This is a genomic window from Candidatus Accumulibacter sp. ACC007 (assembly GCF_907163205.1).
GTDB classification, from domain to species: Bacteria; Pseudomonadota; Gammaproteobacteria; order Burkholderiales; family Rhodocyclaceae; genus Accumulibacter; species Accumulibacter regalis.
The window spans coordinates 2,010,179-2,065,059 of the sequence record NZ_CAJQUD010000001.1; the positions used below are offsets into that span (position 1 = coordinate 2,010,179).

64 protein-coding genes (2 of these 64 running past the window's edge) are annotated in these 54,881 nt (G+C 62.2%); 7 read left to right on the forward strand and 57 right to left on the reverse strand.

From position 1 onward, the window contains the following. Positions 1-355, reverse strand: partial view of an RNA methyltransferase gene (locus QZ634_RS08725; protein WP_291987279.1) — the beginning only. The gene continues 467 nt to the left of window position 1, outside the view; 355 of the gene's 822 nt are visible here — the first part of the coding sequence; the start codon lies at positions 353-355; the stop codon falls past the left edge of the window. A 63-nt stretch (positions 356-418) separates the two neighbouring features. Between QZ634_RS08725 and QZ634_RS08730 the strand changes: the two genes are divergently transcribed. Beyond that, the gene (locus QZ634_RS08730) at positions 419-1,228 is read left to right on the forward strand and encodes an inositol monophosphatase family protein (protein ID WP_291987281.1); all 810 of its coding nucleotides are present in this window, start codon (positions 419-421) and stop codon (positions 1,226-1,228) included. A 160-nt stretch (positions 1,229-1,388) separates the two neighbouring features. Here the strand turns inward: QZ634_RS08730 and ald are convergent, their stop codons facing one another. Further along, a complete protein-coding gene (gene ald / locus QZ634_RS08735; RefSeq protein ID WP_043563726.1) occupies positions 1,389-2,507 on the reverse strand; it encodes an alanine dehydrogenase in 1,119 nt (372 codons plus the stop codon). Positions 2,508-2,784: 277 nt separating this feature from the next. Here ald and QZ634_RS08740 point away from each other — a divergent pair, with 277 nt between their 5' ends. Next, entirely contained in the window at positions 2,785-3,438 is a 654-nt protein-coding gene (locus QZ634_RS08740) for a sigma-70 family RNA polymerase sigma factor (protein ID WP_291987284.1), read from the forward strand. A 24-nt stretch (positions 3,439-3,462) separates the two neighbouring features. On the opposite strand, the gene QZ634_RS08745 is transcribed toward QZ634_RS08740, so the two are convergent. The 7 genes from QZ634_RS08745 to pstB form a co-directional block, all read right to left on the reverse strand. Next, complete coding sequence (locus QZ634_RS08745; protein WP_291987286.1) at positions 3,463-5,382, reverse strand: PhoX family phosphatase; 1,920 nt, start codon at positions 5,380-5,382, stop codon at positions 3,463-3,465. 115 nt (positions 5,383-5,497) lie between these two features. Continuing rightward, complete coding sequence (locus QZ634_RS08750; protein WP_291987288.1) at positions 5,498-5,785, reverse strand: BrnA antitoxin family protein; 288 nt, start codon at positions 5,783-5,785, stop codon at positions 5,498-5,500. 135 nt (positions 5,786-5,920) lie between these two features. Further along, a complete protein-coding gene (locus QZ634_RS08755) occupies positions 5,921-6,268 on the reverse strand; it encodes a hypothetical protein (protein WP_291987290.1) in 348 nt (115 codons plus the stop codon). Between the two features lie 180 nt (positions 6,269-6,448). Next, on the reverse strand, positions 6,449-7,303 hold the full coding sequence (locus QZ634_RS08760; RefSeq protein ID WP_291987292.1) for a zinc ABC transporter substrate-binding protein: 855 nt from the start codon (positions 7,301-7,303) through the stop codon (positions 6,449-6,451). Between the two features lie 136 nt (positions 7,304-7,439). Continuing rightward, the gene (locus QZ634_RS08765) at positions 7,440-8,321 is read right to left on the reverse strand and encodes a metal ABC transporter permease (protein ID WP_291987294.1); all 882 of its coding nucleotides are present in this window, start codon (positions 8,319-8,321) and stop codon (positions 7,440-7,442) included. Next, positions 8,318-9,097: an ABC transporter ATP-binding protein gene (locus QZ634_RS08770; RefSeq protein WP_291987296.1), complete on the reverse strand. Its 780-nt coding sequence runs from the start codon at positions 9,095-9,097 to the stop codon at positions 8,318-8,320. The genes QZ634_RS08765 and QZ634_RS08770 overlap by 4 nt, the downstream gene beginning before the upstream one ends. A gap of 333 nt (positions 9,098-9,430) precedes the next feature. After that, complete coding sequence (pstB, locus tag QZ634_RS08775; protein ID WP_291987298.1) at positions 9,431-10,213, reverse strand: phosphate ABC transporter ATP-binding protein PstB; 783 nt, start codon at positions 10,211-10,213, stop codon at positions 9,431-9,433. Between the two features lie 134 nt (positions 10,214-10,347). Between pstB and QZ634_RS08780 the strand changes: the two genes are divergently transcribed. Continuing rightward, complete coding sequence (locus QZ634_RS08780) at positions 10,348-11,301, forward strand: IS1595 family transposase (RefSeq protein ID WP_291986185.1); 954 nt, start codon at positions 10,348-10,350, stop codon at positions 11,299-11,301. On the opposite strand, the gene pstA is transcribed toward QZ634_RS08780, so the two are convergent. The 3 genes from pstA to pstS all read right to left on the reverse strand — a co-directional run bounded on the left by pstA (position 11,210) and on the right by pstS (position 14,303). After that, on the reverse strand, positions 11,210-12,127 hold the full coding sequence (gene pstA / locus QZ634_RS08785; protein ID WP_291987300.1) for a phosphate ABC transporter permease PstA: 918 nt from the start codon (positions 12,125-12,127) through the stop codon (positions 11,210-11,212). The two genes, QZ634_RS08780 and pstA, sit on opposite strands and share 92 nt — an antisense overlap. Positions 12,128-12,145: 18 nt before the next feature. Next, the gene (gene pstC / locus QZ634_RS08790) at positions 12,146-13,123 is read right to left on the reverse strand and encodes a phosphate ABC transporter permease subunit PstC (protein ID WP_291987302.1); all 978 of its coding nucleotides are present in this window, start codon (positions 13,121-13,123) and stop codon (positions 12,146-12,148) included. A 148-nt stretch (positions 13,124-13,271) separates the two neighbouring features. Beyond that, complete coding sequence (pstS, locus tag QZ634_RS08795; protein ID WP_291987303.1) at positions 13,272-14,303, reverse strand: phosphate ABC transporter substrate-binding protein PstS; 1,032 nt, start codon at positions 14,301-14,303, stop codon at positions 13,272-13,274. 276 nt (positions 14,304-14,579) lie between these two features. Between pstS and QZ634_RS08800 the strand changes: the two genes are divergently transcribed. Both QZ634_RS08800 and QZ634_RS08805 read left to right on the forward strand, forming a co-directional pair. After that, the gene (locus QZ634_RS08800; protein WP_291987306.1) at positions 14,580-15,173 is read left to right on the forward strand and encodes a GNAT family N-acetyltransferase; all 594 of its coding nucleotides are present in this window, start codon (positions 14,580-14,582) and stop codon (positions 15,171-15,173) included. 242 nt (positions 15,174-15,415) lie between these two features. Then, on the forward strand, positions 15,416-17,056 hold the full coding sequence (locus tag QZ634_RS08805; protein ID WP_291987308.1) for a methyl-accepting chemotaxis protein: 1,641 nt from the start codon (positions 15,416-15,418) through the stop codon (positions 17,054-17,056). Positions 17,057-17,115: 59 nt separating this feature from the next. Here QZ634_RS08805 and recG read toward each other — a convergent pair whose 3' ends face one another. Beyond that, the gene (gene recG, locus QZ634_RS08810) at positions 17,116-19,188 is read right to left on the reverse strand and encodes an ATP-dependent DNA helicase RecG (protein ID WP_291987310.1); all 2,073 of its coding nucleotides are present in this window, start codon (positions 19,186-19,188) and stop codon (positions 17,116-17,118) included. Then, positions 19,188-19,571 carry a RidA family protein gene (locus QZ634_RS08815; protein ID WP_291987312.1) on the reverse strand — a complete coding sequence of 128 codons (384 nt, stop codon included), beginning with the start codon at positions 19,569-19,571 and terminating at the stop codon, positions 19,188-19,190. Before QZ634_RS08815 ends, recG begins: the two co-directional genes overlap by 1 nt. A gap of 45 nt (positions 19,572-19,616) precedes the next feature. Here QZ634_RS08815 and QZ634_RS08820 point away from each other — a divergent pair, with 45 nt between their 5' ends. Further along, complete coding sequence (locus tag QZ634_RS08820) at positions 19,617-19,955, forward strand: tetratricopeptide repeat protein (protein ID WP_043563746.1); 339 nt, start codon at positions 19,617-19,619, stop codon at positions 19,953-19,955. Positions 19,956-19,961: 6 nt separating this feature from the next. Here the strand turns inward: QZ634_RS08820 and QZ634_RS08825 are convergent, their stop codons facing one another. From QZ634_RS08825 to QZ634_RS08865, 9 genes are all read right to left on the reverse strand, one after another. After that, positions 19,962-20,798 carry an SPOR domain-containing protein gene (locus QZ634_RS08825; RefSeq protein ID WP_291987315.1) on the reverse strand — a complete coding sequence of 279 codons (837 nt, stop codon included), beginning with the start codon at positions 20,796-20,798 and terminating at the stop codon, positions 19,962-19,964. A gap of 20 nt (positions 20,799-20,818) precedes the next feature. Beyond that, positions 20,819-21,517, reverse strand: coding sequence for a DUF2802 domain-containing protein (locus tag QZ634_RS08830; RefSeq protein WP_291987317.1), 699 nt, complete (start codon positions 21,515-21,517; stop codon positions 20,819-20,821). Between the two features lie 242 nt (positions 21,518-21,759). Continuing rightward, complete coding sequence (locus QZ634_RS08835) at positions 21,760-22,962, reverse strand: acetyl-CoA C-acyltransferase (RefSeq protein ID WP_291987319.1); 1,203 nt, start codon at positions 22,960-22,962, stop codon at positions 21,760-21,762. 28 nt (positions 22,963-22,990) lie between these two features. After that, entirely contained in the window at positions 22,991-25,378 is a 2,388-nt protein-coding gene (locus tag QZ634_RS08840) for a 3-hydroxyacyl-CoA dehydrogenase/enoyl-CoA hydratase family protein (RefSeq protein ID WP_291987321.1), read from the reverse strand. A 222-nt stretch (positions 25,379-25,600) separates the two neighbouring features. After that, positions 25,601-26,914: an outer membrane protein transport protein gene (locus tag QZ634_RS08845; RefSeq protein ID WP_291987323.1), complete on the reverse strand. Its 1,314-nt coding sequence runs from the start codon at positions 26,912-26,914 to the stop codon at positions 25,601-25,603. A gap of 380 nt (positions 26,915-27,294) precedes the next feature. Next, the gene (locus QZ634_RS08850; RefSeq protein ID WP_291987325.1) at positions 27,295-29,223 is read right to left on the reverse strand and encodes a 3-hydroxyacyl-CoA dehydrogenase NAD-binding domain-containing protein; all 1,929 of its coding nucleotides are present in this window, start codon (positions 29,221-29,223) and stop codon (positions 27,295-27,297) included. 31 nt (positions 29,224-29,254) lie between these two features. Further along, complete coding sequence (locus tag QZ634_RS08855) at positions 29,255-30,544, reverse strand: acetyl-CoA C-acetyltransferase (protein WP_291987327.1); 1,290 nt, start codon at positions 30,542-30,544, stop codon at positions 29,255-29,257. A gap of 58 nt (positions 30,545-30,602) precedes the next feature. Continuing rightward, positions 30,603-32,954 carry an acyl-CoA dehydrogenase gene (locus tag QZ634_RS08860; RefSeq protein WP_291987329.1) on the reverse strand — a complete coding sequence of 784 codons (2,352 nt, stop codon included), beginning with the start codon at positions 32,952-32,954 and terminating at the stop codon, positions 30,603-30,605. Next, complete coding sequence (locus QZ634_RS08865) at positions 32,951-33,730, reverse strand: TetR/AcrR family transcriptional regulator (RefSeq protein WP_291987331.1); 780 nt, start codon at positions 33,728-33,730, stop codon at positions 32,951-32,953. The genes QZ634_RS08860 and QZ634_RS08865 overlap by 4 nt, the downstream gene beginning before the upstream one ends. Before the next feature lie 241 nt (positions 33,731-33,971). Between QZ634_RS08865 and QZ634_RS08870 the strand changes: the two genes are divergently transcribed. Next, a complete protein-coding gene (locus QZ634_RS08870; RefSeq protein WP_291987333.1) occupies positions 33,972-35,783 on the forward strand; it encodes an ABC transporter ATP-binding protein/permease in 1,812 nt (603 codons plus the stop codon). A 154-nt stretch (positions 35,784-35,937) separates the two neighbouring features. Here the strand turns inward: QZ634_RS08870 and rplQ are convergent, their stop codons facing one another. The 34 genes from rplQ to rpoC all read right to left on the reverse strand — a co-directional run. Further along, positions 35,938-36,327 (reverse strand): 50S ribosomal protein L17, encoded by a 390-nt coding sequence (gene rplQ, locus QZ634_RS08875; protein WP_291987335.1) that lies wholly within the window; start codon positions 36,325-36,327, stop codon positions 35,938-35,940. A 30-nt stretch (positions 36,328-36,357) separates the two neighbouring features. Then, a complete protein-coding gene (gene rpoA, locus QZ634_RS08880) occupies positions 36,358-37,332 on the reverse strand; it encodes a DNA-directed RNA polymerase subunit alpha (RefSeq protein WP_291981444.1) in 975 nt (324 codons plus the stop codon). 39 nt (positions 37,333-37,371) lie between these two features. Beyond that, on the reverse strand, positions 37,372-38,001 hold the full coding sequence (rpsD, locus tag QZ634_RS08885) for a 30S ribosomal protein S4 (protein ID WP_291987337.1): 630 nt from the start codon (positions 37,999-38,001) through the stop codon (positions 37,372-37,374). Positions 38,002-38,013: 12 nt separating this feature from the next. Next, positions 38,014-38,409, reverse strand: coding sequence for a 30S ribosomal protein S11 (gene rpsK, locus QZ634_RS08890; protein WP_043563774.1), 396 nt, complete (start codon positions 38,407-38,409; stop codon positions 38,014-38,016). A gap of 20 nt (positions 38,410-38,429) precedes the next feature. Then, positions 38,430-38,792, reverse strand: a complete 363-nt coding sequence (gene rpsM / locus QZ634_RS08895) for a 30S ribosomal protein S13 (RefSeq protein ID WP_042335088.1) — start codon at positions 38,790-38,792, stop codon at positions 38,430-38,432. A gap of 75 nt (positions 38,793-38,867) precedes the next feature. Further along, a complete protein-coding gene (rpmJ, locus tag QZ634_RS08900; protein WP_291902329.1) occupies positions 38,868-38,981 on the reverse strand; it encodes a 50S ribosomal protein L36 in 114 nt (37 codons plus the stop codon). Between the two features lie 67 nt (positions 38,982-39,048). Beyond that, positions 39,049-39,267 carry a translation initiation factor IF-1 gene (infA, locus tag QZ634_RS08905; protein ID WP_018055416.1) on the reverse strand — a complete coding sequence of 73 codons (219 nt, stop codon included), beginning with the start codon at positions 39,265-39,267 and terminating at the stop codon, positions 39,049-39,051. 1 nt (position 39,268) lies between these two features. Then, positions 39,269-40,594 (reverse strand): preprotein translocase subunit SecY, encoded by a 1,326-nt coding sequence (gene secY / locus QZ634_RS08910; RefSeq protein WP_291987340.1) that lies wholly within the window; start codon positions 40,592-40,594, stop codon positions 39,269-39,271. Between the two features lie 23 nt (positions 40,595-40,617). Next, positions 40,618-41,052: a 50S ribosomal protein L15 gene (rplO, locus tag QZ634_RS08915; RefSeq protein ID WP_043563780.1), complete on the reverse strand. Its 435-nt coding sequence runs from the start codon at positions 41,050-41,052 to the stop codon at positions 40,618-40,620. Position 41,053: 1 nt separating this feature from the next. Further along, the gene (rpmD, locus tag QZ634_RS08920) at positions 41,054-41,236 is read right to left on the reverse strand and encodes a 50S ribosomal protein L30 (RefSeq protein WP_043563781.1); all 183 of its coding nucleotides are present in this window, start codon (positions 41,234-41,236) and stop codon (positions 41,054-41,056) included. A 3-nt stretch (positions 41,237-41,239) separates the two neighbouring features. Continuing rightward, entirely contained in the window at positions 41,240-41,764 is a 525-nt protein-coding gene (gene rpsE / locus QZ634_RS08925) for a 30S ribosomal protein S5 (RefSeq protein ID WP_043563783.1), read from the reverse strand. A gap of 32 nt (positions 41,765-41,796) precedes the next feature. Further along, a complete protein-coding gene (gene rplR / locus QZ634_RS08930) occupies positions 41,797-42,150 on the reverse strand; it encodes a 50S ribosomal protein L18 (protein WP_291988090.1) in 354 nt (117 codons plus the stop codon). A gap of 13 nt (positions 42,151-42,163) precedes the next feature. Further along, on the reverse strand, positions 42,164-42,700 hold the full coding sequence (gene rplF / locus QZ634_RS08935) for a 50S ribosomal protein L6 (protein WP_291987342.1): 537 nt from the start codon (positions 42,698-42,700) through the stop codon (positions 42,164-42,166). Between the two features lie 9 nt (positions 42,701-42,709). Further along, positions 42,710-43,105, reverse strand: a complete 396-nt coding sequence (gene rpsH / locus QZ634_RS08940; RefSeq protein ID WP_043563788.1) for a 30S ribosomal protein S8 — start codon at positions 43,103-43,105, stop codon at positions 42,710-42,712. Between the two features lie 15 nt (positions 43,106-43,120). Next, the gene (rpsN, locus tag QZ634_RS08945; RefSeq protein WP_043563790.1) at positions 43,121-43,426 is read right to left on the reverse strand and encodes a 30S ribosomal protein S14; all 306 of its coding nucleotides are present in this window, start codon (positions 43,424-43,426) and stop codon (positions 43,121-43,123) included. Positions 43,427-43,432: 6 nt separating this feature from the next. Then, the gene (gene rplE / locus QZ634_RS08950; protein WP_291987344.1) at positions 43,433-43,972 is read right to left on the reverse strand and encodes a 50S ribosomal protein L5; all 540 of its coding nucleotides are present in this window, start codon (positions 43,970-43,972) and stop codon (positions 43,433-43,435) included. 9 nt (positions 43,973-43,981) lie between these two features. Next, on the reverse strand, positions 43,982-44,299 hold the full coding sequence (gene rplX / locus QZ634_RS08955; protein WP_043563794.1) for a 50S ribosomal protein L24: 318 nt from the start codon (positions 44,297-44,299) through the stop codon (positions 43,982-43,984). A gap of 8 nt (positions 44,300-44,307) precedes the next feature. Beyond that, positions 44,308-44,676 (reverse strand): 50S ribosomal protein L14, encoded by a 369-nt coding sequence (gene rplN / locus QZ634_RS08960; protein ID WP_043563796.1) that lies wholly within the window; start codon positions 44,674-44,676, stop codon positions 44,308-44,310. A 129-nt stretch (positions 44,677-44,805) separates the two neighbouring features. Beyond that, on the reverse strand, positions 44,806-45,072 hold the full coding sequence (gene rpsQ, locus QZ634_RS08965; protein WP_291987346.1) for a 30S ribosomal protein S17: 267 nt from the start codon (positions 45,070-45,072) through the stop codon (positions 44,806-44,808). After that, the gene (gene rpmC / locus QZ634_RS08970; protein ID WP_034923805.1) at positions 45,069-45,263 is read right to left on the reverse strand and encodes a 50S ribosomal protein L29; all 195 of its coding nucleotides are present in this window, start codon (positions 45,261-45,263) and stop codon (positions 45,069-45,071) included. The genes rpsQ and rpmC overlap by 4 nt, the downstream gene beginning before the upstream one ends. Before the next feature lie 2 nt (positions 45,264-45,265). Beyond that, positions 45,266-45,679, reverse strand: coding sequence for a 50S ribosomal protein L16 (gene rplP, locus QZ634_RS08975; protein WP_291987348.1), 414 nt, complete (start codon positions 45,677-45,679; stop codon positions 45,266-45,268). Continuing rightward, on the reverse strand, positions 45,663-46,517 hold the full coding sequence (gene rpsC, locus QZ634_RS08980; RefSeq protein WP_291987350.1) for a 30S ribosomal protein S3: 855 nt from the start codon (positions 46,515-46,517) through the stop codon (positions 45,663-45,665). Before rpsC ends, rplP begins: the two co-directional genes overlap by 17 nt. 9 nt (positions 46,518-46,526) lie before the next feature. After that, the gene (gene rplV, locus QZ634_RS08985; protein WP_043563808.1) at positions 46,527-46,856 is read right to left on the reverse strand and encodes a 50S ribosomal protein L22; all 330 of its coding nucleotides are present in this window, start codon (positions 46,854-46,856) and stop codon (positions 46,527-46,529) included. 10 nt (positions 46,857-46,866) lie between these two features. Further along, on the reverse strand, positions 46,867-47,142 hold the full coding sequence (gene rpsS / locus QZ634_RS08990) for a 30S ribosomal protein S19 (RefSeq protein WP_042333105.1): 276 nt from the start codon (positions 47,140-47,142) through the stop codon (positions 46,867-46,869). A gap of 13 nt (positions 47,143-47,155) precedes the next feature. Beyond that, positions 47,156-47,986: a 50S ribosomal protein L2 gene (gene rplB / locus QZ634_RS08995; protein ID WP_043563810.1), complete on the reverse strand. Its 831-nt coding sequence runs from the start codon at positions 47,984-47,986 to the stop codon at positions 47,156-47,158. After that, positions 47,986-48,288 (reverse strand): 50S ribosomal protein L23, encoded by a 303-nt coding sequence (rplW, locus tag QZ634_RS09000; RefSeq protein ID WP_291987352.1) that lies wholly within the window; start codon positions 48,286-48,288, stop codon positions 47,986-47,988. The genes rplB and rplW overlap by 1 nt, the downstream gene beginning before the upstream one ends. Then, a complete protein-coding gene (gene rplD, locus QZ634_RS09005; RefSeq protein ID WP_291987354.1) occupies positions 48,285-48,905 on the reverse strand; it encodes a 50S ribosomal protein L4 in 621 nt (206 codons plus the stop codon). Before rplD ends, rplW begins: the two co-directional genes overlap by 4 nt. Further along, positions 48,906-49,550: a 50S ribosomal protein L3 gene (gene rplC / locus QZ634_RS09010; RefSeq protein ID WP_291987356.1), complete on the reverse strand. Its 645-nt coding sequence runs from the start codon at positions 49,548-49,550 to the stop codon at positions 48,906-48,908. Positions 49,551-49,665: 115 nt separating this feature from the next. Further along, complete coding sequence (gene rpsJ / locus QZ634_RS09015; protein ID WP_291987358.1) at positions 49,666-49,977, reverse strand: 30S ribosomal protein S10; 312 nt, start codon at positions 49,975-49,977, stop codon at positions 49,666-49,668. 59 nt (positions 49,978-50,036) lie between these two features. Next, positions 50,037-51,227, reverse strand: a complete 1,191-nt coding sequence (gene tuf, locus QZ634_RS09020) for an elongation factor Tu (RefSeq protein WP_291987360.1) — start codon at positions 51,225-51,227, stop codon at positions 50,037-50,039. 22 nt (positions 51,228-51,249) lie between these two features. Continuing rightward, on the reverse strand, positions 51,250-53,343 hold the full coding sequence (fusA, locus tag QZ634_RS09025) for an elongation factor G (RefSeq protein ID WP_291987362.1): 2,094 nt from the start codon (positions 53,341-53,343) through the stop codon (positions 51,250-51,252). A gap of 64 nt (positions 53,344-53,407) precedes the next feature. Further along, the gene (rpsG, locus tag QZ634_RS09030) at positions 53,408-53,878 is read right to left on the reverse strand and encodes a 30S ribosomal protein S7 (protein WP_043565802.1); all 471 of its coding nucleotides are present in this window, start codon (positions 53,876-53,878) and stop codon (positions 53,408-53,410) included. Between the two features lie 95 nt (positions 53,879-53,973). Then, positions 53,974-54,351 (reverse strand): 30S ribosomal protein S12, encoded by a 378-nt coding sequence (gene rpsL / locus QZ634_RS09035; protein WP_042335467.1) that lies wholly within the window; start codon positions 54,349-54,351, stop codon positions 53,974-53,976. 167 nt (positions 54,352-54,518) lie between these two features. Then, positions 54,519-54,881, reverse strand: the final stretch of a protein-coding gene (gene rpoC, locus QZ634_RS09040; RefSeq protein ID WP_291987364.1) for a DNA-directed RNA polymerase subunit beta'. 3,849 nt of this gene lie beyond the right edge of the window; 363 of the gene's 4,212 nt are visible here — the last part of the coding sequence; its start codon lies off the right edge, out of view; it ends in the stop codon at positions 54,519-54,521.

The following is a 54,881-nucleotide window of genomic DNA, read 5'->3' on the forward strand; positions in this document are numbered from 1 at the left end:
CCTCGCCGGCCCAGGCGAGAACGTCGCTGGCCGCCTCGCGCGCCGGCATCGCAGGTGGCCCGAGGTTGCGCTGCCGCGCCGAGAGCGCGTACACCTGCACCGTCCCGACCAGCGCCTCATCGAGGCTGCTGCACACCCGCGCCTGCTCGAGAATGTCGTCGGCGTCGGCCGCGCGCGCCACTGCCTGCGGGTCCGGGAAATGCTTCGGATTGACCAGCAGCAGACGCGACAGACCCATGGTCTTCATCGCGCGCGCGGCAGCGCCGATATTGCCCGGGTGACTGGTATGCGAGAGGACGACGCGAATCCGCGACAGCGGCGAGCCGGAAGAATGCGACCCTGGGGGTCTGTTCATATTAGAATCGGGGTCCTCTACACCAATCGGGCGGCATCAACCGCCCGTCGCGTCTTCAAAATCATGCATCCAGCTCTGAACATCATCATCAAGGCGGCGCGTCGCGCCAGCCAGATCATCAACCGTGCCGCACTCGATCTCGAGCACCTGCAGATCACCACCAAACGCCAGAGCGACTTCGTCACCGAAGTGGACAAGGCGGCCGAGGCGGCGATCATCGACATCCTGCGCGAGGCCTATCCCGAATACGGCATTTTAGCAGAAGAGTCCGGCCTGACAGCCGGCCAGGGCGGCGGCAGCGAGTATCAGTGGATCATCGACCCACTCGACGGGACGACCAATTTCATCCACGGCTTTCCCCAGTACGCCATCTCGATTGCCCTCGCCTACCGCGGGCAGGTCACGCAAGCGGTGGTCTACGATCCGGTGCGCAACGAGATGTTCACCGCCAGCAAGGGCGGCGGCGCCTTCCTCAACGACCGCCGCATCCGCGTCAGCAAGTGCCTGAAGCTGGAACAGGCTCTGCTTGGCACCGGCTTCCCCTACCGCATGTACGACCACATCGACGCCTACCTGCGCATCTTCAAGGAGCTGGCGCAGAAAACCGCCGGCATGCGCCGCCCGGGCGCCGCCGCGCTCGACCTCGCCTACGTCGCCTGCGGACGCTTCGACGGCTTCTGGGAGTTCGGCCTGTCGCCCTGGGACATGGCCGGCGGCGCGCTGCTCATCGCCGAAGCCGGCGGCCTGGTCAGCGACCTCGCCGGCAACGAAACCTACCTCCAGTCCGGCAACCTCGTCGCCGGCACGCCGAAAGTCTTCGCGCAGCTGCTGCAGGTCATCGACAGCCATCGCACACCGGGGCTGGAAGCCTGAAATCCGTGCGCGAGGCCCTCTGAGACACGCTTCCTGAGTCCCTCGACCGCTCCGTAAGAGTCTCCGCCGTGGAAACCGGTCGGAGACCGCGAGGCTCCCTCAGAGAATCCCGCGGCTGGCCCCCGGCCGCTTGCGTGGTGCTGGCGAGAACGCGTCCGGGTCAGGCGGCGATCACCGACAGCGCATCGTGGTAGTCGTACTTGAGGTCGTCGGCGACCTCACGGCAGGTGACTTTACCGAATGCAACGTTCAAGCCGTTGCGCAGGTGCTCGTTATCCTTCAGCGCCTGCCGCCAGCCCTTGTCGGCAATCTGCAGTGCGAAAGGCAGCGTGGCATTGTTGAGCGCGTAGGTCGAGGTACGTGGCACGCCACCGGGCATATTGGCGACGCAGTAGTGCACGACGTTGCCGACCATGTAGGTCGGGTCGGCGTGTGTCGTCGCCCGGGCAGTCTCGCAGCAGCCCCCCTGGTCGATAGCGACGTCGACGATCACCGACCCCGGCTTCATGTCGTCGACCAGCTGGCGGGTGATCAGCTTCGGCGCCGCGGCACCCGGGATGAGCACGCCGCCGATCACAAGATCGGCGCGCAGCACGTGATGCTCGACGTTGTCGCGGTTCGAAAAGACGGTGATCACGCGCGCGCCGAGCAGCCTGTCCATGCGCCGCAGGACATCGAGATTGCGATCGATGACCACCACCTGCGCACCGGTGCCGACGGCGATCTGCGCGGCGTTCGAGCCAACGACCCCACCGCCGAGAATGACGATCTTCGCCGATGGCACGCCGGCGACACCGCCGAGCAGGATACCCATGCCGCCGTGCGCCTTCTCGAGGCAATAGGCACCGGCCTGGATCGACAGGCGCCCGGCGACTTCCGACATCGGCGCCAGCAACGGCAGGCCGCCGCCCGGCTGGGTGACCGTTTCATAGGCGATGCACACCGCGCCGCTGCTGACCAGGTCGGCACACTGCGCGGGATCGGGCGCCAGGTGCAGGTAGGTGTACAGAATCTGTCCTTCGCGCAACATCGCGCGCTCGCCCGCCTGCGGCTCCTTGACCTTGATGATCATCTCGGCGCTGGCAAAGATCTCCGCGGCGGTCGCGGCAATCGTCGCTCCGGCCTTCTCGTAGACCTCGTCAGCGGCACCGATGCCCGCGCCAGCGCCAGTCTCAACACTTACCGGGTGACCGTGGGCGACCATCTCGCGAACCGATGACGGGGTCAGCCCAACGCGGTATTCGTGGTTTTTTATCTCCTTGGGTACGCCGATGTGCATTTCTGTCTCCTCATGGTGGTATCGCGGCCGCTTATCTTAGGTCATTTCCGAATGGCGAACGGGTTTTTTCCGGCTCCTGAACCTGGCCGTCCGGCATCGTCGCGGGGGGCTTGCCCGGGCAGCAACTTCCCTGCAACTGATCCCGATGCACGGCACCGGTAACGACGGCAGCAAGACATGTGCAAGCCGGTGCACGCCTATCGCCGCCGCACGCTTGCGTATAAACTGCCCTTCTCGAACCCGGCGCCGACCAGCCTCCCAACGATTGCCGCAGCCAATGACCAGCAACCATCACCAGAGCATCGACGGCACGCCTACGGCAGACGCTGGCGGCCCTGCACTCCCCCCCGCTGCCGAGACGATTGCCGCGGAGCTGGACGGTTTTCGCCGCGAGATGCTGCGTTTCGCCGTCCTGCAATTGCGCGACCAGGCGAGCGGCGAGGATGCCGTGCAGGAAACCATGCTCGCCGCGCTGCAAGGCGCCGATCGCTTTGCCGAGCGCGCCAAGTTGAAGACCTGGGTATTCTCGATTCTGCGCCACAAGATCGTCGACATCATCCGGCGGCGAGTTCGCGAACCCATCCACGAAGCGGTCGAACAGGGAGTCGACGACAGCGACTTCGACGCGCTGTTCAAGGGCAATGGCCACTGGCAACGCGACGCGCGGCCTTCGGACTGGGGAAATCCGGAAAAGAGCTTCGAAAACCGCAGCTTCTGGGCCGTCTTCGACGCCTGCCTGGAGCGCCTGCCGCCAGCCACCGCGCGGGTTTTCATGATGCGCGAGATCCTCGGCCTGGAAACCAGCGAAATCTGCCAGGAGTTGTCGATGAGCACCAGCAACTGCTGGGTGATCCTGCATCGGGCACGCATGGCGCTACGCCTGTGCCTCGAACAGAAGTGGTTCAGCGCCGGCGAACGTGCCCGCCCATGAACTCGCCAGGAAGCGGTCTGCGCTTCAGCTCCCGACGACGCCGCCGTCCGCACGCCTGATCACCAGCGTCGCCGAACGCGGGCGGCCACCGGTCACCCCGGCGAACTGGTTCGCCGGCCATCCCGACCCTGCCAGTGGCGCCGCTGGTGACGACCGCCCACCGGCCACCTCGCCGGGATGCTGAACGTTGATGAACAGGTTGCGTGCATCCGGCGTGGCGCTGATGCCGGTGATCTCGCAACCTTTGGGTCCTGTCAGGAAGCGCCGAATCTCACCGCTGGCGACGTCGGCAACCAGCATCTGATTGTTGCCGAAGCGCTGGTGATCGCCACGGTTGAGGACGCTGCCGGAGACATCGGTCTGGATCCACAGGCGACCTGCGCGGTCGAACCACAGCCCGTCCGGGCTGGCGAAAGCGTCACCTTTGCTGTTCCCGCGCCTGGCCGGGTCGGGGTTTTCCGGGTCGCCGGCAAGGACGAAGACGTCCCAGTCGAGAGTGTCGGCCGCCGCGTCACCCTGCGCCTCGCGCCAGCGAACAATGTGTCCAAAGATGTTCTCTGCGCGCGGATTGCCCGGCTCCGGGGTCAGGCGCTGGCGGTTGTTGGTCAGGGTGCAGTAGACGTCGCCGCTCTGCGGATCGACGGCCAGCCACTCCGGGCGGTCCATCTTCGTCGCGCCAGCGACATCGGCGGCCTGCCGGGTGCGCATCAGGATGTCCGCCTGATCGGCGAAACCGCTGCCCTCGTCGAGACCGTGCTGCCCATGTTGCAGGGCCAGCCAGCGACCTTTCCCGTCGGCATCGAAACGCGCCACGTACAGCGTTCCAACGTCGAGCAGGCGGCCGCCAGCAGCGGGCTCTCTGGCGTCGAAACGATCGCGCGAAACGAACTTGTAGAGATATTCGAAGGCTTCGTCGTCGCTCATGTAGACCACCACGCGGCCGTCGCCGGCCAGCACGACAGTCGCACATTCGTGCTTGAAGCGACCCAAAGCGGTACGCTTGACAGGCGCCTGCGCAGGCTGCCAGGGATCGATCTCGACGACCCAGCCGAAGCGATTGGCCTCGTTGGCCTCGGTGGCCACGTCGAAACGGCTGTCGTACTCGTGCCAACGGAAGCCGGCGCCGTTCGCGCGGATGCCATAGCGCTTCTGATCGGCCGTGGGCTCGCCAAGGCCGTTGAAATAGGCGTTGAAGTTCTCTTCACAGGTGAGGTAGGTGCCCCACGGCGTATGGCCCATCGCGCAATTGGCCAGCGTCCCGAAAACGACGTTGCCACGCCGGTCGTCACGGGTACGCATGCCTGGCGCACCGGCAGCCGGACCGGCGATGCGTATCGGCGTACGCGCGGTGATCCGCCGCGCGTACGCCGACGGCCGCACGAGCTGCCAGCGAAACGCGCCACCGAGTTCCCCGAGTTCCACTTCGACCACCGAAACGCCGTGCGCATTTTGTGACTTGCGCGTCTTGTCGTGGCTCCACTCGGCCATCCCGTCGGGATGGAGGATCCCATCGTCGGTGTACTCGTGATTGATGCACAGCAGGCCGTGCGTCGACGACGGCTGGCCGTTCACGACCCAGGGAAAGAAATGCATCCCGTCATGATGCATTCCGGCCTGCTCGGCCTGTTCGGCGGCGCTGTTGCCAGCGTCGGCGCGGAACGCGGGCCCGTTCGAGATCGGGTCGCCCCAGGCGTAGAGGAGTTGAACCGTGTAGCCGTCGGGGACGTGCACGGCGTCGTCGCTGGATACACCGATCGGCGTGAAGCCGATGGCTGCCCGGCCGGTCGGCCCGGCCAGCGCCGGTAAGCCGAAGAAGGACAGCGCAGCGCTGCCCAGACCCACCTGCAGCAGCCGCCGACGCGTAATCGCCGAAGGTGACAGCCGCGTGAGGAACGCCGCGAAGTGCGGGTTCGCGCTGTCGTTGCTGATCAGATCCTTGTCCATTGCTCGCGTCGGTCCGGGTTTGACGGAAAGGAGCGATTATCGCTCAGGACGCGGCCAAACCATCAGCACTGCCGAAAAGGGAGGCTCCCAGCGCGCAAGCGCTTCGTCGTCGACCCTACGCTGCGCGATGCTGCTGGTGACGTAGCTGCTCTTCGACGTGACGCCGCAAGACATCGTTCATGCGCGTCTGCCAACCGTCGCCGGTCGCTTTGAAGTAGTCGAGAACTTCCGGGCTATAGCGCACCGTCACCGCCACCTTGGTCGGCAGCTTCTGCGGCCCGCGCCGACCAGGCTGGCGAACCTTTGCCTTGTTGGCCACACCGGGAGCGATTTCTACGGGGTGATTGGCATCGCCCACGCCGCCAGGACCCTTCACGAGTGCCGCTTTCGCAACACGGGCCACTCGCCTGCGTTCCTTGCTGAATGTTGAAGACCCTACAACCGCTTCTTTTTTCATTTTATTAACCCTGGAAAGAATACTTCAAAGGGGCGCGAGCAGCGCGCTCAGCCCGGTACGAGAAAGCAACGGCACCGCCGCCTACTTGACCTTGTAGAGCGCGGGCGCGGGCGCAATTACATTGCGTATCGCCACCTTGAGATCGATCAGATCGATATGGCCAAGCAGCAGCAGGCCGGCACGAACGAGTTGCCCCTTCTTGCTCGACACGCCGCGCCTTGCCAGACGCTTCTTGAGTTTGATCAGTTGCCGGTATTCGCTTTCCGGAATCCGCAGACTGCAGCGAAAGCTGCGCGCGGACTTGCGTACTTTCTTCGTCTTTCGTGGCGGGACGAGCGCCGGCGGCAGCGCGGCAAGTCTTCTGAGTTTGAGTTCGGTGGCCGCAGCGAGAATCGCTTCGGCGCTGGAAAGGCTGACTGCTGACGACATCGAAGTTCCCCCTGGCGAATTGCGGAACAGCCACCGGGAAGCGACGCAGCTCGATCAAGCTTGGCGCTGCGGCCGGTCGGCTGCGGCAGTTTGTAACGACGGGGAGAGGATGCCCTGCTTCTGTGACAGATTGATGACGGTGCGTCGTCGGCCGGCCGCAGGCGGCGGCTGCGACGGTGCTCAGTCGGCGAGCGCCGCGGCGAGCGTCTTCGCGTTCGTGCGCATCATGCCGAGATAGCTGTCTGCTGCCGTCCCCGGGGGGGACAGCGAATCGGAGTACAGGATGCCGCCGATACTGGCGCCCGATTCCGCGCTGATGCGTTCGAGCAAGCGCGGATCGCTGATGCTTTCGATGAACATTGCCGGGATCTTCTGCTGGCGAATCTGCCGGATGATCGCGCCAACGGCAGCGGCTGAGGGCTGCGCATCGGTGCTCACACCGACGGGTGCAATGAAGCGAATCCCATAGGCGCGAGCGAAGTAGGCAAAGGCATCGTGCGAGCTGACGACAACACGCCGGGCCACGGGAAGCCTGCCCAGGCGGGCGCGGATCTCGCTGTCGAGCAGGTCGATCTCCTCCCTCAAACGGGCAGCGTTGGCCTGATAGGCGGTCTTGTGCGCCGGGTCCACCTGCGCCAGCGCGACGGCGATGTTGTCGACGTAGTGGCGCGCCTGAGCCAGATCCTGCCAGGCGTGCGGGTCGACGCCGGCGCCGTGATCGTGTGCAGCACGCCTGCCGGCAATGGCCACTTCCTTGGCGAGGAGCGTGACACCCTTGCTGGCCACCACGATCGGCCCCTTGTAGCCGGACGACTGCATGAGGCGATCGATCCAGCCTTCGAAGCCGAGGCCATTGACCACCACCAGTCGCGCGCGCGCAAGCGTCTTCACGTCAGCCGGAGTCGGCTGGTACACGTGCGCGTCGGCGAGCGGCCCGACCAAAGTGTACACCTGCACATGCTCGCCGCCGACGCGCTGCACAAGATCGCCGAGAATGCTGAAACTGGCGACCACCGGCAAAGACTCGGCTGCCACGAGCCGGCCCGGCTGAGCACCCAGAAAAACTACCAGGACCGCCGTCACCAAAAAGGAAGATGCTGGCGAAGCGCTCAGCAGCGAGAGCCGAAGCGTGTTGAGGATCTTTTCTCTCATTGTCTTCCCGAAAGCTGGGTCAGCGTTCGAAGTGCCAGCCCGAGCGCCAGCAGCCGGCCAGTGGTCCGAGCGGAGCGACGAGCAGGGAAAGCAGGTAGAGACCCCCCAGCGTCAGCACGATCGCCGGGCCCGCCGGCAGATTCGCGTGATACGAAAGCAGCAGGCCGACAAAGGACCCGAGCAGCGCGACCGACACGGCGATGAGCAGCAGTGGTCCGACGTTGCACACCCACAAGCGCGCCGCAGCCGCCGGCAGGATCATGATCCCAACCGCCATCAAGGTTCCCAGAGCGTGAAAGCCGGCGACCAGATTGACCACCAGCAGGACCATGAAACCATAGTGTGCGAGGGGTCCGAGACGGCTGATGCGCGCCAGGAACGCCGGATCGCAGCCTTCGAGGACGAACAGGCGCAGACCGAGTGCGAGCACCAGCACGGACAGCGAGGCAAAGCCTGCGAGCAGGAGCAGCGCCGCGTCGTCGAGCGCCAGCACACTGCCGAAAAGGACGTGCAGCAGGTCGACGCTGCTGCCGCGCAGCGAGATGATCAAGACACCTGCGGAAAGCGAAATCAGGTAGAAGGTCGCCAGACTGGTGTCTTCCTTGATCACCGAGTTGCGCGCCACGCCACCGGAGAGCATGGCCACCGCCAGGCCGGCAAGCAGCCCGCCGATGGTCATCGCCGGCAGCGACAGCCCGGCGATCAGGTAGCCGATAGCGGCACCCGGCAGGATCGCGTGCGACATCGCATCGCCGGCCAGACTCATCCGCCGCAACATCAGGAAGACGCCGACCGGCGTCGCTCCGAGCGACAGCGCGAGACAACCGGCCAGCGCGCGGCGCATGAAAGCGAACTCGACAAACGGCGAGAGCAGCGGAATGCTGGCCAGGGTATCGCTCATTGCGCGTCTTCGTCGGCGTGACAGACCGGCGTGAGGGCATCGTCACCGCGCCCTTCGGCAAGTTTTCGGGCGCGCAGCAGATTGGCCTCGCTAAGCACCGTCAGGGTGTCCCCACGGGCGACGATCTCGCGCGCCAGCAACAAGGTTTCCGGGTACTCGCGGCGGACATGATCGAGGTCGTGCAGGACGGCGATCACCGTCCGCCCTTCGCCGTGCCAATGCCGCACCAGCGCTGCCAGGTCACGAACGCTGGCCGCGTCGATTGCGCCGTAGGGCTCGTCGAGGAGGACCAGCGGGGCGTCCTGAAGCAGCACTCGGGCAAAGTGCGCACGCTGCAACTGTCCGCCCGAGAGCGAGCCGATCGGACGGCTCTCCAGGCCGGTCAGGCCGACCAGGTCGATCGCCGCGGCTATGCGCCTGCGGCGGGCGCGGTCGACACCGCCAAAGGCGCCGATTTCACGCCACAGACCCATCGCCACGAAGTCGTGCACGACCATCGGAAAACTGCTGTCGAGCGTCGTCAACTGGGTCAGGTAAGCGATCTGCTGGCGCTGCACGCCATGCACTTCGACGCGGCCTTGCAGTGGTCGCAGTTCGCCGCTGATGCCTTTGAGCAGCGTCGATTTGCCGGCGCCATTGGGACCGACGATGGCCAGAAGGCTGCCGGCAGCAATTTCCCCGTGCAGGTGGTGAACCGCCGGATGCCGATTGTAGCCCAGCGTCAGATTGTCGAAACGCAGGATCGGCTGGCGGCTGGATGAGTTGTTTTTGGCCATCTCTGACGCGTCGTTCAGTGCAGCGCCCAGAACACCGTCATCCATAGCAACAGCAGTGCACCGGCTGCCCAGAGCAGACGCGCAAGAGCGCTGGCGCAGAGCACCGGGTTGGGGTTCTTGGCGCTTGCCGATGCGCGAGGGCTTGCAGGACGAGACATGTGCGATACGAGGCGAGGCTTCGGGGCGCAGGCTGTGACCTGCCGAGGAGGGCGAATCTTGCCTCGTCCGCCAAGCAAACGCAACCGCCTGGCGAAAAGTCAGGGACAGCTCGCCCGCCTCAACCCGCCACCGCTGCCCTGTGCACCGGGGAGAACAGCGCTACGGATTGCCGGCTCACCCAAAGCGGCCGGTGATGTAATCCTCGGTGTGCTTGACCTTTGGTTTCACGAACAGATCTTCCGTACGCCCGAACTCGACGAGCTCGCCGAGGTACATGAAGGCCGTGTAATCGGAGATGCGACCCGCCTGCTGCATGTTATGGGTGACCATGGCGATGGTGTAGTCGCTCTTGAGTTCGTTGATCAGTTCCTCGACCTTGGCCGTGGAAATCGGATCGAGAGCCGAGGTCGGTTCGTCGAGAAGGACGATCTGAGGCTTCACCGCCACCGCCCGTGCGATACACAGGCGCTGTTGCTGGCCGCCGGAGAGCGACAAGCCGCTCTGTTGCAACTTGTCCTTGACTTCGTCCCACAGGGCGGCCTTGTTGAGCGCCCACTCTACGCGCTCATCGAGTTCACTCTTGCTGAAGCGCTCGTAGAGGCGAACACCGAAGGCGACGTTCTCGTAGATGGTCATCGGAAACGGGGTCGGCTTCTGGAAGACCATGCCGATCTTCGCCCGAACGAGGTTCACGTCCTGCGCCCGGTCGAGCAGGTTCCTGCCGTTGAAGACGATTTTCCCTTCCGCCCGCTGACCTGGGTAGAGGTCGTACATGCGATTGAAGGTGCGCAGGAGCGTCGACTTTCCGCAACCCGAGGGACCGATGAACGCCGTCACCCGGTTGCGGGCGACATCGAGAGTGACCGCATTCAAACCCTTGAAGTCGCCGTAATAGAAATCCAGTCCGCGCACCTGCAGGGTGGCTTGTTCGCTGATTTGAACCATGTGTTGTGACATTCGAGGCTCCGCAGTTCAAGTCTTGTGACGAAAAAGGATCCTGATTAGCAATGAACCTCAGCCGTACGTGTTCCCAGAGCCCAGAGGTGGCATATACTGTACGCACGTACAGTTACCGCCCCGAGGAGCTCACCATGCCGATGAATCGAATTCAGTTCCAGCCAGGCTTGTCGATGCCTGAATTTTTTGGACGATATGGGTCCGAGCCCCAGTGCGAAGCGGCGCTTGAGTCTGCTCGCTGGCCCGAGGGCTTCCGCTGCCCTTGCTGTGGTACGTCGGCGTATTGCGGTCTTCGCGGTGCGAACCGCAAGATGTTCCAGTGCAAGGCCTGCCGCCATCAAACCTCGCTGATTGCTGGCACGATCTTTCAGGGCACCAAGCTTGGGCTGACGGTCTGGTTCCTTGCCATCTACCTGATCAGTCAGGCCAAGACCGGGTTGTCGGCACTCGCGCTTAAACGCCAGCTGGGGGTGAGTTATCGAACGGCGTGGCTCATTGACCACAAGCTGATGCACGCCATGGCCGCGCGCGAAGAACGCTACGTTCTCGAAGGTCAGGTCCAGGTCGATGATGCCTACCTCGGCGGCGAGCGTAGCGGCGGCAAGGCCGGTCGCGGCTCCGAGAACAAGGTTCCGTTCGTGGCCGCCGTCTCGCTCAGCGATGAGGGCCATCCCTTGCGCGTTAAGCTCTCGCCGGTGCCCGGTTTCACCCTCAAGGCGATTGCGGCGTGGGCCAGAACGAACCTGGCCGTGGGCAGCACCGTCTGTTCCGACGGGCTGTCCTGTTTCAGCGCGGTCACCGAGGCCGGCTGTGTGCATCAGCGCACCGTCGTCGCGGGGCGAAAGCCGAAAGACTTGCCCGAGTTCCAGTGGGTCAACACCGTCCTCGGTAACCTCAAGACCAGTTTGAGTGGCAGCTACCATGCATTCGACTTCCGAAAGTATGCCGCTCGGTACTTGGCCGCATTCACCTACCGCTTCAACCGCCGATTCGATCTCAGAACGCTGCATCAGCGCTTGCTTGTCGCCGCAGCTCGCTGTGGTCCGCAACCGGAGGGCACGATTCGGATGGCTGAGGTTCATTGCTAATCAGGAAAAGGATTCGCGCACCAATGTTGATCGCCAGCACCAGCAAGGCGATCAGCAAGGCCCCGCCCCAGGCCAGATCAATCCAGTTAGCGTAGGGACTCATGGCGAACTGGAAGATGACCACGGGCAGATTGCCCATCGGCTCGGACATGTCGGTGCTGAAGAACTGGTTGTTGAGCGCGGTGAACAGCAGTGGCGCTGTCTCACCGGTGACCCGTGCGATGGCCAGCAGGACGCCGGTCACCACCCCTGCCTTGACCGAACGCAGGGTCACTTTCAGTGACACCTGCCAGCGCGGCGCGCCGATCGCGAAAGCGGCTTCGCGCAAACTGGACGGTACCAGTCTGAGCATGTTCTCGGTGGTGCGTACGACGACGGGAATGGCGATCAGGGACAGCGCCGCCGAACCGGCCCAGCCGGAAAAGCCACCCAGTGTGACCACCATCAGCGCGTAAACGAACAGACCAACGACGATCGACGGCGCCGACAGCATGATGTCGGTGACGAAGCGGGTCGTCGCCGCGAACTTCGAGGTGTCGCCGTACTCGGCCAGATAGATGCCGGCAAGGATACCGATTGGTGTGGATACCAGCGTCGTGAAGCCGACAATCATGGCGCTGCCGACGATCGCATTGCGCAGCCCGCCGCCTTCGCTACCCGGGGCCGGCGTGTCCTGGCTAAAGAAATCCCAGCTCAGGGCGGCGAAGCCTTTCGAAAACAGGGTCCACAGTATCCACATCAAGGCCACCAGACCAAAGGCCATGGCCAGCATTGACAGACCGATACCGAGACGGTTGATCAGAATCCGACGACTATAGAGTTCCATTGCAGCTCCTGTGGCGCCTCAAACGCCCTGCTTGGCGTTGGCGCGATGGATTAACCAGCGCGACAGTCCGAGGACGACGCAGGTGATGAGGAACAGCACCAGGCCGAGCGCAAACAGCGATGAGGTATGCAGCCCCGGATCCGCCTCGCCGAACTCGTTGGCCAGCACCGAAGCAATCGAATTGCCGGGCGCAAAGAAGCTGCCGGCGATGCGATTGGCGTTGCCAATGACGAAGGTGACGGCCATCGTCTCGCCCAGGGCGCGCCCCAGGCCGAGCATGATGCCGCCGATGACGCCGACCCGTGTATAGGGCAGGACGATGTTCCAGACCACCTCCCAGGTCGTGCAACCGAGGCCGTAGGCGGATTCCTTGAGCACCGCCGGCACGGTGTCGAAGACGTCGCGCATCACCGAGGCAATGAAGGGAATCACCATCAGCGCCAGCACGATGCCTGCCGACAGTATGCCGATCCCGAGCGGCGGGCCGGCGAACCAGCCACCGATCACCGGCAGATCGCCGAAGACTGCCTGCACCCAGGGCTGGACGTACTTGGCGAACAGCGGTGCGAAAACGAACAGGCCCCAGATGCCGTAAATGATCGAAGGAACCCCGGCGAGCAATTCGATGGCTGTCCCCAGCGGCCGACGCAGCCAGGCCGGACAGCTCTCGGTCAGAAACAGGGCGATACCAAAGCTCACCGGCACCCCGATCAGCAGCGCGATAAGCGATGTGCTTAGCGTGCCGTAGATCGAGATCAAGGCACCGAACTCGTCGTCCGGTACGCTCCACACGTCGCTCCAGAGAAAAGCCGGCCCGAAGGCGCGGAACGCCGGCGCCGCCTCGATGGCCAGTGAAATCAGGATCCCGGCGAGAGCCGCCAACACCAGGAAGGCGAACAAGAAGGTGAGCTTGTGGAAGATCGAATCCTGGCGTTTGAAGATGCTGACCTGGGCAGCGTGCGCATCCAACTGTGCGTGAGCCGCGGAATCTTTCATTCTCAATGTCTTCCACGCGATGCTTTCTTCCATACCTGTCCTTCCACTCTTCGACTTTCGTCACGATCGCACGGCTTGCGCGGGCACCCCGACGCCGGCCAGGCGACGTTCGGGGAGCCCGCTTCAGTCCTTTTGAAGACCTGAAAAACTACTTGATGCGCTTCATCTCGGCTTCGACGCTGGTCACCACACTGGCTGGCAGGGCAACGAAATCCAGCTCGTCGGCCATCTTCCCGCCCTTGTTGAGCGCCCAGGTGAAGAAGTCGACGACACCCTGCTGCTTGGCGGCGTCGTCACCCTTCTCGTAGGCCAGGATGTAGGTCGCGCTGACAATCGGCCAGGCGCCCTGGTCCGTCCCGTCGAGCATGTCCGGCGCCATTCCCTTGACCTTGAAATCGGCGCCGGCGGCGGCGGCCTCGAAGGCATCACCGCTGGGCAACACGAACTTGCCTGCCTTGTTCTTCAGCTTGGCGAAGGCCAGGCCATTCTTTTTAGCGTCGGCGTAATCGACGTAGCCGATGGTGCCGACGATCTTCTGGACGTTGGCGGCGATGCCCGGGTTGCCCTTGCCACCGATCCCGTTGGCGGGCCAGTTGACGGTCTTGCCAACACCGACGTCACGCACGAAGTCGGCCGACTGCTTGGCCAGGTACCTGCTCATCACATCCGTGGTCCCCGATCCGTCCGAGCGGTGGACGATGGTGATCGCCGTCGCCGGCAGTTTCAGGTCGGGGTTCAGGCTGGCGATGGCCGGATCGTTCCACTTCGTGATGGCACCGCGAAAAATGTTGGCAGCAGTCGGCCCGTCCAGCTTGAGTTGACCGGATTTGACGCCGGGCAGATTAACCACGATGGTCACCGCACCGATCACGGAAGGAAACTGCACCAGGCCGTCAGCGGCCAGCTCGGACGCACTAAGGGGTGCATCGGTACCCCCGAAATCAACGGTCTTGGCCTTGATCTGCTTGATGCCACCGGAAGAACCGATGCCCTGATAGTTGACCGACTTGCCGGTGGTGGCCTGGTAAGCTTCGGCCCACTTGGTGTACACGGCGTAAGGGAAGGTGGCGCCAGCACCGGTGACATCGGCAGCTTGCGCGGCAATCGGCGCGAGGCCCATGCTTATTGCCACAGCGATGCCGGAAATTTTCAGGAAAACGCGTTTTGAGCTAATCATCATTTATTCATCCGGAAAGGAAACGGGCGTGACCAACAACACGCTCGATCCTAGGGGCGAAATGTTTCAGCGCCATGACTCGTCCACCGCACCGGTACATCGACCGGCACCCGCAACCGGTACCAAGTGGCTGCCGGCGCCACCGCCGCGCGGCCCGTGCGCTGTTCTTTCTTTACTGCCAATGGTCGGCAGCTGGTCGGCGGCTCGACACCGCCCGAAAACTGCATGCATACTGCGAACCATGCTCATAGATCTCCTCGGCCCGCAAGCGGTGCCACCGTGAACGACATCGCCGAAACCTGGCACGCACTCGATGGAACGTTGCTTGAAATGCGTCCGATGCGGCCAAGCGATGGGCCTCAGGTCAAGGTGTCGCTCAACAAGCTGTCGGCCGATGCCAGGCGCAGCCGCTTCTTCGCCTCGATCGCCGAGTTCTCCGACGACGCGGTGCACCGACTGATCGATATCGATCCCGCCAGGGAGTACCTGCTGGTCGTCTTGCGCCGCGACGACAACGGCGAAGTCCCGATTGCTGGCGGCCGCTTCGTTCTCGAGGATCAGCGCCCGGAATGCTCTTTTTCCCTGCTCATCGGCGATCCCTGGCAAGGGCAGGGAATCGGGCGCCGGATCATCAAGGCGCTGATTCGCGAAGCGTCACGGCGCGGCATGCGACGCATGCGCGGAGACGTTCTGGCCGATAACCGGCCAATGCTCGCGCTGGCACGTGCGCAACACTTCGCCGTTCGGGAAAGCGAACAGGGCGATGACGTTCTGGAGGTCGTTCGCGAGCTTCCCGTCGACAAGTCGCCGCGCTGGACGGCGTTCTGCCGGAAATTCTGGCGGCGCCGCGGCAAACACCGATCGGAAGGCTGACGCTTGCTGCGCTAAAGTTTCCTGGCTGCTGGCCGTTACCGTATCGTAGTCTCGCGATCCCATCGACCGCTGATGGCCGCGGTGACTACTTCAGCACATGCCCACCGCCTGCGTTTTTGCGCAGCGAGTGACCTCTAAGAACGGGACGCAGGCCTGGAAGAGGCTGAAACAGCCGACCGGCTGCTGGCAGGCGTCCACTACATACAAGCCGCATTGACGGAAAATTCCCCGGGAGAACGCAAATGGAAGTGGGCGGATGGAGCATCAGGACGCGCTTTGTCGTCGTATTGGTCGCGGCCGTGCTCGGCCTTGCCGCGCTCGGCCTGTACTCACTCAATGAGCTGCGCCGGAGCATGCTCGACGATCGCAAGGACAAGATCCACGCCCTCGTCGAGGTGGCCACCGGGGTCGTCAGCCGCTTTCACGATCTGGCCAAGAGCGGCGCGCTGAGCGAGGACGTGGCGAAAAAGCAGGCGCTCGAAACGGTGCGCCAGATGCGCTACGAGAATGGCGAGTATTTCTTCGTCCTGGACAGCCAGCACCACTTTGTGATGCACGCGGCGAAGGCAGCGCTGGAAGGCAAGAGTGCCGCCGACTTGCGCGACCCGAGCGGCAAGCTGTTCATCCAGGAGCTGGTGAGCATCGCACTGGGCAAGGAGCAAGGCGGCATCGTCGCCTATTCGTTCGCCAAACCGGGCAGCGACAAAGCGGTCCCCAAACTGAGCTATTCCGCCCAGTTCAAGCCGTGGGGCTGGGTAATCGGCACGGGTATCTATCTCGAGGACGTTGACCAGACGTTCCAGCGCGAAGCGATCAACGCCCTGATTATCATCGCGCTGGTCATTACCGTTCTCGCCGGCGTATCGATCTGGATCGGGCGCGGCGTGCTGCGCCAATTGGGCGGCGAACCTGCCGACGCGTCGGCGATCGCGCTGCGCATCGCCGGCGGCGACCTCGGCCAGGAAATAAATGCCGAGAGACTGGTCGACGGCAGCCTGATGCATTCGATCGCGCAGATGCAGAACCGCCTGCGTGGCATCATCGCCGAGATCGGCCAGTTGTCCAGTTCTCTGGCCAGTAGCGCCAGCGAAATTTCGGTAGCGACCGACGAAACGCGCCACGCGGCCGAGGCGCAGGCCAACTCGACGTCGGCAACGGCTGCTTCGATCGAGGAACTGACGGTGAGCATCAACGAGGTGGCCCAGAACGCTCAGCTGACCGGAGAGAACTCTCAAGCCGCTGCGAGCTGCGCTGAACAGGGGCGTGCACTGGTCAGCAGCTCGGCCGCCGAAATCGAGAAAGTCGCCGAAATCGTCGCCCGCTCGTCCGAGCAGATCCGCCTGCTGGCGACGCGTTCACGGGATATTGGCGGTATTGCCGAGGTGATCAGGGAGATCGCCGAGCAGACCAACCTGCTGGCACTGAATGCGGCCATCGAAGCCGCCCGCGCCGGCGAGCAGGGGCGCGGCTTCGCCGTCGTCGCCGACGAGGTGCGCAAGCTCGCCGAACGAACCAGCAAGGCAACCAATCAGATCAGCACCATGGTGGTCAGCGTGCAGGCCGACACCGACCTGGCAGTCGGCGCCATGGGTGAAGCCGCTCCGCAGGTCAAGCGAAGCCTCGACAAGGCACGCGAAGCCAGCGATATGCTCGAATCGATCCACAGCCAGGCCCACGAGTCGAGCGAACGAGTACAGCAGGTGGCGGCCGCGACCCGTGAACAGGCGACGGTGGCCAACGACATCGCCGGGCACGTGCAGAACATCGCTTCGATGACCGAGGAGACCAACGCCACGATGCTCAGCAATGCCGAAGCGGCCAACGCACTCAACGGCCTGGCCAACCAATTGCGCGAGACAGTGGCCTATTTTCGTGTCGCCTGACGATATGAGGACAGCCGGCGCCAGGGAGACAGGCAGGCCGCGGACGCCCGCTGTCAGCGTCAGGCTTTCAGCAATTCCTCGCGATTTCCCAGCCAGCGCCGGAGGTGGCGCGCGGCGCGCTCGGGATCGTCGCGCAGCAGTTGCGCCGCCATCTCCTGCGCCAGTTCGACGAGGTCGGCGTCGACTTCGAGGTCGGCATAACGGAGCAGTGGCACACCCGACTGGCGGCTGCCGACGAACTCCCCGGGGCCGCGCAAACGAAGGTCCTGACGGGCAATCTCGAAACCGTCGCTGTGCTCGAAGATGATCTTCAGGCGTGCGCGCGCGGCTGCCGACAATGGCTGCTGATAGAGCAGCACGCAAACCGACGCATGCGCGCCGCGCCCGACACGTCCGCGCAACTGATGCAGCTGCGCAAGCCCGAAGCGCTCGGCGTGCTCGATGACCATCAAACTGGCGTTGGCAACGTCGACGCCAACTTCGATGACCGTCGTCGCCACCAGCACGTCGATCTCGCCGGCGACGAATGCCGCCATCACGGCCGCTTTCTCGGCGCCGCCAAGGCGACCGTGCACCAGACCGATGCGCAGACCGGCCAGCTCGCCGACCAAAGCCGTATACGTGTCGAGTGCCGCCTGCAGTTGCAGCTTCGCCGACTCCTCGATCAGGGGGCAGACCCAGTAAGCCTGGCGCCCGTCGGCGACGACTGCCCGCACAGCGGCAGTGACTTCCGCGCGGCGCGCGTCCGAGAACAGCCGCGTACGCACCGGTGAGCGGCCAGCCGGTGTTTCGTCGATCAGCGACACATCGAGATCGGCGTAATAGCTCATCGCCAGCGTGCGCGGAATCGGCGTCGCCGACATCATCAGCTGGTGCGGATTGCCCCCTTTGCGCCGCAGGTCGAGTCGCTGCACGACGCCGAAACGGTGTTGTTCATCGATGATCGCCAGGCCGAGACGGGCAAAATCCAGGCCTTCCTGAATCAGCGCGTGCGTCCCGATGACCAGTTGCGCGCTCGTCGCCGCCTGCTGCCGCAGCGCTCGCCTGGTCTTCGCCCCGAGACGACCCGACAGGCACACGACCTCGACGCCAAGTGGTTCGAGCCAGGCGCGCAGTTTGAGGCTGTGCTGTTCGGCAAGAATTTCGGTCGGGGCCATGAAGGCAACCTGATAACCGGCCTCGATGGTCTGGCAAATCGCCAGCGCGGCGACAATCGTCTTGCCGCAGCCAACGTCGCCCTGCAGCAGGCGCTGCATCGGAAACGGCTGTTCGAGGTCGGCGCAGATCTCGGCGGCAACGCGTCGTTGCGCACTGGTCAGCGCAAAGGGCAGTGCCGAAACGAGGGCCTTGGCCAGCCGGCCGGCAGCGAGCAGCAGCGGCGCCCCCTTGCGCCGGCGGGCCAGGTAGGCGCGGCGCAGCGACAGCTGCTGGGCGAGCAGCTCGTCGAATTTGATCCGTCGCCAGGCCGGATGGCTACGGCCCTGCAGCACGGCAGCGGCGAGCTCGGACGGCGGCGAATGCAGCAAGTGCACCGCCGCCGACAGGGCAGGCAGGCGGTGCGCCGCGCACCAGCCGGCGTCAAGCAACTCGCCAAGGTCGACGTCGCGCAAGGCGCGCGCGACAAGCTGGCGCAGCGTCCCTTGCCCCAGGCCGGCTGTGGTCGGATAAACCGGGGTCAGTGACTGCGGCAGCGCTTCGTCGGTGCTCGCTGTGCTGAGGATGCGATAGCGTGGATGGACCATTTCGAGACCGAGAAAACCGTCGCGAATCTCGCCGAAGGCGCGCAGCGGCAGCCGCTTCTGGCGCGCGTTCTCGAACGCTCTTTGCTGGCTGCCGTAGAAGCTCAGAAAGCGCAGGCGAAGAAGGCTTCTTTCGTCACCGTGCTCATCGCTGACGTCACTGACTGTGACCAGCAGTTGGCGACGCGACGCGACGCTGACCACCACGTCGACAATCAGCACCTCGACCTGCAACGGAACACCCAGCGGCGCCTCGGCAACAGCGACGACGGATGTCTCGTCCTCGTAGCGCAAAGGCAGGTGCAGAACGAGGTCTTCGCGCCGCTCGAGGCCCAGCTTGTGCAGGCGGCTCCTGATCGCGGGCGGCGCGTCGATCTCGTCCGCCGCCGGCATCAGCCGCCGAGGACCAGCACCGCGTCGGCCTCGACCAGACCGTTGCGTGGCAAGGCCGCGACGCCGACCGCAGCGCGTGCCGGAAACGGCTCCGAGAAGAAGCCTTTCATCACCTCATTGACTTTCGCGAAGTGGGCAAGATCGGTGAGATAGACGTTCAGCTTGACGACGTCGGCCAGTGAACCGCCCGACGCCTCGGCAACCGCCTTGAGGTTGTCGAAAACGCGCACGATCTGCGCGTCAATCCCGTCGACGACGTCCATGCTTACCGGGTCGAGTCCGATCTGACCGGAGAGGTAGACCGTATCGCCCACTCTTACCGCTTGCGAGTAGGTGCCAATCGCCGCTGGCGCGGCGCTGGTCGAGATGATCGTTCTTGCCATGGTGGTGTCCTCTACAATGGATCCGGTTGAAACAGGAGAGTGTAAATGAGCACTGCAATCATCGCCAATCTCGAAAAACTGCTCGACGGTCCGCGCGACGGCGCCCTGCTCCGCTATTCGCTGGGCAACGAGCACCTAAAGACCGGCGATTTCGAACAGGCCGCCCGGCGCTTGCGTGAGGCGGTCGAACGTGACGCGACCTACTCCGCCGCCTGGAAGCTGCTCGGCAAGGCACTCAGCGCAGGCGCTCACCCACAGGAAGCCCTCGCCGCCTATGCACAGGGAATTGTCGTTGCCGAAGAAAAAGGCGACGTCCAGGCGGCCCGGGAGATGCGCGTTTTTTCCCGCCGCGTGCAGCAACAACTGTCGGCGACGAGCGACTGAAGCGGCCTAGGGTTTGCCGATCCGATGCACTGTACTGGGCACATCGATGCCCAGCTTGCCGAGTTTCCGGCGCGCCGCCTCGGCCTCGGCGCGACTCTTGAACGGGCCAATCTGCAAACGCGCCTCGACCGTCGCGGGAATCCCTTCCTGCGCCAGCCGCGTCTGCCACTCTTCGGCGAGAGCCAGATCGGAGAACAGCCCGGACTCGACGATGTAGCCCGACACCAGCCGCACTGCAACAGGAGCAGGCGCTTCGACCACCGGAGGCGGCGGCGCGGCAGCGCTTGCCGTGCCATCGCCTGGCTTCTTGACAGCGGGCGGCAGGGCCGGCGTCGCGGCGACACGCGGAGGGGGAGGGGGAGGAGGCGCCGAAAGGGCGCTGGGCTTTTCGCCAGCGGTGGCACCTGCCTTCGACAGCGGTCGCGTCTGCACGCTGGCGCCAGCCGTTTTCCTGGCAGCGCTTTCGCTACCGGCTTCGCTGTCGACTTCGCTGGCGACTTCGCTGCTCACTTCAGTGGTGGCGGACTCGGTGGTTACAGGCGGCGCGTCGAGCGGTGTTTCAGCCGGCGTCAGCGGCAGCACCGGATCTTTCTTCCGGACCGGTACCGGTTCGGTATACGGCTGCCCTGTAACCAGCGAATCATCCGGCGCGTTGGCATAATCGAACAACGCCAGCACGCCCAGGAGCGCCAGAATCATCAGACCGGCGAGTCCCATTCGCCAGAGCAGTTGACGCTTGAGATCGGCGCGCGCCTCGCCAGCTGGCTGAGCCGTGCCAGCGGCCGGCGCAACTTCAGCGCGGCTCGCCCCGGCCTTGGCCTTAGTCTCGTGTCGAGCCGCCATCTGCCACCCCTTCTCCTCTCTCAGCTTCCATCGTTGCGATTGCGCACCAAGGCCACGACCAGATCCGCCTCGGCACGAGCAATGCCGCATTTCTCGGCGATCGTCGCCGCGTCCTGCCCCTGAGCCGCCATCTGCATGGCATCATTGTACAGCGGCGAAGCGTCCTGGCCCGCCAACTCCGCGAAGCGCGAGACCTGCGCCAACTGGCGCCGGAAGTCTTCACGGGCGGCCAGCAGATCCTGGCGCAGGTCATCGACCTCGCAGCGCAGCTGATAGACGTCTTCCTGCAGCGTGTCGATCTGGGCCTGCCCGAGAATCTCCGCCGGAGGCTCGTTCCACGCGAAGTCAAGCTCGTCGGCGGCAACAGGCGCGGCCGGCTCCCGCGCGCCGGGCGATTCTGCGCCAACGCCGGAATCGGTGGCTTTGGCCTCGACCTCTGCTGGGCCTGGCTCTGGCGTCACTGCCGCGGCCACGTCCGCTTCCTGAATGCCGGTGTACGCAGCTACTGCCGACTGGGCAAGCGACGGTGACGGCATAGAAACCTTGAGCTCGTTCTGCAGGCGGCGCATGCGCAGAAAGATGACGACGATGTAAGACAAGAGGAGGACGATGACCAGAATCAAGCCTTCGCGCCAGCCCAGACCGCCCAGTAGCTCGAAATCCATTGCCCGCCCTAGTGACTGTGTTTGCCAGACATTATCCCGGAAACTGCCGGTCATCGCTCGCTTCGCCGCGTCGACCCCTGTGCCGCCACCTGCCCTGCGACGATTATGCCAGACACCTGCGTGGCGCCAATCGTCTTCTTGCCCCCTGGCGTGCCTGATGAGAACTGAAGCAAGCGACCGGTGAAGCGTACGGACGACGAGCGCGACCGCGACCCGCGCTGCGAACGCCCTGAAAAAAAAACCTCGCCCGGCGGGCGAGGCCTGCAAACCAACTTGCAGCAGGTTCTAGCGGAGATTTACTGGATGGACTCGAACAGCCCGGCGGCACCCATTCCGGTGCCGATACACATGGTCACCATGCCGTAACGCTGCCGGGTGCGTCGCAGCCCATGCAGCAGCGTCGCGGTTCTGACGGCGCCCGTCGCTCCCAGCGGGTGGCCAAGGGCAATCGCCCCGCCGAGCGGGTTGACTTTCGCCGGATCGAGGTCGAGCGTACGTATCACGGCCAGCGCCTGGGCGGCGAAGGCTTCGTTGAGCTCGAACCAGTCCACCGCGTCCTGGCGGATTCCGGCCTGTTTGAGCACCCGCGGAATCGCTTCGACGGGACCGATGCCCATGATCTCGGGGGCCACGCCAGCCACGGCAAAGCCGGCGAAACGCGCCAACGGCTGCAGATTGAACTCGTTGAGGATTTTTTCCGAAACGACGAGAACGGCCGCCGCGCCGTCGGACATCTGCGAACTGTTGCCGGCGGTGACCGAGCCGCGCGCGGCGAACACCGGCCGCAAGCGGGCGAGCCGCTCGACGCTGCTGTCCGAACGCGGGCCTTCGTCGTTCTCGGCCAGATACTCCATGAGTTGCACTTCGCCGGTGCGCAGATTCGGCTGCCGGGCAGTGACCGCGTACGGAGAAATCTCGGCCTTGAAATGCCCGGCAGCGATTGCCGCGCAGGCTTTCCGGTGCGAGGCGACGGCGAAGGCGTCCTGGTCTTCACGCGAAACCTGCCACTGCGCAGCGACTCTTTCGGCGGTGAGCCCCATCCCGAAGGCGATCGAGTAGTTCTCGTCCTTGGCGAAGATCGCCGGGTTGAGGGCGACCTTGTTGCCCATCATCTGGTTCATCAGCGACATCGTTTCGGTCCCCGCCGCGACCATCACCTCGGCTTCGCCGAGACGAATGCGATCGGCAGCCATGGCCACCGCCTGCACGCCGGAAGCGCAGAAGCGGTTCACGGTCACCCCGGGAACGGTATTCGGCATGCCGGCCAGCAACAGGCCGATACGGGCGACGTTCATCCCCTGTTCGGCCTCGGGCATCGCACAGCCGACGATCACGTCTTCGACCAGCACCGGGTCGATTTCCGGCGCCTGCGCCAGCACCGAGGCGATGGCGTGCGCCAGCATGTCGTCGGGCCGAACGTGCCCGAGCATGCCCTTGCGTCGGCCGACCGGCAAACGCGTGGCGGCGACGATGTAAGCGTCCTGAATCTGTTTGCTCATGATCTGTTCTCCTTGCTTGCTCGGTGGGTCAGTTGCGTAGCGCTTTGCCGGTGGCCAGCATGTGCTGGATGCGCTGCTGCGTCTTCTCGTTCTTCAGCAGCGCGACGAAGAGCTGGCGCTCGACACTCAGCAGCCATTGCTCGTCGACCAGAGATCCGGTCTCGACGTCGCCACCGCAGAGCGCCGTGGCTGCTGCTTTGGCGACGGCGTAGTCGTGTGCCGAGATCATGCCGCCTTCCTTCATGTTGACCAGCATCATTTCGCAGTTGGCAATTCCGGTGCGCCCGGCAACCTTGATCTGACGCGGCGACAAACGCGGGTAATAGCCGGCCTCGGCAAGTCCGCGTGCCTCGCGCAGGGCGACGTAAAGCAGTTCGTTGGCGTTGAAGACGATCTTGTCCGCATCGACGGCGAAGCCGAGCTCCCTGGCCTGGGCGCCGCTCTTCGACACCGTCGCCATGGCGATGGTCATGAAGACCGGCTGGAGGAACTCGAAGGGGTCGTTGCCGGCGGTTCTTGCCGCATGCTGCGCGGCGCGAATGGCGAACTCCTTGCAGCCACCGCCGGCCGGGATCAGACCGACGCCGGCTTCGACCAGACCGATGTAGCTTTCCAGCGCAATCACTCGCTTCGCAGCGTGCATCAGAAACTCGCAGCCACCACCGAGCGCCATGCCCTGGACCGCGGCAATCACTGGCACCTTGGCGTACTTCAGGGCCATCGACGTGTTCTGAAACTCGGCGACGTATTTTTCGAGCAGATCGAACTGACCCGCGGCGATCGCTTCGGCGACCTCCTTGAGGTTGGCACCGAAGGCAAACGGCGCCTCGTGCCAGAGCACCAGGGCACTATAATCGGCTTCGGCACGAGCCACGGCTTCCTGCAAGCCAACGATCACCTCGCGTCCGAGCGTGTGGTTCCTGGTCTTGACGCTGACGATGGCGATGCCGTCGTCGACCTTCGGCAGCGTCCACAGACGAACACCGTCGTTCTCCCAGACCGTCGCGCCGCTCACCGCCTCTTCGCTCAAGATCCGCTCGGGAAAAATCTGCCGCTGATAGACGGGCAGCGGCGAACGCGCGTGATAGGCGTCGGCACTCGCCGAGTAAGAGCCCTGTGGCGTGTGCGGGCCCTTTTCGGCGACCTGGCCAAAGACCCACGCCGGCAGCGCTGCCGAACTCATCGCGTGGCCGGCGTCGACGTCGGCCTTGACCGCTTCGGCAATCGCCTTCCAGCCGGCTGCCTGCCAGCTTTCGAAGGGTCCCTGCGCCCAGCCAAAGCCCCAACGCATCGCGAAATCGAGATCGCGGGCGTTATCGGCAATTTCGGCGAGGTGGAAAGCGGCGTAATGAAAGATGTCGCGAAAAATGGCCCACAGGAAGCGGGCCTGCGGATGCGTGCTGGCGCGCAGTTGCGCGAATTTCGCGGCCGGATCGCGATTCTTGAGGATCGCCAGAACCTGCGGGTCGATTTCGGCGCCGCTTTCTCGATAATCCTGCGCCGCAAGATCGAGCACCTTGATCGCCCGCCCGTCCTTGCGGAAGATTCCGCAACGCGTCTTCTGGCCAAGCGCACCCTTGCCGATCAGTGCTGCCAGCCATGCCGGTACCGCGTAATGGCCGTGCCAGGGGTCGTCGGGCAAGGTGTCCTGCATGGTCTTGATGACGTGTGCCAGCGTGTCGAGTCCGACGACGTCGGCGGTGCGGTAGGTGGCGCTCTTCGGACGGCCAATGAGCGGACCGGTGAGCGCATCGACGACGTCGAAACCGAGCCCCAGGCGCTCGGTGTGATGCATCACCGCCAGGATCGAGAAGACGCCGACACGATTGGCGACGAAGTTCGGCGTATCGCGCGCGCGCACGATTCCCTTGCCGAGACGCGAGACCAGCCACGATTCGAGATTGTCGAGCAGCGCCGGGTAGGTGGTCTCGGTGGCGATCAGTTCGACCAGATGCATGTAGCGCGGCGGATTGAAGAAATGGATGCCGCAGAAACGCGAGCGCAAGGCCTCGGGCAGCGCGTCGGACAGGCGGTTGATCGACAGACCCGAGGTATTCGAAGCAATGATCGCGCCGGGGGAGACGAAGGGCGCGATCTGGCGATAGAGATCGTCTTTCCACTCGCTCTTCTCGGCGATCGCTTCGATGATCAGGTCGCAGTCGCGCAGTTGTTCAAGGTGCTGCGCGTAGTTGGCGGCGTCGATGTAGGCAACGCGGTCCTTGCTGGCCAGCGGCGACGGCTCGAGCTTGCGCAGTGCGTCGATGGCGCGGTTGACGATTCCGTTGGTGTCGCCTTCCCTGGCGGGCAGGTCGAAAAGCAGCACCGGCACTTCGGCGTTGGCCAGATGCGCGGCGATCTGCGCGCCCATCACCCCCGCCCCGAGTACGGCGGCCTTGCGTACGATGAAGTTGCTCAAGATGTCCTCCTGTTCCTGTCTGTTTATCGACGCCCGTCGGGAAAGCCCCGCCGCGCTAATGCACAAAAAAGTCATCAAACGAACGTTTGAATTATACCTGGCCAATGGCCTTCGTCAACAGGAACACGGGCGCCAAGCCTTCACGCCACCCGCATTGAGCGTGGCGAGCATGCGAAAAAAAACCCCGGAGACCGGGGTTTTCGTGTGCGCTGTGCCGCCTGATCAGAACGCCATGGAGTACTGCGCACCGAGAATCCAGACGCTGGAATCGTAGTTGCCGATAACCGTACCACGCCCTTGCGCAGTCTCGTTCTGGTTGATCTTCGTATTCGGGATGTACAGGTAGGCCGCACCCACTTCGAGAGTCTGCTCCTTGGCGGGCTTCCATTGCGTTCCGACAGTGAACCAGGTGCGATCGTTGTCGGGCAGGGACGTCAGCCGCGTGCTCGCACTCTTGACCGGAGTCTGGTCGTAGGCAATTCCGAACATGAACTTTATCGCGTCCGTGTACTTGTAGTTGGCGCCCAGTGCTACCCGATAAGTGTTCTGGAAATCGGCGTGCAGAATCTGCGCTGCGCTGCCCGAGAGAACTCCCGAGGTGCGCATGATGTCGACATCCTGAATCGAACTCCAGCCGGTCCAGGACACATCGCCCAACATCTCCCAGCGGTCGCTCAGCTGCTGCGAGACGCTCAGAATGAAGGTGTCCGGTACCTTGAGGTCCGCTTCAACGTCGCTCGCCCCGCCGAAGTTAATCAGGGTGTTTGCCGTCGTGTTGCCCAGCGTCGTGCCGTCACCACTGAGCTTGACCTTCCCGTCGGTATGGTACTGAATCGCCGAACGATACGAGAGCCCGACCTTGGTTGACGGTGAGAGGGTGAACAAAACGCCGATGTTCCAGCCCCAGGCATCGTCACTGAGGCTCATGTGGCTTTCCACCCCCGCCCGACCCGGTGTAACCGCTACCTGCCGATAGTACTCGGCTTCTATCTTCTGCCAGCTGAAGCCGGCACCCAGCGACACCTTTTCGTTGACCCGATAGGCGATCGACGGGTTGATGTTGATCGTTTTGATATCGAACTCGTCGGACTGGGCGCTGCCCCGCCAGAACTTGTCGTACTGGGTGGCATTGCCGAAAGGCCCGCTCAGGCCCACCCCTATATAGAGGTCCTTGTTTACCGCCCAGGAAAGATAGCCGTTGGGAATGAAGGCCCAGCCGCCCGCATCGCCGCCATCACCCGCACCTGCCGCCCCACCCGCGCTGAATACGCCAACCGTGGAACCTTTGTCGTTGAACTTGAAGCTTGGCCGCACGGCCGTCAAACCGCCGGAAACTTCGCGCGCCTGCAGCTGCGTCATACCCGCCGGATTCCAGAAAATCGTGCTGGCGTCGCTGGACTTGGCCGCAGAACCCGCGTAGGCATTGCCAAGGCCACTGCCCGCCTCGAGCAACTGAAAACCAGAGGCGCTCGCGGCACCCGAAAACGCCACCAGAAGCAGTGCCGGAAGCACCTTCATCGAAATCTGCCGTGCCATTTTGTCTTCCCCCTTGAATGTGATCTAAGCGTCGCTTTTTCGCCACAGCTAAATGCCCATCTACAAGCACATGCTAAGACCAACGGCCAGAAAAATCTCGAACTACGCGATGTTTGACGGCGTTCGGCCGCCTCCATGTTGCTTAATTGCAACACAGACGAGCAGTGCTTCGGTAAGGCTGCTTCGGTTTCGACCATTTCGGAAAAGACGCTCACCAAGTCGCCGACCGGCAGCCGCTGTGGTGGCAAGGAAAAGAATTCACGGCGACCGTCGCAGGCCGGCGGCGCGCCTTGAGCAGTGCGGGAATCGCCCCTCCCATATCGGCAGCTATCGGCATCCTCCGCAGAATCGCCTGCCTGTCCGCCAAGAGGAAAATGGTGTCAGCCCTTCGCGCTTTTCAAGTAATTCAGCGGCCCACCGGTAAACGGCGCGAAACCGGTACCGAAGATGACGCCGGCGTCAGCCAGATCGGCGTCGGCGACGATGCCGTCGCCGACCAGCTCCTGCGTTCGTGCAATCAAGGGCGCGACGAGCCGCTCGGCAAGACCGGCAGGCACCGTACCGGCCACGCCCTTGGCCGCTTTTCCTTGCGCGTAATCATAGAAACCCCGGCCAGTCTTCTTGCCGAGCTGACCGGCGTCGAAGCGCTCGCGCAGGCAGCGCGGTGCCTCGGCGGCACCGCCAGCCAGGCTCTTGCCGGCGGCCATGGCGACGTCGAGGCCGACCATATCGACCAGCTCGATCGGCCCCATCGGCATGCCGAAGGCGAGCATCGCCTCGTCGACGGTCTCCGGCGCCAGCCCCTCGTCGACGGCGCGCATCGCCTCGAGCATATAGGGTCCAAGAACGGCATTGACCAGAAATCCTGGTGCGCTCCTGACCGGCAACGGCAAGCGATCGATCTGCCGGACGAAAGCACTGCCACGCGCCAGCGTTTCGGCGTCGGCCCCGGCGGCGGCAACGACTTCGACCAGCGGCATCCTGGCCACCGGATTGAAGAAGTGAATGCCAATCAGGCGTCCCGGCTGGCTTATGCCGCTGTTCAGGTCCTCGATCCTCAGGCTGGAGGTATTGGTCGCCAGCACCGCGTCGGGCTTGATCACCGCGTCTAGCCGCTCGAGCAAGGCGCGCTTGGCGTCGAGATTTTCGAAGATGGCCTCGATCACCACATCGGCACTCCGTGCGCCATGCCCTTCGGGGTCGGGAATGAGGCGATCCATGGCGTTGCGCAGCTCGTGCGGATCCCTGATCCGCTTCGCGTAAGCGGCGTAGGCGCGTTGCAAGGCTGGAGCAATGCGCTCCATTCCCTGATCCTCCAGGGTCACCGTCAACCCACGCAGCGCGCACCAGGCGGCGATGTCGCCCCCCATCACGCCGGCACCAACGACGTGCACCCGCCTAGCCTGGTGCGCACTCGCTTTTCCGAAACCCTTGAGCCGCTCCTGCAGGAAGAAGACGCGCACCAGATTGCGGGCGGTCGGCGAACGGACAATGCTGTCGATCAGTTGCGGAGCGGCCAGCGCATTGCCGTGGTGCTTTTCCCAGATGTCGATGATGGCGTACGGCGCTGGGTAATGCTCGATCCGCGCGCGTTTGCCCACCTGCTTTCTTGCCCCGCGGGCGACCAGCGGGCGCAAGGGTCCGTTGAGCAGCCGTTGCAACAAGGGTGGACGGCGGCGGGGCTGATCAGAGAGCACCAGCAGCGCCGCGGCGTTCTCCATCACGCGCGCCGGCACGCACTCGTCGGCGAGACCAAGGCGCTTGGCGCGCCTGGCGTCGAGAGACTTGCCGGTGAGCATCATGTCCAGAGCGGCCTGCGGACCGATTCGTTCGGGCAGGCGCAACATTCCACCCCAGCCCGGAACGATGCCCAGCATCACCTCCGGCAGGCCAAGTCGTGTCGCCGGTTCGTCGACCACCAGCAGGTAGCGGCAGGCCAGCGCCAGTTCGAGGCCGCCGCCCAGGCAATGACCGCGCACCAGCGCCAGCGTCGGATAGCCGACCGTCGCCAGACGATTGAACAACTGCCAGCCGCGCTCGACCAGCGCAATGCCTTTTGCAGGCGTGTCGAGCTGCGTGAACTCCTGGATGTCGGCACCGGCGATGAAACCGGCCGCCTTCCCGGAGCGGAAAATGAGCCCCCTTGGCGGACTGCTGTCGAGTCGATCGAGCAGCAGCGCCAGTTCGTCCATGACCGCGCTGGACAGTGAATTGGTCGACTCGCCCGCCTTGTCCAGCGTCGCCCAGGCCAGGCCATCGGCGTCCACCTCGAACAGCCAGTTCCGATCGCTGTTGTCATTCCCGTTCATGCATTCTTCTCCTCTTTGCTGCTGGTCACCGTCAGGCAACGGTGTCGACCAGCATTGCCCCGCCCTGCCCACCGCCAATACAGATCGCCGCGATGCCGCGCCTGACCCTGGCCTGGCGCAAGGCATGCAGCAGGTGCAGGACGATGCGCGCGCCGGAAGCGCCAACCGGATGACCGACGGCCACCGCGCCGCCATCGACGTTGAGGCGACCCCGCGGCAGAGAGCCAAGGGCTTGCGCCAGGCCAAGCTGTTCACCGCAGTACTCGTCCGACTCCCAGGCAGCGAGACAGGCCAGCACCTGCGCGGCGAACGCTTCGTTGATTTCCCAGAGATCGATGTCGTCGAGCGCCAGTCCGTGCCGCTGCAGGATCGGCGTTGCCGCATGTACCGGACCCAGGCCCATCTGCGCCGGATCGAGACCCGCCCATTGACTGTCGGTGATGCGCCCGAGCGGCTCGAGCTGCCACCGCTCGACGGCAGCCTGCGAAGCGAGGATCAGCCAGGCGGCACCATCGGAGATCTGCGAGCTGTTACCCGGCGTGACGCGCCCATAGCGCCGATCGAAGAATGGCTTGAGCCGGCTCAGACCGGCGACGTTCGAATCGGCACGCACACCGTCGTCGTCGCCATAGACCCGGCCTTGGGCATCGACCAGCGGGACGATCTCGCCGAGACGTCCACCCGCACGTGCGGCGACGGCACGCTGGTGACTGCCAACGCTGAACTGATCCATCTGCTGGCGCGAAATGGCAAAACGCCAGGCGAGGTTCTCGGCCGTCTGCCCCATCAGCAAGCCGATGTTCGGATCGGTCAGGCCTTTCAGCAGACCAATCACCGGCGAGAAAAGTTGTCCCGGGCGCAGCCTGGCCAGGACGCCGGCCCTCTGGCCGACGGTCTTTGCCTGCATCATCTGCGCGAACCAGCGTACCATCGCTTGCGAATACAGCAGCGGCGCATGCGACAGGGCATCGACGCCACCGGCGAGGACCAGCTGCGAGCGTCCGTTCTGGATATTGCCGATCGCCGAATCGAGCGCCTGCATGCCGCTGGCACAGTTGCGCATCACCGTCCAGCCCGGCACCTTGTGGCCGCAACCCAGGCGCAGAGCAACGACGCGGCCGATATTTACCTCGTCCGGGGAAGGGCTGGCGCAGCCGAGGATCACTTCGTCGAGGTCGGTCGGTGCAAAGCGCTGACGGATCAGTAGCCCTCGCCCGGCCTGCACCGCCAGGTCGCTGGCCGAGAACGGCCCCGGCGCATTGCGCCCCTTGAGAAACGGCGTCCGCGCACCATCGACGACATACACCGGCTGGAATTCCATTTCGTCTCCTTTCCTGAAGCTCGCCACCGCTAGGCGACAGCGGTGCCCTTGATCCGCCCTATGCAGCGGCTTTGTGGATAACCGCCTCTTGCCGCGACTGGCCGAGATGGTGCGGAAAATCGTCGACGCGGATGACGATGTCACGCAACTCGTTGCGCCGCTTGAGCACCGCGTATTCGGCGGCGGTGACGATACCGGCAGCGAAAGCCGCGTGCGCCAGATCGCGGACGTTGGCGTCCGGGTTGTCGGCGAGCGCGCCGGCTTTTTCGGCTGCCCGAATCCTGGCCTCGATCGGCTCCGCCTCGATGGTCGCCAGCAGCGCCAGTTCGACGGCGCCGACGGGTTCGCTCGCAACTTTCGGCAGATAGGTTTCCGCGGTCAGCCGGTCACGCGCCGCAGACGGCTCGATCATCAGCTTGGCCACCTGGTGGCCGATGCGGTCCGACGGCACGTCGTAGGGATGGCCGAGCGGAAAAACGATGCGATAGAGCATGCTGCCGATCCAGCGCACGGGGAAATTGGCGATCACGCCGTCGAAAGCCATCTGCGCCTTGTACATGGTGTCCCACATCGCCCAGTGCATCAGCGGAGCGTCGGCCTGCTGACGCCCTTCCGACTCGTAACGCTTGAGCGTTGCGGAGCACAGATAGAGCATCGACAGGATGTCACCCAGCCGCGCCGAAAGCTTTTCCCGCCGCTTCAGTTCGCCACCGAGGACGAGCATCGAGATGTCGGCGAGGAAAGCGAAAGCCGACGAGAAGCGCGTCAGTTGCTGGTAGTAGCGCCTTGTCTCCGGCGCCACATTGGCCGGTACCGAGACGAAATGCGAGCCGGTCAAGCCCTTCGCCAGCGCACCGAAAGCGTGCTTGAGCGTGTACCCGGCGTGACCAAAAAAGGCCTCGTCGAAGTCAAGCAGGCCCTGCTCGGTATCCGGGTTGTAGGCCGCCTTCATCTCCTTCAGCACGTAGGGATGGCAACGGATGGCGCCCTGACCGAAGAGGATCATGCTGCGTGTCAGGATGTTGGCGCCTTCGACGGTGATGCCAATCGGCAGCTGCTGATAGGCACGGCCGATGAAGTTCGACGGGCCGAGACAGATTCCCTTGCCGCCAACGATATCCATGCCGTCATTGACCACCTGGCGAGCGCGCTCGGTGACGTGATATTTGGCGATCGCCGAAACTACCGACGGCCTCTCGCCGAGATCGATGGCGCCGGCGGTCATCTTGCGCACGGCGTCCATCATGTAGGTATAGGCACCGATACGGGTGAGCGGCTCTTCGACGCCCTCGAAGCGTCCGATGGCCATCTTGAACTGGCTGCGGACGCGCGCGTACCCGCCAACCGTACGGGCGGTCAGTTGCGCCATGCCGGCATTCGACGACGGCAGCGAGATCGAGCGCCCCGCGGCCAGACACTCCATGAGCATCCGCCAGCCGTGGCCGACCATCGCCGGGCCACCGATCACGTAGTCGAGAGGCATGAACACGTCCTTGCCACGCGTCGGGCCGTTCATGAACATGGCATTCAACGGCACGTGGCGGCGACCGATGTCGGCACCCGGCGTATCGCGCGGCACCAGCGCGCAGGTGATACCGATGTGCTTCTTGTCGCCGAGCAGAGCATCGGGGTCATAGAGGTGAAAGGCCAGACCAAGGAGGGTGCATACCGGGCCCAGCGTGATGTAGCGCTTGTCCCAGGTGACGCGCATCCCGAGCACTTCCTGGCCTTTCCAGACGCCCTTGCAAACGATGCCGACGTCGGGGATCGAGCCGGCGTCGGAGCCGGCCCAAGGGCTGGTCAAGGCGAAAGCCGGTACTTCGAGGCCCTTGGCCAGCCGCGGCAGGAAGTGATTTTTCTGCACATCGGTACCGTAATGCAGCAGCAGCTCGGCGGGGCCAAGCGAGTTGGGCACCATCACCGACACCGACAAGGCCGAGCAACGCGTCGACAGCTTGGTGACTACCTGCGAATGTGCGAAGGCAGAGAACTCCAGGCCACCGTATTGCTTCGGGATGATCATCCCGAGAAAGCCCTTGTCCTTGATGTATTGCCACGCTTCCGGTGACATGTCGAAGTCTTCGCTGGTCACCTTCCAGTCATCGACCAGCGCGCAGGCGTGCTCAACTTCATTGTCCATGAAGGACTGCTCGGCAGGGCTGAGTTCCGGCACGGGATAAGCCAGCAGCTTGTTCCAGTCGGGATCGCCACGGAACAGTTCCCCGTCCCACCACACCGTGCCGGCCTCCAGTGCGTCGCGCTCGGTGTCCGACATCTGCGGCAGAATGCGCTTGTAGGTGGCGAAGACACGACGGCTGATCAACGCTTGTCGCCAGGGACGAACGCTGACCAGTACGGTAATGCTCACCAGAGTGACGCCGATGAGCAGCATGATGATCGTGGTGATCATGGCTGTTTCTCCTGTAAATGATTTGCGGTCCGAGGGTCCCGGTCACCTTCGCTGGGCGGCACGGGTGAAGCTGTCGAGGAGTCCGGGCCCGACGGCAGTGGAGCGCGCAGGCCGCCGAGCAGAAAAGGCATCAAGCGCTGGGCGAGGCGTCTGGCCAGCGTGGCGTCGTCGACGGTGTCAGCCGCCCCCTCGCCGGCCAGGTCGCCCAACTCGCAGCCGGTGACCACCCGCAGCACATCCGTACCGGCGATGGCGTAGGACATGGCGCCCAGCATGAAATGCAGCCGCCAGACGATCTCGGCTTTCGGGACGTCCGGCAAGGCGTTGTACAAAGCCTGTTTGTAGCGGTCGATCACTTCCGCGTATTCGCTGGCAAAGAAGGTGCGGATGAACTCCGCCGGCTCGGTCAGGGTGCGGCCAAGCAGGCGCAGGAAAGTCATTCCGCCAAGCGATGGGTGCTCACCAATGCGCAACAGCGTGCCAAAAAAGGCTTCGAGGATCTGCGAGGGTTTCAGCGGCGCGCCAGCGGCCTCTGCCTCGAGCGCGTCGAGCGCGTACAGGCGCTCCCGATTCAGCCAGCTGAGCCGGCGGCGGAAAACCTCGCGCAGCAGCGCCTCCTTGGAGCCGAAATGGTAGTTGACGGCCGCCAGGTTGACGTCAGCGCGGGTGGTGATCACGCGCATCGACGTCCCTTCATAGCCATGCTCCATGAACAGCCGCTCGGCCACATCCAGGATGCGTTCGCGAGTATCGTGATTGGTCTTCTGGTCGGACATGAGATCGCAGGCCCCAAAGTGTTCAGGCTTGAGTGCTTCGACGAACCGGGAGGAGCAGGATTGGCAAAATTGCCGACAGAGCCTGAGGACTAAGGCCTCGTTCAAACGTTCGTTTTAATGGTAGGGTGAGCTGCTGGCGAATGCAAGGCTTTTTTCCACCTTTCTGTGCCGGCCTCGAGACCCTCGGCGGCAACAGCAGGCATACTGCAGCGCTGGCCAACCACCATACGTCATCACTCACATGCGCCGTTCCGCCACTTCCAATGCAGCCCTCGATCGGCCACCGCCTGCCGACACGCATCTATGGCTGACACTGAACAAGCTCGTTCCGTATCTGTGGCAGTACAAATGGCGTGTCCTCCTGGCGCTTTCCTGCCTCTTCAGCGCCAAAGTGGCCAACGTCGCCGTACCCCTGGTTTTCAAGGACATGATCGATGCGCTGAGCAGCGAGCAGCAGGCTCTGGTTCTGCCGGCCCTGCTCCTCGCCCTCTACGGCGCGCTGCGTTTTTCCAGCACCCTGTTTACAGAATTGCGCGAAATCCTCTTCGCGCGCGTCACCCAACGCGCCGTTCGGCGCATTGCGCTGGAAGTCTTTCGCCACCTGCATGAGCTGTCGCTGCGCTTCCACCTGCATCGCGAAACCGGAGGGGTGTCGCGCGATATCGAACGTGGCAGCCGATCGATCTCCAATCTGATCAGCTACACGCTGTATTCGATCCTCCCGACGCTGGTCGAAATCGGCCTTGTCCTGGCCATCCTGTTTGCTCGCTACGACAGCGTCTTCGTCCTCATCACCCTCGCTTCACTGAGCGCCTACGTGTTGTTCACGGTAAAGGTGAGCAACTGGCGCATCGCCATCCGCCGCAAAGTCAATGAAACCGACTCGGCCGCCAATACGCGCGCCATCGATAGCCTGATCAACTACGAGACGGTCAAGTATTTCAACAACGAGGAATTTGAAGCGCACCGATACGACCAGCAGCTGCGTGACTGGGAAGACGCCGCGACGAAAAGCCGCATCTCCCTGTCCTGGCTGAACCTTGGTCAGCAGGTCAGTATCGCCCTCGGGGTGACGGCGATGATGTGGCGAGCCGCCGCCGGCGTCGTCGACGGCACGATGACCATCGGCGACCTGGTGCTGGTCAACGCCTTCCTGATTCAGCTCTACATGCCGCTCAACTTCCTTGGTGTCGTGTACCGGGAAATCCGACAATCGCTGACCGACATCGAACGTATGTTCGGTCTGCTCGAAGTCAACCGCGAAATCGCCGACGCACCTGCTGCCAGGGTCCTGCCGCCCGGTCCTGTGCAGGTCGATTTCGGCGCAGTAGACTTCTTCTATGAGGCGAACCGCCAGATTCTGCATGGCGTCGATTTCAATATTCCTGCCGGCGGAACCCTTGCCGTGGTCGGCGAGTCCGGCTCCGGAAAATCCACCCTGGCGCGCCTCCTGTACCGCTTCTACGACGTCAGTGGCGGTCACATCCGGATCAACGGCAGCGATTTGCGACAGCTTACGCAGGCCAGTCTGCGCGCCGCGATCGGCATTGTTCCGCAAGATACCGTGCTCTTCAACGACACCATCTACTACAACATCCAGTATGGCCGCCCGGACGCCAGCCACGACGAGGTGTTGGCCGCAGCTGCAGCCGCGCAACTCGCGCGTTTCGTCGAACAGCTCCCCGAGGGCTATTCAACGCGCGTCGGCGAACGGGGCCTCAAACTCTCCGGGGGCGAGAAACAGCGCGTGGCGATCGCCCGCGCACTGCTCAAGAACCCGCCCGTGTTGATTTTCGATGAAGCCACCTCGGCTCTCGACTCAAAAACCGAGAAAGCGATACAGGCCAGCCTCGACAACGCGGCCCGCGGGCGAACCACCCTCGTCATCGCTCACCGCCTGTCCACCATCATGAATGCTGACCAGATCCTGGTAATGGACGCTGGACGTATCGTCGAGCGTGGATCACACCCGCAACTGCTACAGGCAGGAGGCCTCTACGCGCAGATGTGGGAACTGCAGCAGCAGGAGGAGACGGCGCCAACAGCGGCGTAGCTCAGCGGTAGTGGCCGGGCGGGCCCTCCCACGGCGATCGGCCGACGACCACACACGTTTCGCATCGCGCTCAAGCAGGCAAAAAAAACCAGGCCGCAAGGCCTGGCTTTTTTTGCCTGCGGCTGGCATGCCGCCGGCCCGCGTGTCCCAAACTCTACTCGGCAACCACCGCAGCCGCCTCGGTTTCCGGCCGGTCCAGCAATTCGACCAGAGCCATCGGCGCGTTGTCGCCGACACGGAACCCACACTTCAGGATCCGTAGATAGCCACCATTGCGCGTCGCGAAACGCGGTCCGAGCTCATCGAACACCTTGACCACCATGTCGCGGTCACGCAGGCGATCGAACGCCAGGCGCCGGTTGGCAAGGCTTGGCTTTTTGCCAAGCGTGATGATCGGCTCGACCACCCGGCGAAGTTCCTTCGCCTTGGGCAGCGTCGTCCTGATCACCTCTTCACGCAGCAGCGATACGGTAATGTTGCGCAACATCGCCAGACGATGGGCGCTGGTACGATTCAGTTTGCGAAGACCCAAACGGTGACGCATATCAATTCCTTCCTGTTCTTGTCCGGCGACTTATTTCTCGAGCCCGGCCGGCGGCCAGTTCTCAAGCTTCATGCCCAGCGTCAGGCCACGTGCGGCCAACACTTCCTTGATTTCGTTAAGCGACTTGCGCCCGAGATTAGGCGTTTTGAGCAGTTCGTTCTCGGTCCGCTGAATCAGATCGCCAATGTAGTAGATATTTTCTGCTTTCAGACAATTCGCCGAACGCACAGTCAGCTCAAGATCGTCCACCGGGCGCAGCAGCAGCGGATCGACCTGCACCGTCTTCTGATACTCGACGGGCAAAGCCGTTCCAGCAAGATCGGCGAACACGGACAGTTGTTCCATCAGAATTCGAGCCGCGGTGCGGATCGCCTCTTCCGGTTCAATGGCTCCGTTGGTCTCAATCTCCATGATCAGCTTGTCGAGATCGGTACGTTGCTCGACACGAGCACTCTCGACCGTATAGCTGACCCGACGGACCGGGCTGAACGAGGCGTCGAGAACCAGCTTTCCGATGCTCTTTCCACTCTCGCCAAGGTCGCGAAGGTTACCCGCCAGGTAGCCCAGCGACCTCTCCACTTTCATTTCCATGGCCAGCTTGCCACCGGCTGAGAGGTGCGCAATCACGTGTTCCGGATTGATGATCTCGACGTCGTGAGAAACCTCGATATCCGCTGCTCGAACGACGCCCTTGCCTTCCTTGCCCAGACGAAGGACTACCTCTTCACGATTGTGCAACTTGAAGACCACGCCCTTGAGGTTGAGCAGGATATCGACAACATCCTCCTGAACGCCGTCGATCGACGAGTACTCGTGGAGAACCCCATCAATACTCACCTCGGTCAGCGCGTAGCCCGGCATCGACGAGAGCAGAATCCGCCGCAGCGCATTGCCCAGAGTATGCCCGTAACCGCGTTCAAACGGCTCCATGACCACCCGCGCATGCACCGGCGACAAGCTCTGCACATCGATGATGCGCGGTTTAAATAGTCCACTGCTTTGCATGTACTGTCCTTTGCCTGATGCCGTCAAGCCTAGCCACTACTACTTCGAGTAAAGTTCGATGACCAGACTCTCGTTGATCGTCGGCGGCAGTTCGCTGCGCTCCGGATGCGCCTTGTAGGTGCCTTTCAGCGCCTTTGCGTCCACGTCAACCCACTCCGGAAAACCCCGCGATTCGGCTGCTGCAAGCGCCGCCTTGACACGCAACTGGGCCTTCGCCTTCTCGCAGACTTCGACGACGTCGCCTGGACGAACCTGGTAGGAGGGGATGTTCACCCGGCGTCCGTTCACCAGCATGCCATTGTGCCTGACCAGCTGACGTGATTCTGAACGCGATGCTGCGAACCCCATGCGATGAACGACGCTATCCAGGCGAGCCTCGAGAAGCTGCAGGAGCACCTCACCGGTCACGCCCTTGCGCCGGTCAGCTTCCTTGTACACCTTGCGAAACTGTCCCTCGAGAACCCCGTAGATGCGGCGAATCTTCTGCTTCTCGCGCAGGTGTACGCCGTAGTCGGACAGACGCTGCCCCGACTTCTGGCCGTGCTGCCCTGGCGCATACGAGCGACGCTCAATGGCGCACTTGTCGGTAAAGCACTTCTCACCCTTCAGAAACAGCTTCTCGCCTTCGCGGCGACACTGACGGCACTTCGGATCTAGGTTGCGAGCCACTCTATCTTCTCCTTAAATCCGACGCTTCTTCGGCGGACGGCAGCCGTTGTGCGGGATCGGCGTGACATCGGTAATCGCCGTGATCTTCATGCCCAGTGCATTGAGTGCGCGCACCGATGACTCACGCCCGGGGCCAGGGCCCTTGATGCGCACCTCGAGGTTCTTGACGCCACATTCGACAGCCACCTTGCCCGCCGCTTCAGCAGCCACCTGCGCCGCAAACGGGGTGCTCTTGCGCGAGCCCTTGAAACCCGCACCGCCGGAGGTAGCCCAGGACAGCGCGTTACCCTGACGGTCGGTGATGGTAATGATGGTATTGTTGAACGACGCATGAATATGGGCAACGCCCTCAGCTACGTTCTTCTTTACCTTGACTTTCTTGCGAACTTTTCCAGCGGTCTTGGCCATAGTCAGATCCTATTTACTAATCACTTCTTGCCGGCGATCGGCTTACGCGGACCTTTGCGGGTACGGGCGTTGGTCTTCGTACGCTGACCGCGAGACGGCAGTCCCTTGCGATGACGAAGGCCACGGTAGCAACCGAGGTCCATCAAGCGCTTGATGCTCATCGTGACTTCGCGGCGCAAATCGCCCTCGACGGCAAATCTGCCGATCTGATCGCGTAAACGCTCCAGTTCGGCTTCCGTCATGTCCTTCATCTTTGTGGAACGTGAAACACCAGCAGCATCACAAATCTTCTGTGCGCGCGGACGCCCAATACCGTAGATCGCGGTAAGCGCAATCTCGGCGTGCTGGTGGTTCGGTAGGTTTACGCCTGCGATGCGGGCCATTGATTCACCCCAAGTAATCGAAACTTACAGTTATACCTTCAACCGACTGACGACCCATGACTCAGGCCGCAGCGATCAACCTTGACGCTGTTTGTGACGCGGATCCGTACAGATCACACGCACAATGCCGTGACGCCGAATGATTTTGCACTTCCGGCAGATGCGCTTCACAGAGGCCAGCACTTTCATTGTTAACTCCTGATTCTCCGGCAGCAGGCGCAGCCAGCCTGAAACCGAATTGTTGCGTAGAGATTCTTCACTTGGCGCGGAAGACGATTCGCGCTCTGCTCAAGTCATAGGGTGTCAGTTGAACGGTCACCTTGTCCCCTGGCAGTATCCGGATGTAGTGCATGCGCATTTTCCCGGAGATAAAACCAAGAACTACGTGGCCGTTCTCAAGCTTCACCCTGAACGTTGCGTTGGGCAGGTTCTCGACGACCTCGCCCTGCATTTCTATCAAGTCTTCCTTTGCCATCCTATTTCGCCGGTAACCCGGAGCCTTTGAAGTTAGCCTTCTTGAGCAGGCTCTCGTACTGGTGCGACATCGTGTACGCCTGCACCTGGGTCATGAAATCCATCGTCACAACAACGATGATCAACAGCGAAGTACCGCCGAAGTAGAAAGGTACGTTCCACTTCAGAATCATGAACTCCGGCAGCAAGCAAACAATCGTGATGTAGCAGGCGCCAACCAAGGTCAGGCGCATCAGTATCTTGTCAATGTAGCGCGCCGTCTGATCGCCCGGACGAATCCCTGGGACGAAAGCACCGCTCCTCTTCAGGTTGTCCGCTGTCTCCCTGGAGTTGAAGACGAGCGCCGTATAGAAAAAACAGAAGAAGATAATCGCTGCTGCGTAGAGCATCACGTAAATCGGTTGCCCTGGTGACAGCGCGCCCGCGATATCCTTCAGCCAACGCCCCGACTCGCCGGAACCAAACCAGCCAGCGATGGTCGCCGGAAAGAGTATGATCGACGAGGCAAAAATCGGCGGAATCACTCCCGCCATGTTCAATTTCAGCGGCAGATGTGAGCTTTGACCACCATAAACCTTGTTGCCCACCTGCCGCTTTGCATAGTTAACCAGAATCTTGCGCTGCCCGCGCTCGACAAAAACCACAAAGGCGGTGACCAGGACAACCAAAACACAGATCACCAACGCCGTCAGTGGATGCATCGCGCCGGTACGCACCAGTTCGAGGAGTCCTCCGATGGCACTCGGCAAGCCCGCGGCAATACCTGCAAAGATGATCAGCGAAATGCCGTTCCCCAAACCCCGCTCGGTAATCTGCTCGCCAAGCCACATCAGGAACATCGTCCCGGTGACCAGTGTGGTCACCGTCACGAAGCGAAACATCATCCCCGGGTCAAGCACCAAGCCCGGCTGCGACTCCACCGCCACGGCGATACCGATCCCCTGAAACAGGGCAAGTGCAACCGTACCGTAGCGCGTGTATTGCGTGATTTTTCGGCGCCCGGCCTCACCCTCTTTCTTGAGGGCTTCCAGCTGCGGACTAGCATGTGTCATCAACTGCATGATGATCGACGCCGAAATGTACGGCATGATCCCCAGCGCGAAAATCGTGAACCGCGACAAGGCCCCACCGGAGAACATGTTGAACATGCCCAGGATGCCGCCCTGCTGCCGACCGAAGAGCTCGCCAAGAACCTGCGAATCGATTCCGGGCACCGGGATGTGCGAACCGATCCGGTACACAACCAGAGCGCCAAGCAGGAACCATAGACGGCGCTTCAGATCGCCGAACTTCCCACCTTTGCTGACCGTGTTAGGACTAGTTGCCAAAAAATATCACCCCTGCCAACTCGTTATTCGGAGATGCTGCCGCCCGCGGCCTCGATCGCTGCCCGAGCGCCGGCAGTCGCGCCAACACCCTTGAGCAAGACTTTCCGCGTGATCGCACCCGAGAGAACAACCTTTGCCGACAACACCTGTTGAGGCACCAGATTCGCTTGGCGAAGCGTTGCCAGATCAATCTCATCCACCGGCAAGCGCTCTATTTCGGACAGCCTTACCTCGACATTGCGGGCGCCGGTCATTGACTTGAAGCCGCGCTTCGGGAGCCGGCGCTGCAACGGCATTTGACCGCCCTCGAAACCAACCTTGTGGAAACCCCCGGCACGGGACTTTTGACCTTTGTGGCCGCGCCCGCAGGTCTTTCCCCAACCGGAACCAACGCCTCGGCCAACGCGCTTCTTGTCTGCGCGCGCGCCGTCGCCGGCTCGAACAGTATTCAGTTCCATCTCAGCCCTCACACTTCAAGAGATAGCCAACCTTGTTGATCATCCCGCGAACCGCTGGAGTATCTTCGAGTATTGCACTGCTGTGCATCCGCCGCAGGCCCAGGCCACGCACCGTCGCACGATGCGATTCCTTGGTGCCGATCAGGCTTCTGACAAGCGTCACCTTCACTTTTTTCTCAGCCATCTCTTACCCCTGAATCTCTGCCACGGTCTTGCCCCGCTTGGCCGCAACCTCGGCAGGCGTAGTCATCGAGCGCAGCCCGTTTATCGTCGCGCGGACGACGTTATAAGGATTGGTAGACCCGTGCGCCTTGGCGACAACGTTGGTCATTCCGATCACGTCGAATACCGCCCTCATGGCGCCCCCGGCGATGATACCCGTACCCTCCGGCGCTGGCTGCATCATCACCGTCGACGCGCCGTGACGTCCGAAGACGGTGTGCTGCAGGGTGCCATTCTTGAGGCTCACCTTGATCAGGTTGCGCCGCGCTTCTTCCATGGCTTTCTGAACGGCCACCGGCACTTCGCGAGACTTGCCCTTGCCCATACCAACGCGCCCATCACCGTCGCCAACGACGGTCAGCGCCGCGAAGCCGAGAATCCGACCACCCTTGACGACCTTCGTTACGCGGTTGATCGAGATCATCTTCTCGCGCATGCCATCATCGGGCCTGTCCGACTGCTGAGGTTTTCTGCCTTGAGGTCTAGCCATTGATTACTCCAATTCTTTGCTGGGTGCGGCGATCAGAACTTGAGGCCGGCTTCACGAGCAGCCTCGGCAAGCGCCTTGATCCGTCCGTGATACTGAAACCCTGAACGATCGAACGCCACCTGCTCGACCCCCACTTTCCTGGCGCGCTCGGCAACCAGCTGACCAATCGCCTTGGCGGCGCCGATATCGCCACCGTTAGGCAGGCTCTTGCGCACTTCCGGCTCGAGCGATGAGGCGGCCGCCAGGACCTTGGTCCCGCAAGCCGAAATCACCTGCGCGTAGATATGGCAGTTGCTGCGGTGCACCGAAAGACGCACCGACTTCAGCTCGGCAATCTTGGCCCGGGTTTTGCGAGCCCTGCGCAAACGCGCCAGTTTCTTGTCAATCATCTCAGCACCCTTACTTCTTCTTCTTCGTTTCTTTGATCACGACCACTTCGTCGACATAGCGCACACCCTTGCCCTTGTAGGGCTCTGGCGGACGATAGGCGCGAACCTCTGCAGCCACCTGGCCGACGAGCTGCCGGTCGACTCCCTTGATGACGATTTCCGTCTGTATGGGGGTGGTAGCCGTAATGCCGCTTGGCAACTTGTAGGCTACCGGATGCGAAAATCCTAGCGTCAGATTGAGCGTGTCGCCTTGCGCCTGTGCTCGATAGCCAACGCCAACGAGACTCAACTTGCGCTCGAAGCCTGCACTCACTCCGGTCACCATATTGGCCAGAACGGCACGCACCGTGCCCGACATGGCAACAGCCTCAGCCACTCCAGAGACCGGCTTGCACAATAGACTGCCATCCTCGAAAGCCACCGAGACCGCCGGATTCACGGCAAACATCAAAGCCCCGAGAGGGCCGGTCACTGAAATCTGGTCGGAGGAAATATCTACCGCGACACCCTGCGGAAGAACGATTGGTTTTTTTGCAACGCGGGACATAGCTACCCCTTACGCGACGACGCAGAGCACTTCGCCGCCAATATGGCTGGCACGTGCCTTGCGATCAGTCATGACACCCTTCGGTGTCGACACGATCGCCACACCAAGACCGTTCATGACCGGAGGAATGTTGTCGGCGCCTCGATAAATCCGCAGGCCTGGCCGGGAAACGCGATCGATCCGCTCGATCACCGGACGACCGGCGTAATACTTCAGGCCAATCTCCAGAATCGGCTTGCCGTCGTTCGGCTTGACGCTGAAATCCTCGACATAGCCTTCGTCCTTCAACACCTGGGCGATGGCAATCTTTACTTTTGAAGACGGCATGGCGACGGAGGCCTTGTTTGCCATCTGGGCATTTCGGATGCGTGTCAGCATGTCGCTGATCGGATCGCTCATACTCATTCTGTTCTCTCCTGCCTACCAGCTAGCCTTGATCATTCCGGGGACTTCACCTTGCATGACGAAGTCGCGAAGTTTGCCACGACCCAGACCGAACTTGCGAAAAACACCACGCGGACGACCGGTCAGAGCGCACCGGTTACGTAGCCGAACCGGGCTTGAGTTGCGTGGCAGCGCCTGCATTTTCAGTCGCGCTTCGAAGCGGTCCTCGACGGACAAGCTCTGGTCATTGATGACCGCCACCAGATCGGCACGCTTCTTGGCATACTTTTCGACTGTCTTGCGCCGCTTCTCACCGCGGTTGATCACAGAGAGTTTTGCCATTTCGTCTCAGTTCCTGAAGGGAAATTTAAACGCGCCAAGCAAGGCACGCGCTTCGTCATCGGTCTTCGCAGTAGTCGTCACGCTGACATTCATGCCGCGCAGCGCGTCGATCTTGTCGTACTCGATTTCCGGAAAGATGATCTGCTCTTTGAGGCCCATGCTGTAGTTTCCACGACCATCGAAACCCTTGCCCGATATGCCACGAAAGTCACGCACCCGAGGCAACGCCACAGTCACCAGACGATCGATGAATTCGAACATGCGCGGACCACGCAGAGTCACCATGCAACCAATCGGGTAGCCGGTGCGAATCTTGAAGCCGGCGATCGACTTGCGAGCCTTTGTCGTAACCGGCTTCTGGCCGGCAATCTTGGTCATGTCACCGATCGCGCTCTCGAGCACTTTCTTGTCGGCAACCGCCTCACCAACACCCATGTTCAGGGTCACCTTGGTGATCCGCGGCACTTCCATCTTCGACTTGTAGCCGAACTTCTCGGTAAGCTCCGCCACCACGGTGGTCTTGTAGTAATCCAATAAACGCGCCATGACTACTCCTTAGCCCGCCAACACTTCGCCGTTCGACTTGAAAAAGCGCACCTTCGTACCGTCTTCAAGTTTCCTGAAGCCGACACGATCCGCTTTCTTGGTCGCCGGGTTGTAGAGCGATACATTCGATACGTGAAGCGGCATCTCTTTTTCAACGATGCCGCTGACGACACCCTTCACCGGATTCGGCTTGACATGCTTCTTGACGCGATTGACCCCAGCCACCAGAACGTGCTCGGCGTCCGTACGCTGCAGCACAGCCCCGCGCTTTCCCTTGTCTTTTCCAGCGATGACGACGACGTCATCGCCCTTACGAATTTTTTCCATGACCTTCCTTACAGCACTTCCGGCGCCAGGGAGACGATCTTCATGAACCGATCGCCACGCAGCTCGCGCGTCACCGGCCCGAAGATACGCGTACCAATCGGCTCCATCTTGTTATTCAGGAGGACAGCAGCGTTGTGGTCGAACTTGACCAAGGAGCCGTCCATGCGGCGTACGCCCTTGGCCGTGCGCACGACCACAGCACTGTAGACGTCGCCCTTCTTGACGCGCCCACGCGGCGCCGAATCCTTGACGGTGACCTTGATAATGTCGCCGACACCCGCGTAGCGGCGCTTGGAGCCACCCAGCACTTTAATGCACATCACCGAGCGCGCACCGGTGTTATCGGCGACGTCGAGAACTGTCTGTACTTGAATCATCTGTCACTCCAACTTGGCCCGCAGCTGCGGTCAGTCTTGGAACCCGTAAGGGTAGAAACGCTCAAAGGCGAAAGTCAGCCGAGCGCGGGGAAGGCGGCATTATAGCCGCTCTTGAGAACAAAGCAAGCCTTAAATGGCAACCGCGCGTTCAAGAAGCTTGGTGACAACCCACGCCTTGCTCTTTGATAGCGGGCGGCACTCCTGGATTTCGACCAGGTCGCCAGACTTGGCATCATTGCTGTCATCATGCGCATGGTATTTACTCGAGCGCATCATGATTTTGTCGTAGATCGCGTGCTTGACACGGCGTTCGACGACGACGGTCACCGTCTTGTCCATGCGGTCGCTGACGACGCGCCCGACCAGGGTGCGCTTGTTGCTGGTGGTCTCGCTCATTGTTGAACTGCCTTTTCACGAAGAAGCGTGCGTACGCGCGCAATCTGGCGACGCACTTTGCCGATCTGACTGTTGTTGGACAACTGCTGCGTGGCCAGCTGCATCCGCAGACCAAACTGTGCCTTCAGCAAGTCCAGCAATTCCTTGTTCAGTTCGTCGACGGTTTTTGCTCTGAGTTCACTGACTTTCATGATCAACCTACCATACGCGTTACGAAAACCGTCGGAATGGGCAGCTTCGCAGCAGCCAGCGAGAACGCTTCACGCGCCAGGCCTTCGTTCACACCATCCATCTCGTAGAGAACCTTGCCGGGCTTGATTTCCGCGACCCAGTATTCCGGGTTTCCTTTGCCGCTTCCCATGCGCACTTCGGCAGGCTTCTTCGAAATCGGCTTGTCGGGAAAAATCCGGATCCAGATCCTGCCGCCACGCTTGATATGGCGCGTCATGGCTCGCCGAGCGGCTTCGATCTGACGAGCCGTCAGCCGACCACGGCCAATCGCCTTGAGCCCGAACTCGCCGAAACTTACTTTGGCTCCGCGCGTTGCCAGGCCTGTGTTACGGCCTTTCTGCTCTTTGCGGTACTTTCTTCTAGCTGGCTGAAGCATCTGTGGTTCCTGCCTTTCTTACACGTTTCACCGGCGCCTTCGCGTCCGGAGCGGCCCCCTCGACGCCTGCAGCAGCGTCTTCCTGGCCCTCTGGCTTTGTTCTCAGCGCCACGCGCGGCCGCTCGGCATCACCGGGGCGGGTAGCGCGGCGTGGCTTGCGCGCCTGCTCGTCGGCAGCGCTTTCCGGAGCGACCACCGCCTGATCTTGACGATTGGCGACTTCGCCCTTGTAAACCCAGACCTTGACGCCGATCAGACCGTAGGTCGTGAGTGCTTTCGAGGTGGCGTAGTCGATATCGGCGCGCAGCGTATGCAGCGGCACCCGACCTTCGCGATACCACTCACGACGGGCGATCTCGGCACCGTTCAGGCGGCCGGAACTCATGATCTTGATCCCTTGCGCACCGAGCCGCATGGCGTTCTGCATCGCCCGCTTCATGGCTCTGCGGAACATGATGCGCTTTTCGAGCTGCTGGGTAATCGAGTCGGCAATGAGCTGCGCATCGATTTCCGGCTTGCGGATCTCTTCGATACTGACATGCACCGGGACACCCATGATCTTCTGCAGGGCAACGCGAAGATTATCGATCTCTTCGCCTTTCTTGCCGATAACCACCCCGGGGCGAGCCGAAAAGATCGTCACGCGGGCGTTCTTGGCAGGACGCTCGATGAGAACCCGGCCAACGGAGGCGTGCTTGAGCTTCTTTTTCAGGAACTCGCGGACCTGCACATCTTCGTTGAGCATGCCAGCGAAGTTTTTCTTGTTCGCATACCAGCGTGACGACCAATCACGAGTGACAGCCAGCCGAAACCCAGTAGGATGAATCTTTTGTCCCATACTTATTCCTCAGTTGCCGACGGTCAGAAAAACGTGACAAGTCGGCTTGACGATCCGGTTGCCGCGCCCCTTCGCCCGTGCCGTGAAGCGCTTGAGCACCATGCCCTTCTCGACGCAGATGGTGGTGACTTTCAGCTCGTCGATGTCAGCGCCATCGTTGTGCTCGGCGTTGGCGATCGCCGACTCGAGCACCTTCTTGATGATTGCCGCACCCTTTTTCGGACTGAACGTCAGAATGCTGAGGGCCTTATCCACCGGCAGACCGCGGATCTGATCGGCAACCAGTCGGCCCTTCTGGCTCGACAGGCGAACGCCGCGCAAAACAGCACGAGTTTCCATATTCATTGTTCTACCTCTTTGCCTTTTTGCCGGCAGTATGGCCTTTGAAGGTGCGCGTCAGCGAAAACTCGCCGAGCTTGTGCCCGACCATGTTCTCGGTGACATACACCGGTACGTGCTGCTTGCCGTTATGCACAGCAATCGTCAGGCCAACAAAATCCGGCAACACAGTCGACCGGCGCGACCAAGTCTTGATCGGGCGCTTGTCGCCCGTCGCGCGCACGGCGTCCACTTTCTTGATCAGATGGGCGTCGGCAAACGGGCCCTTTTTAACGGAACGTCCCATGGTTCTCTATCCCTTAGCGTTTATTACTACGGCGCTGCACGATCATCGAGGTCGTGCGCTTGTTGCGACGAGTACGATAACCTTTGGTCTTGGTACCCCACGGGCTAACCGGGTGCATACCTGCGGCCGTCTTGCCTTCACCACCACCGTGCGGGTGATCGACCGGGTTCATGGCCACGCCACGGACGGTCGGACGGATGCCACGCCAGCGATTTGCACCAGCCTTGCCGATCGAGCGCAGACTGTGCTCTTCGTTACCCACTTCGCCGATCGTCGCGCGACAATCGACGTGCACCCGGCGGATCTCGCCCGAGCGCAGGCGCAGCTGAGCGTGCATGCTCTCACGAGCGAGCAGTTGCACCGAGGTACCCGCGGAGCGCGCGAGCTGCGCACCCTTGCCGGGGATCATCTCGACGCAGTGGATCGTCGTACCCACCGGGATATTGCGAATCGGCAGCGTATTGCCAACCTTGATCGGAGCCTCGGAGCCACTGATCACTTGCTGACCAACGACCAGACCCCGCGGCGAAATGATATAGCGCCGCTCGCCATCGGCATAACAAAGCAAGGCGATACTCGCCGTGCGGTTTGGATCATACTCAAGACGCTCAACCTTGGCCGGAATACCGTCCTTGGTGCGCTTGAAGTCCACCAGACGATAATGTTGCTTGTGGCCACCACCGCGATGACGGGTGGTGATATGCCCATTGCTGTTACGTCCTGCGTGCTGGGATTGTGACTCGACCAGCGCCGCGACGGGCGCCCCCTTGTGCAGCTTCGGATTGACGACCTTGATGACCGCGCGGCGGCCTGGCGAAGTCGGCTTGACTTTGACGAGTGCCATCAGACGCCCCCTCCATCGACGAAGTTAATCTCCTGCCCCGGCTGAAGGCACACGTAGGCCTTCTTCCAGGTCTTCCGCCGGCCCATCACGCGGCCAAACTTCTTGTGCTTACCCTTGACATTGGCAATCTGAACCGATTTCACCGATACCTTGAACAGCAACTCAACCGCGCCTTTTACCTCAGGCTTGGTCGCATCCGGCGCCACGCGAAAGATCACCTGCTCGTTCTTGTCGGCGATAAACGTCGCCTTCTCGGAGATCTGCGGGGCGAGCAATACTTGCATCAGACGTTCTTGGTTCATCCCAGGACCTCCTCAAACTTGGCCAGCGCACCCTTGGTGATCAACACCTTCGGGAAGCGGACCAGCGACACCGGATCGGCCTGCTGCACTTCCACAACCAACACATTGGGAAGGTTGCGCGAAGCCAGGAATACGTTCTCGCCAAGCTCCTCGGTAATCACCAGCACCGACTCATAGCCCATTCCCTTGATCTTCGCGGAAAACAACTTCGTCTTCGGCGCGTCGATCGAAAAGTCTTCGACGACCGCCAGACGATCCTCGCGAGCCAACTGGGAAAGAATGGCCGCCATTCCGGCACGGTACATCTTGCGGTTCAGCTTCTGGCTGAAGTTCTCGTCCGAGGAGTTCGGAAATACCCGACCACCGCCTCGCCAGATTGGCGACGACGACATGCCCGCACGAGCACGACCGGTGCCTTTTTGCCGCCAGGGCTTCTTCGTCGTGTGACGAACGTCACCGCGGTCCTTCTGCGCCCGATTGCCGCTGCGGGCATTGGCCTGGTAGGCAACCAGAACCTGGTGCACGAGAGCTTCGTTGTATTCGCGATCGAAGAGAACGTCAGAAGCCTGCAGGCGACTCGCCTCCTGGCCCTGCTCATTGATAAGCTTGAGTTCCATTTATGCCCCCGCCTTGACTGCAGGACGCACGATCACGTCCGACCCCTTGGAGCCGGGAACCGCGCCCTTGAGCAACAGCAACTGACGCTCGACGTCTACGCGGACGATCTCGAGATTCTGCTGGGTGCGCTTGGCAGCACCGAGCTGACCCGCCATCTTCTTGCCCGGAAAGACACGCCCCGGATCCTGGGCCATGCCGGTTGAGCCAAGCGCCTGATGCGACACGGAGTTGCCGTGAGAGGCATTCTGCGACGAGAAGTGGTGCCGCTTGATGGCGCCGGAGAAGCCCTTGCCGATGGTCTGGCCGGTCACGTCAACTTTCTGGCCGACCGCGAAGATGGTGACGCTGATCTGATCGCCTGCCTTCAGGCTGGCGAGCTCGTCAGCGGAGACAGCGAACTCCTTCAATACGTGGCCGGCTTCGACGCCAGCCTTGGCCAAATGCCCGGCCAGCGGCTTGCTCACACGGGATGGACGCCGCTTGCCAAACGCCAGCTGAACGACGGAATAGCCGTCGCTTTCCTGCGTCTTGATCTGAGCGACGCGATTGTTCGACACGTCGAGCACGGTTACCGGGACGCTTGCGCCAGCCTCGGTAAAGATGCGCGTCATGCCGACCTTGCGCCCAACAAGGCCTAGACTCATGTTTATTCTCCTCTGACCGGCTACGATTGGCCGGCGAGCGTTGCAAACAAAACGGGCAGCGTGAGAGAACGCAGCTGCCCGACCAAAGCCGGCGATTATAGCCTTAAGAAAGCCGTTACTGCAACTTAATTTCGACGTCAACACCTGCCGGAAGGTCCAGCTTCATCAAGGCATCGACCGTCTTGTCGGTCGGATCGATGATATCCATCAAGCGCAGGTGGGTACGCATCTCGAACTGATCGCGTGAGGTCTTGTCGACGTGCGGCGAACGAAGTATGTCAAAACGCTGGATGCGGGTCGGTAGCGGAACCGGACCACGAACAACGGCGCCGGTACGCTTGGCGGTTTCGACGATCTCCTGGGCCGACTGATCGATCAAACGATAGTCGAAGGCTTTCAGACGAATCCGGATTTTTTGGCTTTGCATGTCATATTCCAAAGAGCGATGGGCGGCACATTTGGCGCCGCCCGGAGTGTTGTTCCGAACTACTCGATGATTTTTGCGACAACGCCGGCGCCGACGGTACGGCCGCCTTCGCGAATGGCGAAGCGCAGACCTTCCTCCATGGCGATCGGCGCGATCAGCTTGACCGTCATCTGGATGTTGTCACCCGGCATGACCATTTCAACGCCTTCAGGCATCGAGATGGCACCGGTAACGTCCGTCGTGCGGAAGTAGAACTGCGGCCGGTAGTTGTTGAAGAACGGCGTGTGACGACCCCCCTCTTCTTTCGACAGCACATACACCTCACCCGAAAAGTGGGTGTGCGGCTTGATCGAACCCGGCTTGGCCAGCACCTGACCACGCTCGACGTCTTCACGCTTGACGCCGCGCAGGAGAACACCGACGTTGTCGCCCGCCTGACCCTGGTCGAGCAGCTTGCGGAACATCTCGACACCGGTGCAGATGGTCTTCACGGTCGGCTTGATACCGACAATCTCGACTTCCTCACCCACCTTGACAATGCCGCGCTCAACACGACCGGTGACCACCGTACCGCGACCGGAAATCGAGAAAACGTCCTCGATCGGCAGCAGGAAGGGCTTGTCAATGGCACGCTCCGGCGTCGGAATGTAGGAATCCAGCGCATCCGCCAGCGCCATCACCGAAGCCTCACCCTGCTCGCCCAGGTCGCCCTCGAGCGCCTTCAGGGCAGAACCCTGGATGATCGGCACGTCGTCGCCAGGAAAATCGTACTTGGAAAGCAGCTCGCGCACTTCCATATCCACCAGCTCGAGCAGCTCGGCGTCGTCAACCATGTCGCACTTGTTCAGATAGACGATGATGTACGGAACACCCACCTGGCGGGCGAGCAGGATGTGCTCGCGCGTCTGCGGCATCGGACCGTCGGCGGCAGAGACCACCAGAATGGCGCCGTCCATCTGCGCCGCACCGGTAATCATGTTCTTCACGTAGTCGGCGTGACCCGGGCAGTCGACGTGCGCGTAGTGGCGCTTCGACGTCTCGTACTCGACGTGCGCGGTATTGATCGTGATCCCGCGCGCCTTTTCTTCCGGCGCTGCGTCAATCTGGTCGTAGGCCTTGGCGGTACCGCCAAACTTCTTCGACAGAATGGTCGTGATCGCCGCCGTCAGCGTTGTCTTGCCGTGGTCAACGTGCCCAATCGTGCCAACGTTGACGTGCGGTTTGTTGCGCTCGAATTTTCCCTTTGCCATTACCTTATCCTCAAAAACAGCGTCATTTCTTGTTGATGATGGCCTCTGCGACATTCTTCGGCGCTTCGGCGTAGTGCTTGAATTCCATGGAGTAGGTCGCACGACCCTGCGACAGCGAGCGCAAGGTCGTCGAATAACCGAACATCTCCGCCAGCGGCACCTCGGCACGAATCAGCTTGATGTTGCCTGGTGCATCTTCCATTCCCTGAACCATGCCGCGACGACTCGACAGGTCGCCCATGACGTTGCCCATATAGTCTTCCGGCGTCTCGACTTCGACGGCCATCATCGGCTCGAGCAGAGTTGGCTGGGCGCGACGCATCCCTTCCTTGAAGGCAAACGATGCCGCCATACGAAAGGCGTTCTCGTTGGAGTCAACGTCGTGGTACGAACCTTCAAACAGGGTGAACTTGATATCGACCACCGGGAAGCCGGCCAGCACACCGCTGGTAATCGCATCCTGCAAGCCCTTGTCGACCGCCGGGATGTACTCGCGCGGCACCGTACCGCCCTTGATGGCGTCGACGAACTCGTAGCCTTTGCCGGTCTCGTTCGGCTCGATCTTCAGCCACACGTGACCGTACTGACCACGCCCACCGGACTGCTTGACGAACTTGCCTTCCTGTTCGACCGTCTTTTTAATGCATTCACGGTAGGCCACCTGTGGCGCACCCACGTTGGCATCGACCCCGAACTCGCGACGCAGACGATCGACAATGATCTCCAGGTGCAACTCGCCCATACCCGAGATAATGGTTTGCCCGGACTCCTCATCCGTACGCACACGGAAAGACGGATCCTCCTGTGCCAGACGGCCAAGTGCGATACCCATCTTTTCCTGGTCGGGCTTGGTTTTCGGCTCGACGGCGACGTGAATCACGGGCTCCGGGAAAATCATCCGCTCGAGCGTGATCACCGCGGTCGGATCGCAAAGCGTCTCGCCCGTGGTCACATCCTTGAGACCCACACAGGCAGCGATATCGCCGGCCAGCACTTCCTTGAGCTCCTCGCGGTTGTTGGCGTGCATCTGCAGGACGCGCCCGATACGCTCGCGACGACCCTTGGTCGGGTTGTAGATGAAGTCGCCGGTCTTGAGCACCCCGGAGTAGACGCGAATAAAGGTCAACTGCCCGACGTAGGGGTCTGTCATCAGCTTGAAGGCGAGCGCCGAGAACTTGGCGCCATCTGACGCCTCGCGGCTACCAATCTCGCCATTCTCCAGCTCGCCGGTAACTGGCGGGATATCGATCGGAGACGGCAACAAATCGATCACCGCGTCGAGCATGCGCTGCACGCCCTTGTTCTTGAAAGCGGTTCCGCACAAACCCGGCTGAATCTCGCAGGCCAGAGTGCGCGCGCGCAGACCCTTGATGATGTCGGCTTCGTCTAGGTCACCGTGCTCGAGATAGCGGTCCATCAATTCTTCCGACGACTCGGCCGCCGCTTCGATCATCTTGCCACGCCATTCGTCGGCCTCGGCCTGCAGCTCGGCGGGAATCTCGCGATAGTCGAACTTCATCCCCAACGAGGCCTCATCCCAGATGATCGCCTTCATCTTGATCAGGTCGACGACACCCTCGAAGTAATCCTCTTTGCCAATCGGAATGACGATCGGCACCGGATTGGCCTTCAGGCGGGTTTTCATCTGCTCCATGACCTTGAAGAAATCGGCACCCTGCCGATCCATCTTGTTCACGAAGGCCAGGCGCGGCACCTTGTACTTGGTCGCCTGACGCCAAACGGTCTCCGACTGTGGCTGAACACCCCCGACCGCGCAGTAGATCATGCACGCACCGTCGAGAACGCGCATCGAGCGCTCGACTTCAATCGTGAAGTCGACGTGACCGGGCGTATCGATGATGTTGATCCGGTGCTCGGGGCGGTCAAGCTGCATACCCTTCCAGAAACAGGTCGTCGCAGCCGAAGTAATGGTGATACCGCGCTCCTGCTCCTGCGCCATCCAGTCCATGGTCGCAGCACCGTCATGGACTTCACCAATCTTGTGGTTGATACCCGTGTAGAACAGGATACGCTCGGTCGCCGTCGTCTTGCCGGCGTCAATGTGAGCGCTGATACCGATATTCCGGTAGCGCTCGATAGGGGTTTTACGTGCCACAGTAATGGACCTTCACTAATAAAGAGCGACCGTCGCCGCAGGGCGGCGACGCTTTGGGTGTGACCTAGAAGCGGAAGTGCGCGAAAGCCTTGTTGGCCTCGGCCATACGGTGAATCTCGTCACGCTTCTTGACCGCACCGCCGCGGCTTTCGGAGGCCTCGAGGATTTCGGCCGCCAGACGCTGACCCATCGACTTCTCCGAACGCTTGCGGGCCGACTCACGCAACCAGCGCATAGCCAGCGCCATGCGCCGGCTCGGGCGAACTTCGACCGGCACCTGGTAGTTGGCACCACCGACACGGCGGCTCTTCACCTCGACCAGCGGCCTGATGTTACCCAGGGCCAGAGCGAAGGTTTCCAGCGGATCCTTGCCGGTCTTGGTCACGATCTGGTCGAAGGCACCATAGACGATGCGTTCGGCAACCGACTTCTTGCCGCTTTTCATAAGCGTATTCACGAACTTCGAGACATCGACGTTACCAAATTTTGGATCCGGCAGAATATCGCGCTTCGGCACTTCACGACGACGGGGCATAGCAACCTCTCATAGTCACAATTCAGTCGAAGGAGCAGGCAAAGCGCCCGGCCCTCCCGGCCGCCCATGGGGAACGGCCCTTACTCGGACGGAAATCAAGCGGCCTTTTGGCGCTTGGTACCGTACTTGGAACGACCCTGCTTGCGCTTCTTGACACCCTGGGTGTCCAGCGAACCGCGGACGGTGTGATAACGCACACCCGGCAAGTCCTTGACACGACCGCCACGGATCAGCACGACCGAGTGCTCCTGCAGGTTGTGCCCTTCACCGCCGATGTACGAAATCACCTCGAAACCATTCGTCAGACGCACTTTGCAGACCTTGCGCAAGGCGGAGTTCGGCTTTTTCGGCGTGGTGGTGTACACACGCGTGCAAACTCCCCGTTTTTGCGGGCAATTTCCCAGCGCAGGGACCTTGCTCTTGGTGCGGATTGCCTCACGAGGCTTGCGCACCAACTGGTTAATGGTTGGCATGTTTCCACCCTTATATTCAGTGCAGAGACGCTCGCGAGAAGCTCACGAGGTCAGCAAAAAACCAAGGCGGACCAGATTGGCCGCCTTGGCGATTTCAGTGATCGGCCGACGCGATACACGCCGTCGGCGACAAAGACCGGGGATTCTATGGTCTATCACGCTCCAAGTCAAGCAATCGGTTCGTCCTCGGAGCTCTCTTCGGTCGCTGAAAGATCATCGTCGAGCAGTACGCTGCGGACAGCGACATCCTCGCCAGCGGCATTCTTCTTGCGCGTGTTGTGATAGGCGAGTCCGGTACCGGCGGGTATCAGGCGACCGACGATGACGTTCTCCTTGAGGCCGCGCAGCTCGTCACGCTTGCCCATGATCGCGGCCTCGGTCAGCACCCGCGTCGTTTCCTGGAAGGAGGCCGCCGAAATGAACGAATCGGTAGACAGGGAGGCCTTGGTAATCCCCAACAGGACGTGCTCGTAGGTCGCCGGCAGCTTGCCCTCGGCGACAATGGCGTCGTTCTCGTCAAGGAGATGTGC

Bases quoted from the DNA above. Each gene is read 5' to 3' on its own strand.
- rplQ (WP_291987335.1), bottom strand. From the start codon at position 36,327: ATGCGTCACCGTTTGGGTCTTCGCAAACTGAATCGTACCAGCGCCCAT.
- QZ634_RS08765 (WP_291987294.1), bottom strand. From the start codon at position 8,321: ATGAGCGATACCCTGGCCAGCATTCCGCTGCTCTCGCCGTTTGTCGAG.
- QZ634_RS08755 (WP_291987290.1), bottom strand. From the start codon at position 6,268: ATGTCGTCAGCAGTCAGCCTTTCCAGCGCCGAAGCGATTCTCGCTGCG.
- rplP (WP_291987348.1), bottom strand. From the start codon at position 45,679: ATGCTTCAGCCAGCTAGAAGAAAGTACCGCAAAGAGCAGAAAGGCCGT.
- QZ634_RS08845 (WP_291987323.1), bottom strand. From the start codon at position 26,914: ATGGCACGGCAGATTTCGATGAAGGTGCTTCCGGCACTGCTTCTGGTG.
- rpsE (WP_043563783.1), bottom strand. From the start codon at position 41,764: ATGGCTAGACCTCAAGGCAGAAAACCTCAGCAGTCGGACAGGCCCGAT.
- QZ634_RS08770 (WP_291987296.1), bottom strand. From the start codon at position 9,097: ATGGCCAAAAACAACTCATCCAGCCGCCAGCCGATCCTGCGTTTCGAC.
- recG (WP_291987310.1), bottom strand. From the start codon at position 19,188: ATGCCGGCGGCGGACGAGATCGACGCGCCGCCCGCGATCAGGAGCCGC.
- rpmJ (WP_291902329.1), bottom strand. From the start codon at position 38,981: ATGAAAGTGCTGGCCTCTGTGAAGCGCATCTGCCGGAAGTGCAAAATC.
- rpsH (WP_043563788.1), bottom strand. From the start codon at position 43,105: ATGAGTATGAGCGATCCGATCAGCGACATGCTGACACGCATCCGAAAT.
- rplF (WP_291987342.1), bottom strand. From the start codon at position 42,700: ATGTCCCGCGTTGCAAAAAAACCAATCGTTCTTCCGCAGGGTGTCGCG.
- pstC (WP_291987302.1), bottom strand. From the start codon at position 13,123: ATGAAAGATTCCGCGGCTCACGCACAGTTGGATGCGCACGCTGCCCAG.
- rplB (WP_043563810.1), bottom strand. From the start codon at position 47,986: ATGGCACTCGTCAAAGTCAAGCCGACTTCGCCAGGCCGCCGCGCGGTC.
- rpmC (WP_034923805.1), bottom strand. From the start codon at position 45,263: ATGAAAGTCAGTGAACTCAGAGCAAAAACCGTCGACGAACTGAACAAG.
- rplC (WP_291987356.1), bottom strand. From the start codon at position 49,550: ATGAGTCTAGGCCTTGTTGGGCGCAAGGTCGGCATGACGCGCATCTTT.
- pstB (WP_291987298.1), bottom strand. From the start codon at position 10,213: ATGTCACAACACATGGTTCAAATCAGCGAACAAGCCACCCTGCAGGTG.
- QZ634_RS08820 (WP_043563746.1), top strand. From the start codon at position 19,617: ATGAGCACTGCAATCATCGCCAATCTCGAAAAACTGCTCGACGGTCCG.
- rpoA (WP_291981444.1), bottom strand. From the start codon at position 37,332: ATGCAAAGCAGTGGACTATTTAAACCGCGCATCATCGATGTGCAGAGC.
- pstS (WP_291987303.1), bottom strand. From the start codon at position 14,303: ATGATGATTAGCTCAAAACGCGTTTTCCTGAAAATTTCCGGCATCGCT.
- QZ634_RS08850 (WP_291987325.1), bottom strand. From the start codon at position 29,223: ATGAACGGGAATGACAACAGCGATCGGAACTGGCTGTTCGAGGTGGAC.
- rplN (WP_043563796.1), bottom strand. From the start codon at position 44,676: ATGATTCAAGTACAGACAGTTCTCGACGTCGCCGATAACACCGGTGCG.
- rpsL (WP_042335467.1), bottom strand. From the start codon at position 54,351: ATGCCAACCATTAACCAGTTGGTGCGCAAGCCTCGTGAGGCAATCCGC.
- rpsS (WP_042333105.1), bottom strand. From the start codon at position 47,142: ATGGGACGTTCCGTTAAAAAGGGCCCGTTTGCCGACGCCCATCTGATC.
- pstA (WP_291987300.1), bottom strand. From the start codon at position 12,127: ATGGAACTCTATAGTCGTCGGATTCTGATCAACCGTCTCGGTATCGGT.
- QZ634_RS08780 (WP_291986185.1), top strand. From the start codon at position 10,348: ATGCCGATGAATCGAATTCAGTTCCAGCCAGGCTTGTCGATGCCTGAA.
- QZ634_RS08865 (WP_291987331.1), bottom strand. From the start codon at position 33,730: ATGTCCGACCAGAAGACCAATCACGATACTCGCGAACGCATCCTGGAT.
- QZ634_RS08825 (WP_291987315.1), bottom strand. From the start codon at position 20,798: ATGGCGGCTCGACACGAGACTAAGGCCAAGGCCGGGGCGAGCCGCGCT.
- rpsK (WP_043563774.1), bottom strand. From the start codon at position 38,409: ATGGCCAAGACCGCTGGAAAAGTTCGCAAGAAAGTCAAGGTAAAGAAG.
- rpsN (WP_043563790.1), bottom strand. From the start codon at position 43,426: ATGGCAAAACTCTCTGTGATCAACCGCGGTGAGAAGCGGCGCAAGACA.
- ald (WP_043563726.1), bottom strand. From the start codon at position 2,507: ATGCACATCGGCGTACCCAAGGAGATAAAAAACCACGAATACCGCGTT.
- rplE (WP_291987344.1), bottom strand. From the start codon at position 43,972: ATGGCGCGTTTATTGGATTACTACAAGACCACCGTGGTGGCGGAGCTT.
- QZ634_RS08830 (WP_291987317.1), bottom strand. From the start codon at position 21,517: ATGACCGGCAGTTTCCGGGATAATGTCTGGCAAACACAGTCACTAGGG.
- infA (WP_018055416.1), bottom strand. From the start codon at position 39,267: ATGGCAAAGGAAGACTTGATAGAAATGCAGGGCGAGGTCGTCGAGAAC.
- QZ634_RS08730 (WP_291987281.1), top strand. From the start codon at position 419: ATGCATCCAGCTCTGAACATCATCATCAAGGCGGCGCGTCGCGCCAGC.
- QZ634_RS08855 (WP_291987327.1), bottom strand. From the start codon at position 30,544: ATGGAATTCCAGCCGGTGTATGTCGTCGATGGTGCGCGGACGCCGTTT.
- tuf (WP_291987360.1), bottom strand. From the start codon at position 51,227: ATGGCAAAGGGAAAATTCGAGCGCAACAAACCGCACGTCAACGTTGGC.
- rplV (WP_043563808.1), bottom strand. From the start codon at position 46,856: ATGGAAACTCGTGCTGTTTTGCGCGGCGTTCGCCTGTCGAGCCAGAAG.
- QZ634_RS08835 (WP_291987319.1), bottom strand. From the start codon at position 22,962: ATGAGCAAACAGATTCAGGACGCTTACATCGTCGCCGCCACGCGTTTG.
- QZ634_RS08815 (WP_291987312.1), bottom strand. From the start codon at position 19,571: ATGGCAAGAACGATCATCTCGACCAGCGCCGCGCCAGCGGCGATTGGC.
- rpsC (WP_291987350.1), bottom strand. From the start codon at position 46,517: ATGGGACAAAAGATTCATCCTACTGGGTTTCGGCTGGCTGTCACTCGT.
- rplD (WP_291987354.1), bottom strand. From the start codon at position 48,905: ATGGAACTCAAGCTTATCAATGAGCAGGGCCAGGAGGCGAGTCGCCTG.
- QZ634_RS08740 (WP_291987284.1), top strand. From the start codon at position 2,785: ATGACCAGCAACCATCACCAGAGCATCGACGGCACGCCTACGGCAGAC.
- rplW (WP_291987352.1), bottom strand. From the start codon at position 48,288: ATGAACCAAGAACGTCTGATGCAAGTATTGCTCGCCCCGCAGATCTCC.
- rpmD (WP_043563781.1), bottom strand. From the start codon at position 41,236: ATGGCTGAGAAAAAAGTGAAGGTGACGCTTGTCAGAAGCCTGATCGGC.
- rpsG (WP_043565802.1), bottom strand. From the start codon at position 53,878: ATGCCCCGTCGTCGTGAAGTGCCGAAGCGCGATATTCTGCCGGATCCA.
- rpsQ (WP_291987346.1), bottom strand. From the start codon at position 45,072: ATGAGCGAGACCACCAGCAACAAGCGCACCCTGGTCGGGCGCGTCGTC.
- QZ634_RS08805 (WP_291987308.1), top strand. From the start codon at position 15,416: ATGGAAGTGGGCGGATGGAGCATCAGGACGCGCTTTGTCGTCGTATTG.
- rplO (WP_043563780.1), bottom strand. From the start codon at position 41,052: ATGGAACTGAATACTGTTCGAGCCGGCGACGGCGCGCGCGCAGACAAG.
- rpsJ (WP_291987358.1), bottom strand. From the start codon at position 49,977: ATGCAAAGCCAAAAAATCCGGATTCGTCTGAAAGCCTTCGACTATCGT.
- rplX (WP_043563794.1), bottom strand. From the start codon at position 44,299: ATGGAAAAAATTCGTAAGGGCGATGACGTCGTCGTCATCGCTGGAAAA.
- rpsM (WP_042335088.1), bottom strand. From the start codon at position 38,792: ATGGCCCGCATCGCAGGCGTAAACCTACCGAACCACCAGCACGCCGAG.
- QZ634_RS08870 (WP_291987333.1), top strand. From the start codon at position 33,972: ATGCGCCGTTCCGCCACTTCCAATGCAGCCCTCGATCGGCCACCGCCT.
- QZ634_RS08745 (WP_291987286.1), bottom strand. From the start codon at position 5,382: ATGGACAAGGATCTGATCAGCAACGACAGCGCGAACCCGCACTTCGCG.
- QZ634_RS08860 (WP_291987329.1), bottom strand. From the start codon at position 32,954: ATGATCACCACGATCATCATGCTGCTCATCGGCGTCACTCTGGTGAGC.